Source organism: Pseudomonas sp. MWU12-2345, from assembly GCF_023242385.1.
Lineage (GTDB): Bacteria > Pseudomonadota > Gammaproteobacteria > Pseudomonadales > Pseudomonadaceae > Aquipseudomonas > Aquipseudomonas gingeri_D.
The window spans coordinates 57,440-108,864 of record NZ_JALLJA010000024.1; the positions used below are offsets into that span (position 1 = coordinate 57,440).

Here is a 51,425-nt window from a genome sequence, read left to right on the forward strand (position 1 = left end):
TAAAATTTGAGCAGACCTGCTTTTCAGCGCTGGCCTGATTTTCGTCGGGGTTAAGATCACTATCAAAGCTATCGGTCATGAAGTAGCTGATCGCTCCTGAGTCAAGATTCAGGCAAAAGAAGTTGCCACCCCAGTCGTTCGCAAAAGGAAGCAGATGCGCGGGAATAACCTGCTTCTTCAGCATGGATTGATAAGTGGAGAGCAGGGTGGCGGATGTATTGGCAAGGGGCTTGAAGGCAGCAACCTCCAAGGGCTCGTCAAAGGTTTCACCGAGCCAATAGGTCCGCTCCGGAACACCGCCGTTGTACCTGAGATAGTGGTCTCGAAAGGGGGCAGGCAGCTTCTTCCCGATTACAGACTCCAGATTGTCGAGATCTGCCGGGCTAATGGCCGCCTCATCGTTCGAGAATGTGTTTTCGATCATCGTTAATCTCCGCTCATGGGGCGCTCCAACGTTTGGATTTAGATATCTTATTGGCCAACGCTTTGGATCGTTGGCGCAGAAGAGCGAAAACTCACTTGAATGGCGTGATTTTGAACAGTCCGACTGTCGAAATGAGGCTGTTTATCCGGTCTGTTTGTTCTGTGATTTCGTGCTCTATTTTTTCAACAGGATAGGAGGCCTCGGTATCAAAAAATTTTAACTTGAGCAGTGTTATCAGCAATATGATTCGTTCATTGCACTCTGCAATGGCATCACCTTTATCCGCGTAGAATCGTATCTTCTCATCGTCCAGTGTTTCGCCTTCCAAAAAGCGGTTATGCACGCTGAGCTTAACCTTGACTTGCAGTTCGCTGCCGCTGTTCATTGCTTCTAATACGCTTGCCAGCGCGCTGTCGTAAGCAGAAGTCTCGTTACTTTCCTTGGCCAGTAATCCCTTGAGGACTAAAGCACTTTCAACCCATTCCCAATAATCATAGTTATTTTCAAAAGGGACTTCGGCAAGTCGGTCGACGATAAATTTTGCCTGCTCTTTCTCCTTGGTGACGTACAAAACGTAAGCCAGCTTGGAGAACGCTTCCAGACGCAATTTGCTGCTTTTGGTGAATTTTGAAGGAATTTTCTCGAGGTACGTCGCCACGGGGCTGTCGCCTTGGGAAAGAATCTCGAGAACGTCGGTCAGTTTCATAGGGAATCTCCCGAAAATTATTTAACGATAAATTTTACTTTGGTGCCGTCTGGGTAAGGGCTGAGTGCATGGGCAATGGAGGACCCAGCCCCCCGGTTATCACTCGGGTTGATGTACCTGACACTCGCGCCTGCACCACCTTCCTTGAGCATGGCCATGGGGAACTCGTCCCTGTCCTTTCCTTTACGTGCGGGGAACCCTGACAGAGAAGTCTTCCTGTTCTGATCGGCGCTTTTCCTGTTGATAGTGAATATGTCCTTACCTCGTGACTTGATAACACTCTGGATATGGCCAAATGTTTGTCTGTATTGCTTTTTGGTCAGCTCAAGGACGATGTCGTGAGTTTTGCCGTCTCCGGCTTTGACGCTGCATCCCTTGAAGCCCAGCGGATCCAGCCACGTCAGTGGGTTGGGCGCGTACTGATAAAGATTGATCCCGCCAGCCAACCCAATCGGATCCGGCGTCGTAAACCGCCCCACATCCGGATCATAAAACCTGAACGTGTTGTAGTGCAGCCCGGTCTCCCGGTCCAGGTACTGACCCTGGAATCGCAGGTTCTGGTCCTCGATGTAATACGGCTCACGTATTTCTTCAAGGGTGTTGCCCCAGACCCGATACCGCGCCTGCCACACCGTGGCTCCATCCGCTTCGGTCAGTTGCTCGGGTAGGCCATTGAGGTCGTTGTGGTAATAGCGGACCTTCTGCAATTCCCCGCTGCCATCGACCCGGGCCAGCGGTTCATAACCGTTATCGGCATACAGATACAGGCTGGTCTGGCTATTGCGATGTTCCTGCAACAAGCGCAGGCCATCCCAGGTAAAGTGCGTTTCGCCCAGCGGATAGCCGTTGTTGTCGTGCTCGGTCTTGCCGATACGCCGCCCCAGCGGATCGTAGGTCATGCGCACAACGGTTTCCCGCGCACCGTCCTGGTTGCGCACCTCGATCAACCGATGTTCGGCGTCATAGGCAAAGCGTTGCACTCGCTGACTGCCGCTACGCTTCTCGATCATCCGGCCGAAGGCGTCGTAGCGATAACGCTTGTCCTGATAGGTCAGCAGCTTGTTGTGCACCACCAGCCCGGCACTGGCGGACGGGCCGTCCAGCAGGTTGGCGGCGGCGTCGTAGGCGAAGGTTTCGCTTTGGCCCTGCACGCTGTCCTGGCTGGCGATGATCCGACCCGTCGCGTCGTAATGCAGCAACTGGCGTTGGTCGCCCCGTGGCTGGCGGTCGAGGCGGCCGATCAGATTATCGCTGGGGTCGTAGTCGAAATGCTTCTGCGCTGGCGCCGGCAATGCTGATGGCTGGCTGGAAGGGCGGCGCAAGCGTGAGCGCAGGCGTCCAACACGGTCGTATTCGCTGCGGGTGCTGAGCTGGCCCTGGGTGCGCAACACCTCGCGGTGCAGGCGATCACGCTCGAAATCGCTGATAACCCGGCCGTCCAGATTGATCTGGTGCAGATGCCCGCTGCCGTAATACAGCCGGTTGAGCCAACGCCCATCCGGCAGCTGCGTCTGGATCAGATTGCCCAGCTCATCGTAGTGATGCCGCAAGCTACCCGCCGCGCCCTGTTCTTCCAGCAACTGGCCCAGGGCGTCATAGGCAAAGCCGAGCTTTTGTTCATTACCGTCGTTGTCGGTAAAGGTGATGGCGGTGAGTTGGTCCTGCGGGTTGTAGGCGTACTCGGTACGCCCATCATCGGTGACCTTGGCGATCAGCCGACCCACCGCATCACGTTCCAACTGGTGGACGATGGGGGCCACCGGCTGCGTCGGTACCAGCGCTAGCCCATTTCCAAACGGTGCCGGAACGTATTCCACGCGGATCGCGTTATCCAGCATGTCATAGGCATAACAGCGGGCGCTGCCGTCGAGATCGCGTTGTTCGGTGAGACGGTCGCCGGCATCCCAGGCAAAGCGATAGCTCTCGCCATTCTCATTGGTCAGCGCCTGTAAACGCCCATAGGCGTCATAGCCGAACTGCACCTGCCGGCCATGGGCATCGATGCGTTGGCGTACCTGGCCGCGACGGTCGTATTGATAACCCGTGCTGTGCCCAGCCGGATTGACATAACCGGTAAGTTGGCCGCTGCCGTCGCGCAGGTACTGTTCGACGCGACCGTCCGGCAACTGGCTCTGCAACAGACGACCCTGGGCATCGTGCTGATAGGTCACGCGTTCACCGAGGGCATCGGTGACCACCTGCAGATGACCGCGCCGGTCGTAGCTGAAGGTGGTCGGCGAACCCGAGCAGTCGACATGGCGAATCAACTGCCCCAGGTCGTTCCACTGCAAGGTTTTGCTTTTACCCGTGGCGTCGATGATCTCGACCACCTGACCCTGGGCATCGAAACGGTATTGGGTGACTTGCCCCAGTGGATCGGTCTCGTGGGTGCAGTTGCCGCGCGGGTCGTAGCGGTATTGCCAGCTGTTGCCCGCCGCGTCGGTCTCCACCAGCGGCAGCGACCAGTGTTCCAGCCACAAGGTCGACTCGCTGCGCCCCAACGGATCGACGCTGGCGCTGAGATTGCCCGCTTCGTCGTAGCTGAACTGATGCCGCCCGCCCTGGGGATCGGTGGCGCCGAGCAACTGGCGCTCGTCGTTCCACTCGAAGTGCCAGGTATGGCCGAGGTTGTCGCTGTATTCGGTGATCTGGTGCTGCGGGTTCCAGCGACGGATGCTCACACGCTTCAAGCCATCGGTGACACGGGTGATGCCGTTACTCAGGTCGTAGTCGAATAGATACTCGTCGCCGTCATCGGTCCAGTGTCGAATCACTCGCCACTCAAGGTTCTCGACCTGCGCCCACTGGTAGAAACAGCGCAGCCCGCTGGGCAATTGGTGCTCGACCATCCGCCGCTCGTGATCGTAGGCAAAGCGCCGTTGCACTTGGCCTGTAGAGCCACGCACTTCGGCCAGGTCGCCGCTGCTGTCGTAGTCGTAGCTGACCAACACCTCACGCTGTTGATCAGTGAAGATTCGTTCGACCTGGCTGACACGCCGAGGCCACTGGGCGCTGTAGATCAGTTCCACCCGCACAAGGTCGAAGGTGTCACGCAGCCGAACCAGCCGTCCTGATTCGTCGTAGTCGAGATAGATCCGGTTGTCGTTGCGGTCACCCAACTGGCTCAGGCGCAAGGTCGAAGGATCGGCCAGGGTCGGTTCGAACAGGCGATACAAACCGTCATCGCTTTCGATCAGCAGTTGTCCATTGCCGTTGCGCCGCACCGCCAGGCCGTCCCCCGGACTGAACACCGCGCCGCCCAACGGAATCGAGCCCATATCGATACGTCGCGCCTGTTCATCGGTATAGATCAGCCGCTCGCCGCCTTCGGGATGCACCTCGATACGCACGCCGACTTCATAGGGCAGGCTCCAGCCTGTACCGAGCAATGTGTCGCGACGTTCATCACGACTGTTGTAGAAACGCTGCCAGTCGATGGGCAGGATGCCGGGCAGAACAAAGTCCAGCTCGTCCTCGCCGCCCAACACCTTGGCACCCGTCGCGGCATGTACCGGGTTCGGCGAACCGGCGATGGCATTGGTCAGCGCACCGATGGCCTGGCTGGTAACGAAGGAATTGACCCCGGCCAGCAACATGCACGGCAGATTGCTGAGGAACTTGCCTTTGCTGCCCTTGAGCATCATCAATGCGGTAATCGCCAATCCCACGCCGGGTGTCTTGCCGCTGCGAATCTCGCGCACCACCACCGAACCGCCGCCAATGGTGACATTGGGCGAGATCAGCCCAGCCGAAACCACGGTGGCATCGCAGGTGCTGCGATCGCCACTGCGCACGGCGGGTTGCCCGTTGATGCTGACCTTTTCCGAACCTTCGGCAAGAAACTGCGGCGGCATCGGCGGATGCTTCATGCAGGTCACCAGGTCCAGCGGTTTGGGCACCGCACCGGGTGCCGGTGTCGCCACCGTGGGCCGCCACATCTGCGAGAAAAAGCCCTTGGCCATATCGAGGAAGCCCGGTTCCTCGGCCTTGTCACTCTCGGCGGGAGCGGCGTCTTCGCTCTCGGGCGTGCCCGCCGGAGCCACATGGGACGGCACCGCACCGGCGGCGCGGGCGGCTGGAATCGAGTTGATCAGGGTGTCGGTGGAGCCGCTGAGAATCGTCGCCTGCACCGTGGGCGGAAAGAGGCCGTTGCCGATGTCCTCGCACATCTTGCTCAGGCCCTTGTCGGCGCCGGTCTTGCTCATCGCCACGCCGACAATGACCCCGACCACCGCGCCGAGGACACAGGCGCCCAGCCCGCCGGTCGCAACGGTGATCCCGGTCGCGGCAACCACCGCTGCCGTCGCCAGTGCGGTGATTGCCACATTGGCTGCGACCTCCAGCACACCGCCGAGAATATCGGCCATCATCGAGGTATGGGACAGTCCATCGCCCAGCCGGGCGGCCCACAGTGCGTCAGACATGCACGGCTTCCGTCACACCACCCGGTCGAATTGCAGGGACTGCTTGATCGTCGCCCAATGCGCCGCTTCGGCATCCCCCAACTTGTCAGCCTTGACGTAACTCAGGGCGAGCATCTTGCGGGTGCCCGGCAACACCAGCGCGAGCTGGTACTGGAAGACCTTCTCCGCGCCCTTGCTGAACTGGCTGCGCAGCTCGATGCCGTCCACCGACTGATCGGCGCCCAGGCGCACGGCCTGGCCCGGTTGGTAGCGCAGTTCCTGGACCTGTTGCTCCAGGCGCTTGAGCTGGGCGTCGAAGTTGCTTTGCAGGGTTTCACCCTCGGCCAGCTGGCTGCGACTGACGATCAGCGAAGTCCCCAGCTCCGGAAACTTGAGGATATTGATCGAGGCGTCCAGCAGCTCGCTCTCGGGCAGGGCGAACTGGAATTCATTGAGGCGGTAGGTCATGGCTCGCGAATCTCGTTATTTGGGCTTGGGGAACATCGCCTCGACGCTGGCGTCGATGCTGCCTTTGACGCCTTGGCCTTCGGGCGACGCACCGGGGCCGCCGCCGTTGTTCAGGTGCAGGGTGCCGCCGGTGTTGAACTCGGCATCGCCCGAGGCATGGAAGCTGATCTGCACGCCGCTCAGGTTGATCTGTCCGCTGGCGTTCAGCTCCAGCACGCTTTCGCCGCAGACCAGGCGCAGGTTTTCGCCGACCTCGATGACATAGCTCTGGCTGATGCTGTCGGTCTTCTTGCGGCCGACCACCAGGATGTCGTCGTCCTTGACCGCGCGCAGGCGCACCGAGCCGATAGTCACCGTCTCGTCGCGCCCCACGCTCTTGTTGCGGTCGTGGCCCACCGCATGGCTCTCGTCGACCTCGACCACGATGTCCTGGTTGCGCTCGGCATGGATGTACAGCTGCTCGGCGCCTTTCTTGTCTTCCATGCGGATTTCGTTGAAGTTGGCCGGGCTGCCGCCCTTGCTCGAACGGCTTTTCATGCCGCTCTGGGTGGCGTTGGCGGGCAGGTCGTAGGGCACCGTCTGTTCGGCGTTGTAGACCCGGCCGGTGATGATCGGCCGGTCGGGATCGCCTTCGAGAAAGCTGACGATGACTTCCTGGCCGATCCGCGGAATCTGCATCGAGCCCCAGTTCTTGCCGGCCCAGGCCTGGGACACGCGAATCCAGCAGGAGCTGTTTTCGTTGGACTGGTCGTGACGGTCCCAGTGGAAGTGCACCTTGACCCGGCCGAACTGGTCGGTCCAGATTTCCTCGCCGGCCGGGCCCACCACCACGGCGGTCTGCGGGCCCTTGACGGTGGGCCGCGCGGTGTTCGCCAGGGGGCGGAAGCTCTGTTGCGCGTCGATGCAGCTCAGGCTGCTTTCGAACTGCGCGCCGGCCCCTGTCGCGCCGGACTCCAGGCTTTCCTGGGCGATGTAGTAACGGGCGCCGACGATCAGGTATTCGCGGTTCTGGTCCTGGCGGCCGAAGCCGGTAAGGCTGAACAGGTGCCCGGAGCCCACCCCACGGGCATTGCCGTTGAGCTCGACCCGTTCATGCAGGCTCTGGATCGCTTCGATGCGGGTGCGGGCGTAATGCTCGCCGTCCTGGCTCTGCACGTAGGTGCCGGGGTAGTCGTAGAGCGGATAGTCGCCGGCGGTGTGCGGGCGCGGCATGGCCGAGCGCACGTCGATCCGTGCGCTGGGGCGCTGGAAGTCGTAGTCGTTGAGTTCCAGGGAGCCGGGCTGGACTTCCTGGGCCAGGTGCCAGCCGTTGAGGTGGTCGCGCTCGCGATGCTGGCCGTCCGGCGGGTAGTAGGGCAGGGATTCGTAGCCCGGGGCGCTGTGGTGGGCGCCGTAGGCGTCGGCCAGGACCAGCACATGGCGGTCCTTTTCATGGCGGAAGTAGTAGTAGATACCTTCCTGTTCCATCAGCCGGCTGACGAAGTCGAAGCTGCTTTCGCGGTACTGGACGCAGTATTCCCACTCGCGATAGGGCTGGCTGAGGGCGTCTTCGAAGTCGGAGAAACCGAGGTCGCGGAACACCTGCTTGATGATCTGCGGGATGCTCTGGTGCTGGAAGATCCGGCAGTCGGAGGTGCGGGTCAGCAGCCAGAGCCAGGGGCGCAGGGTCACCGAGTAGCTGGCGAACTGGCCTTGGCTGACGTTCTGGCTGCAGCGGGCGACGATGCCGTGGAAGTAGCGCAGGCCGCCCTGGACCTGTAGCGACAGGCTCATGGGTTTGCCCAGCAACTGGTTGAGGTCCAGGGCGCCGTCGTTGGAGGTCAGGTGCAATTCGTAGTCGAACAGCCGCCCCAGCTCCTCGCCGCCGCCGAAATCCTTGAGCAACAGGACATCCGGCCCGAGGGGGCTGTTGATCTGGGCCAGGCGGGTGGCTTGGGTGAATAGCATGGGTTATCTCTGGGTATTGTGGTGTTCGGGCGGGCCTCTTCGCGGGCAAGCTCCGCTCCCACAGGTCTTCTGTCGTACACAAAATACGGGAACGACACAGACACTGTGGGAGCGGAGCTTGCCCGCGAAGACGTCGGATCAGGCGCCCGCGTCGCTGAACTGGTAATGCAATTCGTTATCCCGCTCACTGATCCGCACCCCCGCCAGCGCCTTGCCTTCGAGCATGCGCGTGAGGAATTCGCGGCTCATGTCCGGCAGCAAACTGTTGGTCAGGATGGTGTCGATCATCCGGCCGCCGCTCTCAGTCTCGGTGCAGCGCGAAACGATCAGGTCCACCACTCCGTCGTCGAAATCGAAGGCCACCTTGTGGGTGCTTTCCACGCGCTTCTTGATCCGTCCCAACTGCAAGCGGGTGATCGCCTTGAGCATGGTGTCGCTCAGCGGATAGTACGGAATGGTCACCAAGCGCCCCAGCAACGCCGGCGGGAAAATCTCCAGCAGCGGCTGGCGCAGCGCCTTGGCGATCTCCTCCGGGTCCGGCACGTTGTCGGCGTCCTTGCACAGGTGCGAAATCAGCTCGGTACCGGCGTTGGTGGTCAGCAGGATCAGGGTGTTCTTGAAGTCGATCACCCGGCCTTCGCCGTCCTCCATCACGCCCTTGTCGAAAACCTGGAAAAAGATCTCGTGCACGTCCGGGTGGGCCTTTTCCACTTCATCCAGCAACACCACGCTGTAAGGCTTGCGCCGCACGGCTTCAGTCAGCACGCCACCTTCGCCGTAACCGACATAGCCGGGCGGGGCGCCCTTGAGCGTCGAGACGGTATGGGCTTCCTGGAACTCGCTCATATTGATGGTGATGACGTTCTGCTCGCCGCCGTACATGGCTTCGGCCAGGGCCAGGGCGGTTTCGGTCTTGCCGACGCCCGAGGTGCCGGCGAGCATGAACACGCCGATCGGCTTGCTCGGGTTGTCGAGGCCGGCGCGGGAGGTCTGGATGCGCTTGGCGATCATTCGCAGGGCATGGTCCTGGCCGATGATGCGCTTCTGCAGATGCTGGTCGAGGTTGAGCACGGTTTCCAGTTCGTTGCGGGCCATGCGGCCCACCGGAATGCCGGTCCAGTCGGCGACCACCGAGGCCACCGCCTGGTAGTCCACGGTCGGCAGGATCAGCGGGGTTTCGCCTTGCAGGGCGCTGAGGCGCTGTTGCAGGTCGACCAGTTTTTCCCGCAGCGCGTGGCCCAGCTCGATATCGCTGTCCACCACGCCGGCGCTTGCGCGCAGCTCGGCGCGGGTGGCAAGCAGTTCGTCCACCAGGGCTTTCTCATCGGCCCAGCGCACTTCCAGTTCGGCCAGGCGCTCGCGTTCGGCGTTCAACAGGTTCTCGCTGTTGCTGCGGCGGGCGGCGGTATCGACGCCGATGGCATGTTCGCGGGCAATGATCTGCAACTCGATTTCCAGCGCTTCGATACGTCGACGGCTGTCATCCACTTCGGCGGGCACCGCATGCAGGCTGATGGCGACCCGGGCACAGGCGGTGTCCAGCAGGCTGACGGATTTGTCCGGCAACTGGCGCGCCGGGATATAGCGGTGCGACAGCTTCACCGAAGCTTCCAGCGCTTCGTCGAGGATCTGCACCTGATGGTGTTTTTCCATGGTCGAGGCAACGCCGCGCATCATCAGCAGGGCCTTGTCTTCCGACGGCTCGGCGACCTGCACCACCTGGAAACGGCGGGTCAGGGCCGGGTCTTTCTCGATGTGTTTCTTGTACTCGGCCCAGGTGGTCGCGGCCACGGTGCGCAAGGTGCCACGGGCCAGTGCCGGTTTCAGCAGGTTGGCCGCGTCGCCGGTGCCGGCGGCGCCACCGGCACCCACCAGGGTGTGGGCTTCGTCGATAAACAGGATGATCGGCTTGGGCGAGGCCTGGACGTCTTCGATGACCTGGCGCAGGCGCTGTTCGAACTCGCCTTTCATGCTTGCGCCGGCCTGCAGCAGGCCGACATCGAGGCTGCGCAGCTCCACATCTTTCAAGGCCGGCGGCACGTCACCGGCGACGATGCGCAGGGCGAAGCCTTCGACCACGGCGGTCTTGCCGACGCCGGCTTCGCCCGTGAGGATCGGGTTGTTCTGGCGGCGGCGCATGAGGATATCCACCAGTTGGCGAATCTCTTCATCGCGACCGACGATAGGGTCGAGCTTGCCGCTGCGGGCCTGTTCGGTCAGGTCCACGGTGAAACGCTTGAGGGCTTCCTGCTTGCCCATGGCGCTGGGGGCCATGGCGCCGCTGGCTTCGCCCGGCACCGCCCCGGCCGTGAAACCGTCGCTGGCGCCCAGGTGATTTTCCGGCGAGTCGCCGACGTATTCGTCAAAGCGTTCGCTCAGGGCCTCGACCTTGATCTTGTCGAACTCCGACGACAGCGCCAGCAAGGCATGGCGCAGGCTCGGGGTCTTGAGGATGCCGAGTATCAGGTAACCGGTGCGTACCTGGCTTTCGCCGAACATCAGGCTGCCATAGACCCAGCCGCGCTCCACGGCTTCTTCGACGTGGGACGATAGGTCGGTGATCGAGGTCGAGCCGCGCGGCAGGCGGTCCAGGGCGTCGGTCAGGTCGCGGGCCAGGCGCGCCGGTTCGATGTTGAACTGGCGGATCAGGCGGTGCAGGTCCGAGTCCTGCAATTGCAGCAACTGGTGCAGCCAGTGGCTCAGCTCCACATACGGATTGCCCCGCAGTTTGCAGAACACCGTGGCGGCTTCGATGGCCTTGTAGGCGACGCTGTTGAGTTTGCCGAATAACGCGGCGCGGCTGATTTCACCCATGGTCCGGGCTCCTTGAATGGTGGGCCGAGGTGGCCTGATCGGCGTAGTGCCGGGCCAGGATCAGGTCCTTGGCGTCTTCTTGGGGTTGGCCGAGCCAGGTGTTGAAACCCAGGCGGAATTGGCCGTTGAGTTGCAGCTTGGGCACTTGCGGCTGTTCCAGGACCAGGTTCAGGTCCCAGTCCAGCTCGTGCCCCAGGTATTCGGCGACCCAGGCCACCAGGTGGCGGAAGGGTTCACCGTCGGGCAGCAGGCCCATGTAGTCGGCCAGCTTGAGCGGGCCGACGCGGATGCGGAATTTGTGCTGGCGGTCCCAGACATGCTGGCCCAGGCAGAAGTCGACGCCCAGTTGGTGCGCGCTGACGCCGACGCGGCTGCGCTCCGGCAGGTGCAGCCATTGGCCGACGTACTCCTCGATCTGCACCGGCAGCCCGAAATACTCCTGGAGGATGGCGCGCAGTCCATCGGGGTAGCGGGTCTGGGCGGCGAGGTGGCCGCTGAAGTGCAGCTTGGCGGTGTCCGGGATCAGTCCCTGTTTCAGCAGGCTGGGCATGCCCCGGCCACTCAGGGCGGCCAGGCGCGCGGACCAGTAGTCGTCGTCCGGGCGGTCATGGCTGACGGTCGGCCGCGCTTCGGCCCAGGCCCGGTAGAACAGGCTCAGCAGGCGATGGTGGAACACATCGAGGAAGCGCTTGCTGGTGCTGTCGGCATTGTTGCGCTGGCGCTCGCGCATGTACTCGGTCAGGTGCAGCGGCAACGGGCCGTTGGGGCCGCCGAGGCCGAAGAAGAACTGTTCGAGTCGCGCCGGCGTGGTCTCGCTGGCCGGTGTCATGGACGCCAGGGTCGCCGGGGCGAAGGCGCAGTCGAGCTGCTGGCCGAGGCGCAGCGGGTCGTCGGCCAGGCGCTGGGAGTGGCCGAAGCGCGGCAGGTGCGGCGATTCGCACTCGATACGCCGCAATGCCTGGAAGAAGTCGTATTCCCAGGGTTCGGCCTGCATCGCCGTGAGCGTGCTCACAGGGTCGGACGACGTCCGGGCTTGGCTTTCCATCGCATGATCTCGCCGCGTTCGGTGGTACGGATCACCGTCTCGGTAAAACTGTTGATCGACACGTAGCGTGCCAGGAAGCGTTCGAACACCGCGCCGAGGAGGAACACTCCGGTGCCGCGAAACGCGTTTTCATCGAATTCCAGGGTGATCTCCAGGCCACGGCCGAAGACGATCGGCCCGGGCATCGGCAGGCGCCGGGTACAGGGTTTGCTGCTGACCTCGCGCAGGCCCTCGATCTGCAATTGCAGGGCGGCGTCGTTGCTTTCGCCATACAGGCGCAGCAATTCGCGCAGGGCGGCGGCACCCTGGCCGGCTTCGCTCAGCGACAGGTAGTTCAGCGACAGCTGGCTGATCAGGCGCCAGGCCTGGTTGTCGTGGGCATGGCTGGCCCGTGGCCGACTCGGCCCGGCCAGGCAGCGGATCGCCGAGACCGGGGCGCTGTCGGCCAGGGTGAAGTCGCTCTTGCCGCTGCCGACGTTCATGAACAGCGGCAGGTCGCGGTTGGTGCACAGGGCGCTGACGCCCAGTTGGCGCAGGTCGTGGCCGTAAGGTGCCTGGCGGTTGTCCACCAGGCTGATGAAGGTTTCACTGCCGACGTAGGTCGAGCGGGTGCCTTTGCGCCGTTGTTCGCTGGACAGCACCCGGGGTTCGCGACGCAGGGTGTAGTAGGCCTGGTCGCGGCCATAGCGAGATGGATCGCGCACGGCATAGAACGGCAGGAACGGCTGGTCGGGCCCGGTGCCGTGGCCGGTGACGCCGGTCAGCGAGTGGATCTCGAAGTCCATGGGCCGGGTGCGGTCGGCGATCACATGGTGTTCGTTGACCCGCTCGGACAGGTGGATACGGTCCACCCGACGTGGGAACAGGTTGATCGCCGGGGTGCAGAAGGGCACGAACTGCGCGGCGCCGACGCTGCTTTCCAGGCTCGGGTCAAAGCGCTCGAAGAGCACGATCAGTTCCAGCTCCTGGCCGGCGCAACGCTTGACCGCGCGGCCCAGTTCGGCGAATTCGACGAACAGGTAGCGCTGGGGCAGGGCGAAGTATTCCTGCAGCAGCCGATAGCCCTGGAAGGCTTGGGCCACCACCGGCATCGCCGCTTCGCGGTCGTCGAAGCCGCAGGCGCGCAGGGCATCGGCGGGCAGGCGTTCGACCCAATCCCCACCGGGGGCACGGGCGAACACCGCGCAGGCATTGCCCAGCAGTTGCTCGTAGAGGCGAAACGGCTGCTCGTCGGCACCGTTGAGGTAGAGCGGCAGGCTGTCCAGGTCGAGCTGGTTGAACGGCAGTTCGGCGCCGGTGCGCAGGGTCAGGCGCAGGCCGGCCTTGGCCTTCGGCTCGCTGGCGGCCAGGCGCCCGAGCACCGCCGACGGGTTGCCGAAGTACTCGGCATGGCTGACCTGCAACGGCCACAGCGTCACCGCGTGGGCGCTGCGGTACTCGCAGGAAGTCTGGGTGTCCTTGCCCAAGGTGGCGCGCAACACGCTGTCCCGGGGCAGGGTGAAACCGCCGGCCAGGGAGCCTTCGTCCGGATCGGTCTGCAACTGCACCACGGTCATCGACGGTGTTGGCGCCAGGTAGTGCGGGTAGGCGATTTCCAGCAGGTTGTGGGTGAAGGTCGGGTATTCGGCATTGAGCTTGAGTTGCACCCGCGCGGTGAGGTAGGCGAAACCTTCCAGCAGGCGTTCGACGTAGGGGTCGGCGCAATCAAGCCCGGACAGCGTCAGGCGCCCGGCGATCTTCGGGTATTCCTTGGCGAACTCGGCGGCGCTTTCGCGCACGTGTTGCAGCTCCTGGTTGTACAGGTCGAGCAGGCGCGGGTTCATGAGCGTCTCCGTTGCTCGGCGGGGACCACGCGGACATGGCCGGATTCCAGGTCGAGGTCGGTGCGCAGCAGCAGCGGCAATGAAGCCGGCAGCGCCCAGAGATCGCCTTCGATCTCGAAGCTCAGGGCGTTGTGGTTCATCTCGCCGTGGGCGACCTGGGCCCGGACCCGCAGCGTATGGCTGAGGATGCGCGGTTCGAAGGTGGTGATGGCGGTGTGGATCAGGCCTTCGAGGGCGGCCACATCGATGCTCGACGCGCTGTTGCCCGCCAGCGCCGGCAGGCCGTAGTTGATCACCGAAGTGCCGGCCGGGGTGTGCAGGGTGGCGTCGGCGTCGAGCAGGCTGGTGCTGTTGAGCAGCCAGGTCAGGTCACGCAGCACCGAGGCCTTGAGTTGGCTCAGGGACAGCACGCGTTTGTCGCTGCCTTCCTGGAGAGTGCCCGGTTCGTCGTCGGTCAGGCGGTCGAGCAGCGACGGTTGCAGGCGTTCGCGCAGGGTGAGGTCGCTCGGCACATTGCTCATCGCGCGACGTCACAGGGGCTGGACACTGCGCGGCGGCAGCGCCACTGAACGGGAAACGAAGGCTTGGCCATGCTCGGACACCGGGAGTGAATCGAATTCGGGGTAACACCGCATGCCCCCGACGCTGAGCGCCAGGGGCGTAGGGGTCAGAGCTTGATGTTCGAGCGGATGTTCCAGCCGAACTTGACCGGGCCGCCTTGCTTGGAGCCGTCGGCTTTCTGCTCCTGGTACTCGACCTTGACCTGGGCGAAGTTCAGGGTGACGTTTTCGGTCAGGCGATCATCGCTGCCCGAACCGCCGGTGCTCAGGGACGTGACCAGCACTTCTTCCAGGTCGATCTTCATGTACTCGACCTGGCTTTCGCCGCCGGCCTTGCGCACCACCAGGGTGACCTTGTCGATGTGCTTGCCGCTGGCGCAATGCATCATCAGGTTCGGCGACGCCTTGTCGACGTACTTGGTCAACGACAGGTCCTGGATATTGACCTTGCCGGCACCGCCGCCACCACCCATATGCATGTTGCCGGACTGGGACATGCCCCAGCTCCAGTTGAGGACGTCGATTTCCTCTTTGTGGGCCTTGTCCTGGGACTCGCCCTTGATGTCGCCGATCTTGATGAAGATATCAACAGCCATGTTTTCTCCAGTGTGGTCTTCACCACGATGTGATTAGCCAGGACCCGCCGCGTGGGGGCGGGTGCGCTGTGGTTGCGGGTTTGGGCTTACGCCCCTTTTGCCGACGGCAGTTTCGAGACCAGGCGCAACGAAACGGTCAGGCCTTCGAGCTGGTAGTGCGGGCGCAGGAAGAACTTGGAGGTGTAGTAACCCGGGTTGCCCTCGACGTCCTCGACCACCACTTCCGCCGCCGCCAGTGGGTGCTGGGCCTTGGTGGTTTCGGTGGAGTGGGCCGGATCGCCGTCCACGTAGTTGAGGATCCAGTCCTGCAACCAGCGCTGCATCTCGTCCTTCTCTTTGAACGAGCCGATCTTGTCGCGCACGATGCACTTGAGGTAATGGGCGAAGCGGCAGGTGGCGAACAGGTACGGCAGGCGCGCGGCCAGGTTGGCGTTGGCGGTGGCGTCCGGGTCGTCGTATTCGGCCGGTTTCTGCAGCGACTGGGCGCCGATGAACGCGGCGAAGTCGGTGTTCTTCTTGTGCAACAGCGGCATGAAGCCGTTCTTCGCCAACTCGGCTTCGCGACGGTCGGAGATCGCGATTTCGGTCGGGCACTTCATGTCCACGCCACCGTCGTCGGTGGGGAAGGTGTGGGCCGGCAGGTTCTGCACTTCGCCGCCGGATTCGACGCCGCGAATCCGCGAGCACCAGCCGTAGTGCTTGAACGAACGGTTGATGTTCGCCGCCATGGCGTAGGCCGCGTTGGCCCAGGTGTACTTGGCGCTGTCGGCGCCGTCGGTGTCTTCTTCGAAGGCGAAGGCTTCCACCGGATCGGTCTTGGCGCCATAGGGCAGGCGTGCCAGGAAGCGCGGCATGGTCAGGCCGATGTAGCGCGAGTCTTCCGATTCACGCAGCGAACGCCAGCCGGCATATTCCGGGGTGGTGAAGATCTTGGTCAGGTCGCGGGGGTTCGACAGTTCCTGCCACGAGCCCATGCCCATCACGGTCGGCGAAGCGGCGGCAATGAACGGCGCGTGCATCGCCGCGCAGACCTTGGACAGCTCGCCGAGCAGCTCGACATCCGGTGGCGACTGGTCGAAGTAGTAGTCGCCCACCAGGCAGCCGTAAGGCTCGCCGCCGAACTGGCCGTATTCCTCTTCGTACATTTTCTTGAAGATCGGGCTCTGGTCCCAGGCCGTGCCCTTGAATTTCTTCAGGGTCTTGTGCAGCTCCGGCTTGGCGATGTTCAGCACGCGGATCTTCAGCTGTTCGTCGCTTTCGGTGTTGTTGACCAGGTAGTGCAGGCCGCGCCAGGCGCTTTCCAGCTGCTGGAACTCAGGGTGATGGATCACCTGGTTGACCTGCGCGGTGAGCTTGGCGTCAATGGCGGCGATGATCGATTCGATGGACTTGATGGCGTCGTTGGACACCAGGTCGGTCTGCGCCAGGGCCTGTTCGGCCAGGGTGCGCACGGCGCCCTCGACGGCTTCGCGGGCGCGCTCGGTCTTGGGTTTGAATTCCTGCATCAGCAGGTTGGCGAATTCGCTGGGCTCGGTGCTGGTGCCGGGCAACGCTTGGTTGTCTTGCTGCAACTGGGTCATGATCGTTCGTCCTGATTAAGCGCTGGGCTCGGAGTCCTGGGGCTTTGGCGCACTCGCCAGGGCCTGGAGCAACGCCGGATCCTTGATGGCCTTCATGATGATTTCTTCGGCGCCGGTCTTGCCGTCCATGTAGGTCAGCAGGTTGGCCAGCTGGGTACGGGCTTCGAGCAGCTTGTTCAGGGCATCGACCTTGCGCGCGACGTTGGCCGGGCTGAAGTCCTCCAGGCTTTCGAAGGTGATGTCCAGGCTCAGGTTGCCTTCGCCGGTCAATTCGTTCGGCACGTGGAACGCCACCCGTGGCTGCATGGCCTTGAGGCGCGAGTCGAAATTGTCGACGTCGATTTCCAGGAACTTGCGGTCGGCCACCGCTGGCAGCGGCTCGGCGGGCTTGCCGGCGAGGTCGGCCATCACGCCCATGACGAAGGGCAACTGGACCTTTTTCTCGGCGCCGTAGAGTTCTACGTCGTACTCGATCTGGACCCGTGGCGCGCGGTTGCGCGCAATGAATTTCTGAGAGCTGGTGTTCGCCACGTTGTTGCTCCTGGTCGCTCAAGCGACGGTGTTGGCGTTATCGGTGGTTGCCGTTAACTAAGCGGCGCGGTCTCGGCGGGCTTAGTCGCCCTCGGGGCCCCGCAGGTTTTCAAATTGGGACAGGCCGTCGGGAATCAGGTTGCGCACGATGGTCGCGAAGTCGGCGTGCACCAGGTTTTTCGCCCGGTTCAACAGCACCGGCAGCGGGCTGGAGGGCTCGTGGCGGGCGTAGTAGTTCAGCAGACGCTCGAGGCTGCGCAGGACATCGTCGCGGTTGCCGATCTCGCCCGGTGGCGCGCCGCGCGGGGCGATCGGGGCGGCGCTGTCTTCGCCATGCACGGCGGGGGCCGGCTCGGATGCGTTCGCGGTCGATTCGCCGGTGTCAGTGCCGGGCGCGTATTCGGCGAGGATCTGCAAGGCCAGCTTGAGCGGCTGGCGCAGGGCGGTGAGATCCACGCCTTCGGCCGAACCGACCTGGTCGCTGACGAAACGCTCGATGGCGTCGACGGCGCCACGGGCTTCGTTGAGCGCGGTGCGTACGGCGGCAAGCTGCTCGGGGTCGCTGTCGCGCAGGGCGCCGGACAGTTCGTCGGCGTTCAGGCTTTCGTCGGAGAAACCTTGCAGGCCGCTGGCATTCAGCGCCGCGCGCAGGGTCACGGTGCCGAAGGCCCGGGAGCGGGTCAGCACGCTTTCGCGCAACAGGCGGATATTGGTTTCGCAGGCCAGCCCCGAGAGCGCGTTGATCCGCACCGTGGGGTCGTTGTCGTCATCGGCATCGAGCAGCGGATAGAGTTCGGCCCAGTACTGCTGGAGCATCTGGCTGACCAGGGCCAGGGCATTGGCGAGTCCCGGAAAACCGTCGAGGGCCAGGGCGCTTTGCACGAGAAAATGGCTGATGCGCAGGTCCTTGCTGCGTTGCAGGAGCGCCGTGCTCGACTGCTCGATGGCGCGCCACGCCGGCGGTTCGGCCGCTTGCACCGAGTCGCCCATGATGCGCTCGGGTTTACCTTGGGCATCACGCTCCAATTGCAAGAATTGCGCGTCATATTCCAGATCCTCGCCACAAGGCGAGTTCGCTGAAACAGCGGCGAGCAACAACGGCACATCCACCAAATTCGATCTCCTTATCGGCCTGCTGGATAGTCAGGCATTTGTTCCGAAAGTTCCTTCAGAAAACTCTCATATTTCTCGTGGGTATATACAGGGTGATATCATTGAGCTATCACTTGTAAACAAGAAGTTGTGCATTTTTGGTGTAGTAGTTATAGCTTGTCAAGGTAAGCTATCGGCCCTTTGTTACCGTTGTGACACACTCGTCAAGGCTGTCGACTGCTGAGTCAGAGCGTGTGCGTTTTTAATAATTTTGTAGGTAGAATTCGCTAGATTCGGCGAACTGGCTGAAAAAGATAGGTTTTTTAGCGGATTTTCGTGGCCATGGCGGGGCTCGGCGCAAGGTGTTTGTGCCGGGTGGCTCGCGCGTGGATGTACTGCAAGGAGGCGCAATGTCGCTGTGTTTGACTATCACTAGTTATCACAAGATCACCCCTGGTCAATGTCCGGAGAAATCCATGGACACCGGGGTGATGGCAATTGGCCGTAGTTCCGAGAATGACTGGGTTCTTCCCGATCCGGAGCGGCTGGTTTCCTCGAAACATTGCGTTATTCAATACAAGGATGGTCGTTACTATCTGACGGACACCAGTACCAATGGCGTGGAGTTAGTTCAGGCCGGTATTCGTTTGCGTCGAGGTAACAGCGAACCGTTGCAGGACGGCGAGATCATCCGCATCGGTGAATACGAGATCCGTGCGCGTATCGATTTCAACCTGCAGCTGGCCCGGGACAGCCTGTCGGGGGGCGATTCGTCCAACAGTTTCGAAGCGTTGATGGGGCGCGCGGCCGCTGTTCCGGCCGCCTCGCCGGTGAGCACCCCGGCCGCGCATTTCCAGGGCGGTTCGGCGATGGATACGCTGCCGGACCTGTTTGATTTCCTGGCGCCGTCGAGCATTCCACCCGCGACCCAGTCGGACCATGTGCCGGCGCAGCAGCATGACTTTCGACCTCCCACGCCGGTGATCAGCCCGGCACCCGTGGTGCTGCCGAAAGCGCCGGGCGCCGGGGTGATTCCCGAAGACTGGGACTTGTTTGGCGACACGCCCAAGGCACCGGCCAGCGCGCCGATTGCGGCGCCTGTTCCTGTGGCGATTGCCGAGGCTGTCGCCGAGCCGACACCGATTCCCATGCCCACGCCGACAGTGGCCCCGGTCAGCCAGCCGGCACCCGTGGCGGTGTCGAGCGGTGCGCCCCAAGCCGATTTGCTGCAAGCCTTCCTGCGTGGCGCCGGCCTCGACCAGTTGCGTATCGACACCGCCCAGGTGGAGGCGCAGATGGAAGCCATCGGCCGCAGCTACCGGCTGATGGTCGAGGGCCTGATCGATGTGCTGCGGGCCCGCAGCAGTCTCAAGGGCGAGTTCCGCATGCAGCAGACGCTGATCCGCCCGGTGGAAAACAACCCGCTGAAATTCGCCCCGAACGCCGATGAAGCGCTGCTCCTGCTGCTGCGTCACGGCAACCAGGCGTTTATGGCGCCGGACCAGGCGGTCAGCGACAGTTTCGACGATCTGCGGGCGCACCAGATGGCGGTGATGGCTGGGGTGGAAGCGGCGATCAAACACCTGCTCAAGCGTTTCGAACCGTCGGCGCTGGAGACCCGCATGGGCAAGCCCGGCGGTTTGTCGAACCTGTTCAGCGGTTCGCGCCAGGCCCAGTACTGGCAGCAGTTCACCGAGCTTTACACGAATATTTCCCGTGAGGCCGAAGAGGATTTCCAGGATTTGTTTGGGCGGGAGTTCAGTCGGGCGTATGAGGAACACAGCGCGCGGTTGCGCAAGGGATCGGGGCGTTTGTAGCCGCGCGGTTGTCTGCAAAACAGGATTTAACGGAAAGCTCATAACGTCATTGAGGACGCAGGATGATTCACCGAGTTTTACTGGCCGCAGCCCTTACGCTGCTGCTCGGCGCATGTGCCAAGGAGGCGGCTGCCCCAGCGCCTGCTGACGCCCCCGTGGCCGACAGCGCTACCGCTTCCCTGCATTTCCACGCCATTGGCGGGCTCAACCCCGGCGCCGACGGCGTGCCCGCACCCGTGCGCGTGCGGATTTTCGAGTTGAAGAACAGTGCCAACTTCAACCGCGCCGACTACTTCGCCCTGGCCGACCGCGCCCAGGCGACCCTCGGCGCCGACCTGATCGACCAGGATGAAGTCCTGGTCCAGCCCGGCGAGCAACTGGATATCGAACGAGCACTCAACCCCGCGACCCGCCAGGTCGGCCTGGTGGTGGGCTATCGCGAAGTCGACCAGGCGCTCTGGCGCACGCTGCTGGTCATCACGCCCAAGCAGCTCAACGACTATCAGATCAGCCTCGATGTGCGCGCCGTACGCAGCGCCATTGTCGTGACCCCAACCCGCACCGCCCCCTAGGCAAACGGAGAAGCCATGTCCTGGAACAATCGAGTGGTCTGGTCGGAAGGCATGTTCATCGGAACGCAGCACTTCCAGCAGCATGACCGCTATCTGGAGAACCTGATCGACGCGCGCAGCCGACCCTTGGCCGTCGGTGCCTGGGGTTTTTCCGAGCTGCTGATCGACCAGGGTTTGCTGGCCCAGGGCAAGCTGGCCATCGTCTCGGCCCGGGGCCTGCTGCCGGATGGCACGCCGTTCAACATCCCTCACGATGACCTGGCACCGAGCCCGCTGACCATCGATGAAAGCCTGCGCGACGGCCTGGTCTACCTGGCCTTGCCGCTCAAGCGCGCCGGCTCGCGGGACACCGTCGACGAAGGCGAGGCGCTGGGTGGTGCGCGTTACCTGAGCCAGGTCCGCGAAGTCCGTGACGATAACGCGCCATTCGAGAACCGCGCGCCGGTGGCCTTGGGTTCGCGGGCCTTGCGTCTGTTGACCGCCGAAGATGGCCTGGGCGATTACGCCGCCATCGGTCTGGTGCGGGTCAAGGAAAAGCGCGCCGACCGCGCCCTGGTCCTCGACGACAGCTATGTGCCGCCGGTACTTGATGTGACCGCGAGCAAACCGTTGACGGCGTTTCGCAGTGAACTGCTGGGCCTGCTGCACCAGCGCGGCGAAGCCCTGGCCGGGCGCGTGGTGGCCTCGGGCGCCGGCGGTGCCTCGGAAATTGCCGATTTCATGCTGCTGCAACTGGTCAACCGCGCCCAGCCGCTGATCAGCCACCTGAGCCAGATCAGTCCCCTGCACCCGGAGCGCCTGTACAGCGAGCTGGTCAGCCTGGCCGGCGAGTTTGCCACCTTCTCCAGCAGCGGTCGGCGCCCGGCCACCTTCCCGGCCTATCAACACGATGACCTGGCGTTGAGCTTCGCGCCGGTCATGCAGGCCCTGCGCGAAGCTCTGTCTATGTTGATCGACAGCAAGGCGACGCCGATTCCGATTGTCGAGAAAGCCTATGGCATCCACGTCGCAATGCTGGCGGACCGCGGCCTGATCGACAACGCCAGCTTCATCCTCGTGGTGCGCGCCGATATCCCTAGCGAAACCCTGCGCGGGCGCTTCGCCCAGCAGAGCAAGGTCGGTTCGGTGGAGCACATCCGCGATCTGGTCAACCTGCAACTGCCGGGCATCGGCCTGCTGCCGCTGCCGGTGGCGCCACGGCAGATTCCGTTCCATGCCGGCTCCACCTACTACGAACTCGACCGGGGCAGCGAGCACTGGAAACAGCTGCAGAACTCCGGCGGTTTCGCCTTCCATGTCGCCGGCGATTTTCCCGGCTTGAACCTGGCCTTCTGGGCAATCCGAGGATAAGCCGTGATGAATGCCAACGATGATCTGTCGGGCCAACCGTTGCCTGCCAACGACCGTACCCAGTTTATGCCGCGCCCCGGTGGTCGGGCGCCTGAGCCTGCCCGTGCCGAACCGGCGGCCCCGCTGTCGGTGCCGGCCGCGCCGCTGCCGATCGGCCAGTCCCAAGGCCTGAACCCCTTGGAGAGCGCCGCCGGCCCCTTGCTCGCCTTGCTCACGCGCCTGCGCAACACCATCGCCCATCCGGCGCCGGCCAGCCTGCGGGCGCAATTGCTGGCTTATCTGCGCCAGTTCGAAGAGCGTGCCGAAGGTGCCGGTATGGCCCGCAACGAGGTGCTGCTGGCGCGTTACGCGCTGTGCACCGCCCTCGACGAAGCGGTGCTGAGCACGCCTTGGGGCAGTGCCGGCGACTGGGGCAAGCAGAGTCTGCTGATCACCGTGCACAACGAAGCCTGGGGTGGCGAGAAGGTCTTCCAGTTGCTCGACCATTGCCTGCAAAGTCCGCGCGAACGCCTGTATCTGCTGGAGCTGTTGTACCTGTGCATCTGCCTGGGATTCGAAGGTCGCTACCGGGTGATGATCGACGGTCGCAGCCAGCTCGATGCCCTGCGCGAGCGCACCAGCGCGGCGATCCGCAGTGCCCGTTGCGAATATGAGCGCGAGCTGTCGCCGCACTGGCGCGGCCTGACGGTGGTGCGGGATCGCCTGAGCCAGTTCATGCCGCCCTGGGTCGGCATCGCCGTCGGCCTGGCGCTGTTGCTGGTCCTGCTGTTCGGCCTGCGCCTGAAACTGGCCGCCGACGCCGAGCCGGTGTTTCGCAATATCCATGCCCTGGGCGAGATCCCGGTACAGACCATCGACCGTCCGGTGATCCAGCCCAAGGTGGTGGAACGGCCACGCCTGGCCGGTTTCCTCGCCGATGACATCAAGGCCGGCAAGGTCGCCGTGGAAGACAAGGTCGACCGCTCGGTGGTGACCATTCGCGGCGACGAACTCTTCGCTTCGGCCAGCTCCAGCATTGTCGACGACTACCAGCCGCTGATGCTGCGCATCGCCGACGCCATTCGCAAAGTGAAAGGCCAGGTGCGGATCACCGGGCACAGCGACAACCGGCCCATCGCGACCCTACGCTTCCCGTCCAACTGGGCGCTGTCCCAGGCCCGGGCCGAGCAGGTGCTGCAGATCCTCGCGGCGAAGACCGGTCAACCGGAACGCTTCAGCGCCGAAGGGCGTAGCGACACCGAGCCGCTGGCCTCGAACGCCACGGCCGAGGGCCGGGCGAAGAATCGTCGGGTGGAAATCACAGTCTTGGCGGAGGGCGTCGAGTGAAGGCGTTTTTCAGTTTTGTCGTTCGCTGGGTGATTCCGCTGCTGGGGCTGATCGCCCTGAGCCTGATCATCTGGTTTGTCGGTCCGCTGCTGGAAGTGCTGGTGCCGGAAGGTCGGCGCTGGACGCTGATCATCCTGATCTTCGCGCTGTGGATCGCCTACCGCGTGTTCCGTCTGATCCAGGCCCGGCGCCAGGCCGCCAAGGTCATGCAGAGCCTGGCCGCGGAGACCCCGCCGGACCCCGCCAGTGTTGCCACCGCCGAAGAGCTGGCGACCCTGCGCCAGCGCATGGCCGAGGCCCTGGCGCTTCTCAAGAAAGCCAAGCTCGGCGGTGACGAACGTCGCAACCTCTACGAGCTGCCGTGGTACGTGATCATCGGCCCGCCGGGTTCGGGCAAGACCACCGCGCTGGTCAACTCCGGGCTGCATTTCCCCCTGGCCGCGCAGTTCGGCGCCGGGGCCATTCGCGGTGTCGGCGGTACGCGCAACTGCGACTGGTGGTTCACCGACGAAGCCGTGCTGCTGGACACCGCCGGCCGCTACACCACCCAGGATAGCCATGCCCAGGTGGACAAGGCGGCCTGGCTGGGTTTTCTCGGCCTGCTGAAAACCCAGCGTCCGCGGCGGCCCATCGACGGCGCCTTTATCGCCATCAGCCTGTCGGACCTGCTGCTCAGCACCGACGCCGAGCGCGCTGCCCATGCCACGGCGATCCGCGCCCGTATCCAGGAGTTGTACACCCAGCTCGGTGTACGTTTCCCGATCTACCTGATGCTGACCAAGCTCGACCTGGTGCCAGGGTTCATGGAGTTCTTCGATGCCCTGAGCAAGGAAGAGCGGGCCCAGGTCTGGGGCATGACCTTCGACCTGGACGACGGCAAGAACGCCGCCGGTCCGCTGGCGAGTTTTCAAAAAGAGTTTGCCGGGCTCGAGCAGCGCCTCAATGCGCGGCTGGTGGAGCGTCTGCAACAGGAACGCGACCCGGCGCGGCGCGACCTGATCTACGGTTTCCCGCAGCAGTTCGGCGCGTTGAAGACCTGTCTGCAGGATTTCCTCGACGGCGTGTTCAAGCCCAATGCCTATGAAGATCGCGCCTTGCTGCGCGGGGTGTACTTCACCAGCGGCACCCAGGAAGGCAGCCCCATCGACCGCCTGATCGGCGCCATGGCCCAGAGCATGAGCCTCGACCGCCAACAGCTGGCGCGCCAGAGCGGCAGCGGGCGCAGCTACTTTATCGAGAAGCTGTTCACCGCCGTGGCCTTCGCCGAGCGCGGGCTGGTGGGGGTCAACCCCAAGGTCGAACAGCGGCGCAAATGGTTGGCCCGTGGGGTGCTGGCGACCACGGTCGCTGTGGTGCTGGTGGTCGGTACGCTGTGGTGGGTGAGTTTCCGCGCCAACGAGGCCTATATCGCCCAGGTCGACCAGAAGGTCGCGCCCCTGGGCCAGAGCGTGCAGGAGCTCAGCCCGGCGCAACGCGACGTGCTGGCGGTGCTGCCGCTGCTCAATGCGGTCAAGCACCTGGCCGGCGATGCGCCAAACTGGGCCGAAGGCCTGGGCCTGTACCAGGGCGATATGCTCGAAGCCGAGTCCGCCAGCGTCTATCGCAAGTTGCTGATCGCGGTGTTCGCACCGCGCCTGCTGACCCGGGTCGAAGAACAACTGCACGGCGGCGGCAATTCGGACTTCCTCTACGAAGGCCTGAAAGCCTACCTGATGCTGGCCGACAACGAGCATTACGACCCGCAGTTCATCAAGGCCTGGATCGCCCTCGACTGGGACCGTAGTCTGCCACGGGATCTGCCGCCGGAGCAGCGCGTCGCTCTCGGTGAGCATCTGCAAGCCTTGTTCGAACGCCGTCCACCGAATGCCCGGCTGGACGAACGGCTGATCGACGACCTACGCCGCCAACTGCAACAACTGCCAGTGGCGCAACGGGTCTATGACCGGGTCAAACGCCAGAAGCTGCCGGAAGGTGTGCCGGATTTCCGTCTGAACGAGGCCGCCGGGCGGGATGCGGCGCTGGTGTTCAGTCGCAAGAGCGGCAAGCCCCTGGGCGATCCCCTGAGCGGCTTCTTCACTGCCAAGGGTTATCGCCAGGCCTTTCTGCTGACCAGCCTGAACCAGGCCAATACCGTTGCCGAAGAGCAATGGGTGCTGGGCCGCGACCCGGCCGAACAGCAGAATGTCGCCAGCCTCGCGGCGGATGTGCGGCGCCTGTATTTCCAGGACTATCTGCGCCAGTGGGATGCCTTGCTCGCCGATATCGACTTCGTGCCCATCACCAGCGTGGCCCAGGCCTCGGATGTGCTGCGGGTGATTTCCGGTCCGACCTCGCCGCTGAAAAAGCTGCTGGTGGCGGTGGCCAAGGAAACGGATCTGCAACAGGACGAGCGTCTGCTGGCGGCCCAGGGCAAGCCGGTCGCGGGCAATGTCGATCAACTCAAGCAGCGCCTCGGTTCCCTGCTCGGTCAGGAACAGGCGACGGGCAATGCTGCGCCGGTGGAGACGCAAGACCCGGTGAGTGCGCACTTCGCCGAACTCAATGCCCTGGTCAACAAGGGTGAAGGCGAGCCGGCGGCCATCGATGCCTTGCTGGCGGACCTGAATGCGCTCTACGTGCAGGTCAGCGCCATGTCCGGTGCCAGTGGCGATGCCCTGCTCGGTGAGGCGAAGAACCAGGCCTCGGCCGCCGCCACGCGGGTCAGCCTGAATGCCGAACGCCAGCCACCGCTGGTCCAGGGGCTGGTCAAGTCGGTGGTTACTTCCACCACCAACAGCATGATGGGCGGGGTGCGCAATCAACTGAACGCGGCCTGGACCAGCGAAGTGGTCAACGTCTACCGACAATCCCTCAGCGGCCGTTATCCGCTGACTCCCGGCAGTGCCCGGGATGCGACGTTGGAGGACTTCGGCCTGTTCTTCGGCGTTGGTGGGGTGATGGACAACTACTTCCGCAAGTATCTGCAGCCCTATGTCGACACCTCGGCAACCCCTTGGCGGTGGCAGCCGGGGGCAGCGCAGAAACTCGGGATTGCCCCTGGTGTGTTGCAGACCTTTCAACGCGCGGCAGCGATTCGCGATGCGTTTTTCCGCTCGGGCGGTACCCAGCCGACCGTACGTTTCGAACTCAAGCCAGTGGCGATGGATGCGTCCATCACCCAGTTCCAGCTTGAACTCGACGGCCAGCAGGTCGGTTATGACCATGGCCCGAGCCGGCCGGTGGCGATGCAATGGCCGAACCCTGGCAGCGTCGGCGTGGTGCGCCTGTCGATCACGCCGCCGTTGGCCAGCGGGCGCTCCGGGATCACCCTCGACGGGCCCTGGGCCTGGTTCCGCCTGCTGGAGCAATCGGACCTGGTGGCCGGCAACGCGCCGGATCGTTTCAACCTGCGCTTGCGGGTGGACGGCGCGAGCATCTCCTACGAGTTGCGCGCCAGCAGTGCCTTCAATCCCTTCAAGAGCCGCGTGCTCAATGGCTTCAGCCTGCCGGAGCGGTTATGACAACGGTGGGTTTCTACGGCAAGCTGGCCAGTCGCGGCGATTTTGTCAGTCGCGGTTTGCCGCAGAGCTTTATCCAGCCCTGGGATGCCTGGCTGGCCTCGGGCTTGCTCGCCAGCCAGCAGCAGCTCGGTGCTGACTGGCTGGGTGTGTACCTGGTCAGCCCGCTCTGGCGTTTTGTGCTGGCGCCGGGCGTCTGCGGGCCGGACGCGGTGGCCGGGGTGTTGATGCCGAGCATCGACCGGGTCGGCCGCTATTTTCCACTGACCGTGGCCGTGGCCCTCGATTCCGAGCACGCCCTGGCGGCGGTGGTCGGCGGCGCGGATGCCTGGTTCGAACGGGCCGAAGCCCTGTTGCTGGCGACACTGGAGGAAGACGCCGGTTTCGAGGCTTTCGACCAGGGTGTCCAGGACCTGGGTGGCCTGCCGTTCGCCAACAAGGCACCGAGCAGCGAGTTCGCCGGCCTGCAACGCTTTGCCGCGCTCGACGCAGCGAGCCGCGCCAGCGCCCTGGCCGAACAGGCCTGTGTCGGCAGCAGCCTCTGGTGGGGACGTGGTTCGCAGCGGATCGAGGCCGGCCTGATGCGCTGCGCGGGCCTGCCGGCGACCGCCGATTTCGGCAGTTTCCTTTTGGGCAGGGGGGCGTCGATCTAAATGGCACAGACACCTGCAATCACTTACCAGTCGGCCAGCTACAGTCATGTCGGCATGGTCCGCCAGATCAACGAAGACGCCTTCCTGGAGCTGCCCGGCGCCGGGCTCTGGGTAGTGGCCGACGGCATGGGCGGGCACGCGGCGGGGGACTACGTCAGCAGCCTGATCGTCGACACCCTGCGGCGCATCCCGCCCTCGGACGCCCTGGGGCTCTACACCTCGGCCTTGCGTTCGCGCCTGGCCGAGGTCAATGCCGCCGTGCGCGAGGAAACCGCCCACCGTGGCGTGGCGATGATGGGCAGCACCGTGGTGTTGTTGGCGGTACGTGGGGCCGAAGGCGTGTGCCTGTGGGCCGGCGACAGTCGCCTGTATCGCCTGCGTGACGGCCAGTTGGAGAGCATTTCCCGCGATCACAGCTATGTCCAGGACCTGCAGGACAGCGGCCTGCTCAGCGAGGCCGAGGCGCGGGTGCACCCACGAGCAAACATCGTCACCCGGGCGATTGGCGTGGAGGCGCAAGTGGAGTTGTCGATGGTGCCGTTCCAGGTACTGCCCGGCGACACCTACCTGCTGTGCAGCGACGGCTTGAACAAGACCGCCGAAGACGCCGAGATCCGCGACGTGCTGGCCCATGCCGACCCCTATGACGTGGTCCGCAGCCTGGTGCACCTGGGCCTGACCCGGGGCGCCCCCGACAACATCACGGCGATTGTCGTCAAAGCCACCTGAAGACCCCCGACACCATGGACATTCTGATTCCCGGATTCGATATAGGCGAGGAGATTGGCGAAGGCGCCATGGCAACCGTCTATCTGGCGACCCAACGGTCGCTGGAGCGCAAGGTGGCGCTGAAAGTGATGGCGGCCGCCCTGGCCGCCGACCCGACCTTCTGCGAGCGTTTCCTGCGCGAAGGTCGGACCCTGGCGCGGCTGTCGCATCCGAACACCGTGACCATCCACGATATCGGCAATGTCGGCGAGCTGTATTACATGGCCATGGAATACCTGCCCAACGGCACGCTCAAGGAGCGGATCGCGGCGGGGCTGAGCCCTGAGCAGGGTTTGGCATATGTCCGCCAGATCGCCTCGGCCCTGGGGTATGCCCATGCCCAGGGGCTGGTGCACCGCGATGTGAAGCCGGCCAACATCCTCTTTCGCGCCGACGGTACCGCGGTGCTCTCGGACTTCGGCATCGCCAAGTCGCTGGATGATCGGACCCAGTTCACCCAGGCCGGGTTTGCCGTGGGTACGCCGAGCTATATGAGCCCGGAACAGGCCCGGGGCCAGGACCTCGACGGGCGTTCCGACCTGTATGCGCTGGGGGTGGTGCTCTATGAAATCCTGGTCGGCAAGTTGCCCTATATCGGCACCGATGCACTGTCCACGGCCTTGGCGCACCTGACCGAGCCGCTGCCGGAGTTGCCGCTGCAGCATGGGCGCTACCAGGAAGTCCTGCGCCAGCTGTTGGCCAAGGACCCTGCGGCGCGTTTCGCGGATGCGGCGGCCCTGCTGCGGGCGCTGGATAACCTCCCGGCGGAAAATCTTGATGCCACTCTGGTCCAGCCGTTGGCGATTGTGCCGCCGACTCCGACTGCACCACCCGCCAGCGACCTGGGCGGACTGACACCGGTGTCGATCGAGATTCCCACTGCGCCCCCGACACCTGCGCCGCCACCAAGACCCGCGGCTACGCCGGTGCTCGACCGTTCCGCCGAGTCCGGACAACGGCGTGGCCCGGTGCTGACGCTGGTCGCCGTGGCGGTAGCCGCCGCCCTTGGTTTGGCGGGCGCCGGTTACTGGTGGTTGGGGCGTGACAGCCATTCCGCGACGCCAAGCACAGCGGCGCAGCCACCGGCAAAAACACCGTCGGTGCTGAATCCGCCACCGGCTTCGAACCCGCCGCCGACCCAGCCACCTGGCGTGACCCAAGCCGTGGCGGCGGATCTCGACGGCGGCCAGCGCCCCTTGTTGATGGCCGGCAAGAAGACCCTGTTCCAGCGGGTCCTGAGCAAGCCCGGGGCGAGTTTTGCCAGCGAGCCGGGGGCCAAGCCGGACAAGCCGCTGCCGGCGTTCTCGGTGCTCTATGTCTACCAGCGCAAGACTGTCGACGGCAGCGCCTGGCTGCGGGTCGGTGCCGCCACTGACGGTCGCAGCGAAGGCTGGTTGCCCCAGGATGCGGTCAGCGACTGGAAGCAGAGCCTGGTGCTGAAATTTACCGAGCGTTCCGGGCGTTCGCCGGTGATGTTCCTGCGCGACGCCGCCGATATCGACAAGCTGCTGGCCAATCCTTCGGCGGCGAAGAACCTGTTGCTCAACGCACAGAAAAATCCCCAGGATGACCAGCGCGTGCTGGCCCTGGAGCCGGCCGCCAGCGCGGTGCCGCAGAACCAGTTCTACCTGCTGCCGATTTTCGATTCCCGCGAAAGCCTGGATGAAAACGGCCAGCCGGTGCAGTTGCTCAATGTCGCCTCCATCGACCCCGGCAGCACGCCGAAAGCCGTCGGCAATGGCGCTGCCCCGGCAGTCGCCGCCGACACCTTTCGCACCGCCATCGTGCTGGTGGTGGACACCACGGAGTCGATGCAACCCTATATCGATCAGGTCCGCGACGTGGTCCACGAGCTGCAAAGCCAGATTGCCCAGCGTGGCGAGCTGGACAGCGTGAGCTTCGGCCTGATCGGCTTTCGCAACAATATTCAGAAGACCCCGGGCCTGCAGTACCTGACCAAGACCCTGGTGACCCTCGACCAGGGCCGCGACCCGGAGCGCTTCCTGGAGTTGGCGCGGGACGTGAAAGCGTCGACCATCTCCAGTCACTCGTTCAACGAGGACTCCTTTGCCGGGGTCATGCAGGCGGTCGATGGCATGGACTGGTCGGGCTACGGCGGCCGGCTGATCCTGCTGGTCACCGACGCCGGTTCGTTGCGCAAGAACGATCCCTACAGCAGCACCAAAATGAACGAAGCGGAGATCCGCCAGGCCGCGCTCGGCAAGCAGATCAAGATCTACGCGCTGCATCTGCGCAGCGATGCCGGGAAAAAGAACCATGCCTTCGCCGAGCAGCAGTACCGCACCCTGACCGCCGACGCCAACCCGCAGATCGGCGATTTGTATATCCCGGTCCAGGGCGGCGATGTGCACAAGCTGGGCGAGCGGGTCGGCGAGATCGGTTCGGTGTTCGCCAACCTGGTGCACCAGGTGCACAGCAACCAGACCCAGGCCGTGCCGCTGCTGGCCGCTTCGCCGAGCCTGGCGGACAAGACGGCGGCCATCGGTTATGCCATGCACATGGATTTCCTCGGCCACAAGGCCGCCAGCCAGGCACCGCAACTGGTCAGCGCCTGGACCGCCGACCGCGACCTGACCAATCCGGCGCTACCGGCGTTCCAGGTCTGCGTGATGCTGACCAAACTGCAACTCAACGAGCTGCAACAGTCGCTGAAACTGATCGTCGACGCGGCGCGCAAGACCCAGACCTCGCCCAAGGATTTCTTCCAGGAAATCGCCAGCGCCAGTGCTTACATGAGCCGCGATCCGCAGGCCCTGCGCAAGGGCGGCAACCTAGCCGACGGCGGCCTGCTCGGCGAGTACCTGGAAGGCCTGCCGTACCGCAGCAAGTCGCTGAACATGACCCAGGACCTGTGGCTGTCGCTGAGCGTGGCCGAACAGGAAGACTTTATCGACGAACTGGACTCGAAGATCCGTCTCTACGAAACCTTCCACAACGATGTGGCCAACTGGGTCCGGTTCGGCGATGCCGAGCCGGGTGATGCGCTGTACCGCGTACCGTTGTCGACGTTGCCGTGATGATCAGTCTGCGAGAAGTGCGCAAGACGCGGGGCGAAGGCGCCCAGCGTTACAGCCTGGAGGTGCCGCGCCTGAGCCTGGCGCCCGGCGCGCAGTGGGCGGTGGTCGGGCCCAGCGGTTGCGGCAAGAGCACCTTGCTCGACCTGCTGGCGCTGGTGTTGGCGCCGGACCGGGCGGGGTTGTTTGCCTTCGACGATTCGGCGGGTGCGCAGGATATTGCCGCGCTCTGGCGTCAGGGCCAGCACGATCGCCTGGCGGACCTGCGCAGCCGAAAGCTCGGCTATGTGCTGCAGACCGGCGGCCTGCTGGGGTTTCTCGATGTGCGCGGGAATATCGCCTTGTCGCGTCGGCTTCTGGGGATGAAGGAGGATGGCAGCGTCCAGCGGCTCGCCGAGCAACTGGAAATCGCCGATCAACTGGACAAGAAGCCCCAGGCGCTTTCAGTCGGCCAGCGCCAGCGGGTCAGTTGTGCCCGGGCCTTGGCCCATGGCCCACGGCTGCTGTTGGCCGATGAGCCGACGGCAGCCCTCGATCCGCTGAATGCCGGACGGGTCATGCAGTTGTTGCTGAACCAGGCTCGGGAGCAGGGCGCCTGTTGCGTTATCGCGACCCATGACGAAGCCCTGGTGCGCGACCTTGGCGTGCCGGTATTGCGGATTGCCTGCCAGCGCGATGGCGACGGTGGTGTGACGGCGATCCTGGAGCAGACGCCATGACCCGCGCCGCCCTGATCGCCGGCCTGGCCTGGCAGGACTATCGCACCGACTGGCGGCTGTCGGCCTGTGCGGTGCTGGCCCTGGTGGCGGTGATCGCGCCGTTGCTGGTGCTGTTCGGTCTCAAGTTCGGCCTGGTCAGCAGCCTCACCGAACGCCTGGAGCGCGACCCGACGGTGCGCGAGATCATTCCCCTCGGCGGCGGGCGTTTCAGTGCGGCGTTTATCGCCGGGCTGGGGCAGCGTGAAGACGTCGCCTTTGCCTTGCCGCGAACCCGGCAGATCGCCGCGACCGCCGATCTTTCGACCAGCGGCCAGGGGCCGGTGGTCAATGTGGAAATGCTGCCCACCGCCGAGGGCGATCCCTTGCTCGGCGCCTTGCCCGCGCCGGTCGGCCTGGCGGCGATGCTGCTCAGCCAGACGGCGGCGGAGAAGCTCGGGGTGAAGGCCGGCGACTGGTTGCAGGTGTCTTTCGGCCGGCAGGTGGCCGGTCGCCTGGAAAGCCGCCACACGCAGATCCAGGTGCAGGCGGTGTTGCCGCTGGAGGCCTTCGAGCGTGATGCGTTGTTCGCCCCGCTGGGTCTGCTGGAGGCCGCCGAGGACTATCGCGACGGCCTTGGCGTGCCGGTGCTTGGCTGGGCCGGCGAGCCGGCGGGCACCGCCGCGCAGCGGGTCTATCCGGGGTTTCGCCTGTATGCCCGCGGGCTGACCGATGTCGAGCCGCTGCGGCGTTATTTCGCCGAGCGCAACCTGCTGGTCTCGACCCAGGCCCAGACCATCGCCCAGGTGCAATCCCTGAGCCGCAACCTCGGCATCGTGTTCTGGGTCATCGCTGCATTGGCCCTGGCCGGCGCGTTCGCGGCGCTCTTCGCCGGCGCCCTGGCGGCGGTCGAGCGCAAGCGCCGCGAGCTGTCGGTGTTGCGTCTGCTCGGGCTCGGCACCCGCGCACTGCTGCTGTTCGTGGTGCTGCAAGCGCTGTACAGCGGCCTGTTTGCGGTACTGCTCAGTGACGTGCTCTACGGCGTGGCGGAGTGGGGCCTGAACCTTTTGTTCGTACAGGCGGCCGGCGAGTACGCCAGCCGCCTGTTGTTGCCGCACTACCTGCTGGCACTTTTCAGCGTGTTGGCGGTCTGTGCTCTGGCTGCCGCCCTGGGGGGCTGGCGCGTGGCGCGGATAGAAGCTTCGGAAGGAATCAGAGATGTATAAGTTGCGCGGCGCGGCCCTGGCGGTTCTCATCGCTTCCCTGTGCCTGGGGTCCTGGGCGTGGGCCGATGAGGACAGCGAAAAACTCGACAACCCCAAGCCCCTGGCCGATGACATCAGCCTGCCGCTGCCCTGCGAGGGCGAGATGGTGTTTCGCGCGGTCTATGTATTGGCGCGCGGCACCCTCGATGACCGCGAGATCAGCCTCGGCTATCCCTTCAGCGAGGATGAACCGGGCTACAAGCAGTCGTTTATTTCCGGCTATCGCCGCGACTTTATCAACGGTCAGTTCACCCTCAAGGACCTGCCCGGCGCCTGGCAGAAATCCATTGCCCCGACCCTGCCGAAGACCGACGCCGACTCGCCGCTCAAGCCGATGTTCTATTTCATCGGCAAGTACCCGGTCACGGCGCGCCAGTACGCCCTGGTGATGGCCCAGGCACAAGCCCTGGCCAGCGGCGAGCCGGCACCGGCCTGCGATGCGCCGAGCGGCGTGGCCGGGCGCCTGCCCAAGGTCAAGGTCTCGCGTTTTGACGCCGAGCGTTTCTCGGCGGTCTACAGCGCCTGGTTGATGAAGTATCACCGCGACCTGCTGCCGGTCAGCGGCCGTGGCTCGTCGGCTGACGACGGTGGCCTGGGCTTTGTCCGCCTGCCCACCGAAGTCGAGTGGGAGTTCGCTGCCCGTGGCGCCCAGGCGGTCAGTCGCCAGGACCTGGAAGGCCGCCTGTTTCCACGGCGGGCGCCGGGGAGCGACAGCGACGGGCCGCTGTCCGACTACGCGGTGTTCAACCAGGTGGCCGGCGGCACCGGCCAGGCGGCGCGGCTGATGCCGATCGGCACCAAGCTGCCCAATCCCATCGGTATGTTCGACGTGATCGGCAACGCCGCGCAGATGGTCCAGGAATCCTTCCAGCTGGTGCATGCCGGACGCCGCCAGGGCACCTACGGCGGTTTTGTGGTCAAGGGCGGTAACTACCTGGAAGGCGAGGGCACGTTGTTTACCGGCATGCGCCGCGAGTACCCGCTGTTCGCCGCCGACGGCACCGAGCAGAGCAACGAGACCACCGGTTTCCGCGTGGCCGTCGGCGCGCTCTCGGCCCCGCGCTCGCGCTACAAGGAGCTGTTCAGCCAATGGCAGCAGGAAGGCCGGCTGGCGTCCCTGACCGACGCCATCGACGACGCCCAGGACCCGACCAAACGCCTGGACGGGATCATTTCCGCCAGCACCGACCCGAAGCTGCAAGCCGAGCTGGGGCTGGTCAACGAAGAACTCAAGCGCAACGTCTCGTTGATCGCCCGCCAGCGTGAAGAGGCGGCCGGCAACCTGATCCAGTCGGCGGCCCTGGTGGCCGAGACGGTCAATAACTACAACATTCGCCTGACCAACCTGAAGAAGAGCCGCCAGCAGGCCGTCGATGCCAAGGACGAGGCCGCCGCCAAGCTGTTCGCCGGGGCCATCGAGAACGGCACCAGCGCCCTGGACGGCGCGGTGGCGATCTATATCGACAACCTGGCAACGGCCACGCGCTACACCGATGCGGTGATCCAGGCGCAGTTCCAGCGGGTCAAGGAAGAACTCAATCGCAAACCCGTGCTCGGCCATAGCCTGGTCGCACGGGCCACCTTGTTCGTTCGTCATGTCGGGGATTACCGCAAGCAACAGCGGGCCGATCCGGCGGCGATCTTGAAAGCGTTACTCGCATCGACCGCCCAGCAGCCATGAGCGGTCGGTATCCGGCGAGTGTAGAGGGGACTCGGACGGCAGGGTGCCGTACCGGGCAAGTCAAAACCAAAAAAGGGAAATAAACATGATCTTCTCCAGCAAACCCCTTGTTTCGACCTCCAAGTGCCGTGCCGCGCTGTGGGTTGCCGCCGGATTCAGCACCGTGCTGATGGGCGGTTGCGCCACTTCACCGACCTCGAAAGTCGGCGCGACCACCAAGGTCGAGTTCTACCCGACCTGCTACGAGCCGGTGCAGCACCTGCGTGCGACTGACTCGGACATGACCAAGTCGATCGCCACCGGCGCGGTGATCGGTGCGTTGGGCGGTGCCGCTCTCGGCGCGCTGACCGGCGACGACTCGGCCAAGCGTGGCCGCAATGCCGCCATCGGCGCGGCCGGCGGTGCCCTCGCGGGTGGCGCGGCGGGTTACTACACCGAGAAGCAGAAGCAGATCACCGATGACAACCAGCGCATCGGCTCCTATGCCCAGGACATCAACAAAAGTGCCGCCGACATGGACCGCAACACGGCCTATGCCAAGGCGTCGCAGAGCTGCTACCAGCGTGAGTTCGCCAACCTGGTGTCGGCACGCAAGGCCAAGACCGTCGGCGACGCCGAAGGTCGCAAGCGCCTGGCGGAAATCGTTTCGGGCCTGAAAGAGTCCAATGACCTGATCGTCGCCGTGAACGGGCGTTCGGCCGAAGACCTGAACAACTACACCCAGGCCTATGAGCAGGATCTGCGTCAGGTCGGCGTGCAGCGTACCGACGTGGTCACCGTGGCGACCGCCGACAGCAACCCGGTCGTGCCGACCACCACCAAGGGCAAGAAGGTGAAAGTGGCGAAGAAGGCGGCGCTGCCGGTCGTGCCTAAGGAAGCAGTGGCCACCGAGAAGACCCTCCAGGACGCCAACGCCAAGAAAGCTGTCAGCCAGGACGTGGCCACCAGCGGTCAGTCCCAGGTCAACAGCATGTGCAAGAACCCGGACCTGGGCGACTGGGCACCGGTGCCTTGCCCGAACGCCTAAGCGACGGATCGTCTGACAATTTGTCGGTATAAGCGTTAAACGCCTGCCGATCTCCCGGGTAAAACGGGAGATCGGTGGCGTTCTTCAGGTAAAGCGCTACACTGCGCCGGCCGTTAATCTTTTCTGCCGAGGCTGTGTGCATGAAATTTCGTTTTCTTCTCTGGGCACTGGGTCTGTTGATGGCCCGGGCCAGCCGTAAAAACCCCGCCTTCCAGCAGCAACTGGCCGACAAGGCCCTGGTGTTCCAGCTGCAGACGCTCGACGGCAAGGTTGCCCGTCACTTTATCGTCAAGGATCAGCGCATCAGCAGCCGCTCCGGGACTTATCCGGAGCCTGCGTTTGCGATTGCCTTCAAGGATGCCGCCTATGGCTTCGCCACGCTGCAGGCGAAGAACAAGCAACTGGCGTTCATGACGGGGATTCAGGACAAGTCGATCCAGATCAAGGGCAATCCGGCACTGGTGATGTGGTTCCAGGGCTTGATGAAGTACCTCAAGCCGCGGAAGAAGAAGGCCTGAGTCGGCTCTGATTTTCACCACATGGCTGGAAATCGGCGCCGAATTGTAGGGGTAGGGCTTGTCGGGACGCTACACCGCCGCGAAGCTTTTGGCGGCCTCAAGGGCCTCTTCGCTGGCAAGCCAGGCTCCTACAGTTCCGTGTCGTTCGCACAATTTGTGATCGGCGCTGAACCTGTAGGAGCAAGCTTGCTCGCGATAGCGGTGTTCCAGACTCCGCTTTATCCCTGGCTGAACTGCGAAGCCAGTTCGCGCAACAGCACTTCGGCTTCCAGCACCTTGTTCACCACATCGTCGGCCTTGTCGCGGGACAGCCCCAGGCGTTCTAGCAAGGCATCCGGAATCTCTTCATCCGGGCCCGAGCCGATATTGCGGCTGCGCAACAGGCGCACCGCCAGGCACACCAGGTTCGGATAGGCGGCATAGTCGCCGTCGTAGCTCGGATCGTGCTGGAAGCGCAGCGCGGTGGACAGCTCCTCCGGCATATCCCAGTAGCGCATCAGCCAGGCACCGATCTGCTCGCGGCTGATACCCAGCAAATGCTGCTCGATATAGCTGTGGCACAGGTGCGGGTTGACCTCCAGGTGCCGGCAGATCAGCGAGAAATGCGGCGGGAAGACGTGGGCCAGCAGCAGGTAGCCGAAGTTGTGCAGCAAGCCGGCCAGGTAGGTCAGGCCTGCTTCCGGGCGCTGGGCGCGGGGCATGGCGCGGGTCAGGCCTTCGATCACCGCGGCGGTGTAGATCGATTGCTGCCAGTAAGGCGTGCTGTGTTGCGGGTGGTCCTTGGGCAGGCTCAGGGTCTTGCCCAGGGCCAGGCCCAGCGCCAGGTTGATCACCAGATCGAAACCGAGCACACGGACAATCGCATCTTCCACCGAGCGGATCTTGCCCGGCGAGGCGTAGTAGGGCGAAGCCGCCCAACTCACGACCTGGGCCGCCAGCGACGGGTCGGTTTCGACCACGCCGGTGATGTCGTCGATGGTCGCGTCGGGGTCGACCCGCAGCTTGATGATCTTTTGTGCGGTTTCCGCCAGGGGCGGAATCTCGATGGTCGCTTCCAGGCGCTGCTGGATCCGCCGCGCGGTGAAGGCTTGCACGGCCTGGGTGATTTCCTCGCGGTCATCATGAGGGCGGTCGAGGTTGGGACGGATACTGGATACGGCTTCGCCGAAACTGGCGGCGCTGGCCTTGCTCAGCATGCCCTTGAAGTCGTCGCTGGAAATTTCCAGCAGCAGGCCGGCTTCACCGGAGTCGATCAGCAGGCTCGGTACACGCAGCAGTTGCTCTTCGTACAGGCACGGCGAACTGGTCAGCCCGGGCAAGCCCGGCAGCAGGTGCAGGCTGTGTTTGCCGAGCATGCGTTCCATGCGTTCGGTGGGCACCGCCGTCAGGCGCCGGCCGGTCAATTCGGTCAGGCGGTTGAGGTCGAGCAGTTGGTCCTGGGGAAACAGGACCATCAGTGCACCGACTGCATCGTCGAGCAGCACGGCCTGGACTTTGCGCGCGGCCGGCAGACCAGGGTGGTCCAGGACTTCGCTATAGCGGATGGCGAGCTTGTCGAGCAGCAGCCGGACCACAGACGGGGTGTGCGGGGTTGCATCGATGAGGGCAACTTCTGTCATGGTCTGTATCCGGGTTCCTACAATTTTCCCAGTATAACCAGCTTGGCCGTCCTAATGGTCTATAAACTGTGAGGTCTATCACACTTGGCCGTATTGCTGGCCATGGCGCAGCCAGCGGTCGAGCAGCGGGCTGACATGCTGCGGCCAGCGTGCCATCAGGGCTTGCGCGGCATCGCGGACCGCCGGCAACAGATCGGCGTCGCGCATCAGGTCGGCGACCTTGAATTGCAGGAGCCCGGTCTGGCGGGTACCGAGCATTTCCCCGGGGCCGCGCAGCTCCAGATCCTTCTCGGCGATGATGAAGCCGTCGTTGGTCTCGCGCATGATGCCCAGGCGTTGGCGACCGATCTGTGACAGTGGCGGATGGTAGAGCAGCACGCAGTGGCTGGCGGCGCTGCCCCGGCCGACCCGGCCACGCAGCTGGTGCAGTTGCGCCAGGCCCAGGCGCTCGGGGTTCTCGATGATCATCAAGCTGGCATTGGGCACGTCGACGCCGACTTCGATCACCGTGGTTGCCACCAGCAGTTGCAGGGCGCCGGCCTTGAATTCAGCCATCACCGCCGCCTTTTCCGCCGGTTTCATACGTCCGTGGATCAAGCCGACGCGCAGTTCGCCGAGGGCTGCGGTGAGCTCTTCGAAGGTGGTTTCGGCGGCCTGGCAGGTGAGTTCCTCGGATTCCTCGATCAGTGTGCAGACCCAATAAGCCTGGCGGCCTTCGGCACAGGCGGCACGCACCCGTTCCACCACTTCGAAGCGCCGGCTGTCGGTCACCAGTACGGTGTTCACCGGCGTGCGGCCTGGCGGCAGTTCGTCGAGGATCGAGGTGTCGAGGTCGGCATAGGCGCTCATGGCCAAGGTCCGCGGGATCGGCGTGGCGGTCATGATCAACTGGTGCGGGCACATCCGTCCGCCGACGCCTTTCTGGCGCAGGGCCAGGCGTTGCTGGACGCCGAAGCGGTGCTGTTCGTCGATGATCACCAGGGCCAGGTTCTTGAACTGCACTTCGTCCTGGAACAGCGCGTGGGTGCCGACCACCATCGGCGTGCCGCCGGCGATCTGCTCCAGGGCGGCGACCCGGGCCTTGCCCTTGAGCTTGCCGGCCAGCCAGGCGGTTTCGATGCCCAGCGGTGCCAGCCAGCGCTGGAAGTTGATGAAGTGTTGTTCGGCCAGGATCTCGGTCGGTGCCATCAATGCCACCTGGTAGCCGGCTTCCAGGGCCTGCAGGGCGGCGAGGGCGGCGACCACGGTCTTGCCGGCGCCGACGTCGCCCTGGATCAGCCGCAGCATCGGCTCCGGCTGGCTGAGGTCATAGGCCACTTCGTTGCCGACCCGTTGCTGGGCGCCGGTCGGTGGGAAGCCGAGGTTGGCGAGGAACTGCCCGGGCAGCCGTTGCGCTTTCGGCAGGGCCGGTGCGCGCAGGGCCTTCAGGCTTTCGCGCAGGCGTTGCTGGGACAGCTGATGCGTCAGCAGTTCCTCGAAGGCCAGGCGGTGTTGGGCCCAGTGATGACCGAGGGCGAGTTCGTCGACATCGGCATCGGCGGGTGGTTGGTGCAGATAGCGGATGGCTTCGTCCAGCGGTGCCAACTGGTAGTCGCGGGCCAGTTCCTGGGGCAGCCAGTCCGGCAGGCTGCGCGGGCCGAGCATCGCCAGGCTTTGCTGGCAGAGTTGGCGCAGGCGTTGCTGGGTCAGGCCCTCGGTCAGCGGGTAGATCGGCGTCAGGGTGGTGTCCACCGGCGGCGGTTCGTCACCGCTGATGGCGCGGTATTCCGGGTGGTAGATTTCCAGGCCGGAGGCGCCGGGGCGGGCTTCGCCGTAGCAGCGGACATGGGTGCCGCGCTTGAGGCCATCCTTTTGCGCGGTGCTGAAATGGTAGAAGCGCAGGCTCAGGCTACCGGTGCCGTCGTTGAGGCGCACCAACAGGCTGCGGCGCTTGCCCATGACCACATCGGCGCCGCTGACCACGCCTTCGATCACCGCGTCCTGGCCCGGACGCAGGGCGCCGATGGGCACCACGCGGGTGCGGTCCTGGTAGCGCAGGGGCAAGTGGAAGAGCACGTCCTGGAGATTCTCCAGGCCGACCTTGGCCAGCTTTTCGGCCATGGCCTCGCCGACACCCTTGAGTGCCGTGACCGACACTTGCGACAGTTCAGCCACGTCGATCAGCTCGCTGCGGGAGGCTTGGCCACCGAGCACAGGCGGATCGAGTCGGCGAGGATTTCAATCGCCTTGGGCCGCGGGAAGCTGGCGCGCCAGGCGATGGCCACGGTGCGGAACGGCACCGGCGGCGTCAGCGGACGCACTTCGATCACGCCGGGAGCGTAGTGATGGCTGTCCACGGCCGACAGCGGCAGAACCGAAATGCCCAGGCCGGAAGCGACCATATGGCGGATGGTTTCCAGCGAGCTGGACTCGACCGTGGTGTGCCGGGCCGCGTCGCCGCCCTTGGCCAGGGTCGGGCAGGCTTCGAGGACCTGGTCGCGGAAGCAGTGGCCTTCGCCCAGCAGCAACAGGCTCTTGTCGTTGAGCAGGGCGCTGTCGATGGTTTCCTTCTTGGTCCAGGGGTGCGAGGCCGGCATCAGGACGTAGAACGGTTCGTCGTAGAGCGGCAGGGTCAGCACATCGGCTTCATTGAACGGCAGGGCGATGATCACCGCGTCCAGTTCGCCGTTGCGCAGCTTGTCGCGCAGCACGTGGGTGAAGTTTTCTTCGATATACAACGGCATCTGCGGGGCGACCCGGTGCAGTTGCGGGATCAGGTGCGGGAACAGGTAGGGACCGACGGTGTAGATCGCGCCGACTTTCAGCGGTGCGGTCAACTGGTTCTTCCCGGCCTGGGCCAGCTCGCGGATGCCCTGGGCCTGCTCGAGGACCTTCTGCGCCTGGGCAACGATGGTTTCGCCGACGGGGGTCAGGCGCACGGCGCTCTTGCTGCGCTCGAAAATCAGCACACCGAGTTCGTCCTCGAGCTTTTTCACGCCGACCGACAGGGTCGGCTGGCTGACATGACAACGCTCGGCCGCGTGGCCGAAGTGTTGTTCCTGGGCGAGAGTGACGATATAGCGTAGTTCTGTAAGAGTCATAGCGAGCGTCCATGAGGTTGCCGGGCCAAGCATAACGGCTGCAATCGATAGACGCACGTTATCAGACGCAGGAAGAACGACGATTGTCGTTCAGGGCGGTTTTAGTGGGTTTTTGTTCGGGCGGTAGGACGTGAACTTGTGTGCGGGCGTAGCGGAGATTTTGTGGGAGCGAAGCTTTTGGCGACCTTTTGGCGACCTTGAGGGCCTCTTCGCGGGCAAGCCAGGCTCCTACAGTTCTGGGTCGTTCGCACAATTTGTGATCGGCGCCGGACTTGTAGGAGCAGGGCTTGCCCGCGAAGCTTTTGGCGGCCTCAAGGGCCTCTTCGCTGGCAAGCTCCTGCGGTGTCTAGCGGTTGCGCTTGTCGATGGAGTAGACGAACGGCGCGACGATCTCGATGCTGCCGTTGGTCAGCATATCGGCCGGCGGCTTGGGCAGCGGTTGGGCGCGACGGATCATTTCCAGGGTGGCCCGGTCCAGATCGGCGTTGCCGGAACGACCCACCAGTTCATACGAGAGCACCTTGCCTTCGGCATCGACCACGAAGCGCAGGCGGTTCAGACCTTCCTTGCCCCGTGACTGTGCAGCCGGCGGGTACTTCTTGTACTTGCTCAGGTGAGCCAGCAAGGTGCCTTCCCAACTGGCTTTCGCCGCGATCTGCTGGGGCGAAGGGCCCGGCGCCGGTGCCGCGGATTTCTCCGCTGGCGTGTTGGTCGGCGGCGTATCGGAAGGTTTCTCTTCCGTCGGCTTTTCCTTCACCGGCTCCGGCTTCGCCTGGGGCTTGGGCGGCTGCGGCTTGGGTTTCGGCTTGACCGGCTTGGGCACCGAGATCGTCGGCTTCGGCGCTTCGGCCAGCTTGGGCAACGGCAGCTCCTCCACCGGCGCGGGGGGCTGTGGTGGCGTGATGACCTTGGGCGGTGCCGGTGGCGGTGGAGCCGGGGGCAGTGGCGCCAGTTCGACCATCATCGCCTGGGGCGGCAGCTCGATGGGCTTGGACACCGACCAGTTGAGGGTGGCGATGATCGCCGCCGCATGAATGCCCAGCACCAGGCCCAGGCTGGCGCCATAACGCGTCAGCTTTTGGCGCGTATTGATCATTTCTTGGCTGCCGTCTCGAGTCCGACCAGGCCGACCTTCAGGTAACCGGCGGCGCGCAGGGCATCCATCACGCGCATCAGGTCGCCATAGTCCACGCCTTTATCGGCCTGGAAGAAAATGGTCGTGTCCTTCTTGCCGTGGGTCCGGGCGTCGAGGGTCGGGCCCAGGGCCTCGACCTTGACTTCGTCTTCACCGAGGAACAGGCGCTGGTCGGACTTGACGCTGAGGAACACCGGCTTTTCCGGTCGCGGTGCCGGTTTGGCGGTGGACGCGGGCAGGTCGACCTTGATATCCACGGTGGCCAGGGGGGCGGCCACCATAAAGATGATCAGCAGTACCAGCATCACGTCGATAAACGGCGTGACGTTGATTTCGTGGTTTTCGGCGAGATCGTCGCCGCCTTCGTTCAAATGCAGGCCCATGGCTGATTACCCCACTTTCACCATATGCGGCGCTTGCGTGGAACGCTCGTGCGGCTGGTGGTCGAGGTCACGGCTGACCAGCAGCAGGACCTGGGCGGAGGCGTCGGAGACCTGGGCCTTGTAGCCGGCGATGGAGCGGGCGAAGACGTTGTAGATCACCACGGCCGGGATCGCTGCGACCAGGCCGAAGGCAGTGGCCAGCAGGGCTTCGGCGATACCCGGCGCGACCACGGCAAGGTTGGTGGTCTGGGTTTTCGCGATGCCGATAAAGCTGTTCATGATGCCCCACACGGTGCCGAACAGGCCGACGAAGGGCGCGGTGGAACCGATGGTGGCGAGTACGCCGGTGCCGCTGCTCATAGTGCGACCGCAGGCGGCGACCAGGCGTTCGAGGCGGAAGCTCACGCGCTCCTTGATGCCTTCTCTTTCGCGGCTGTTGACCGACAGGTGCATTTCTTCCAGGGCGTCGTGGACCAGCAGGTGGGCGAGGCTGCCCTCCTGGTTGGCGGTCTCGCTGGCTTCCTTGAGGGTGCGGGCCTTTTTCAGGGCGAGCATCTCGCGGCGCAGGCGACGCTTGGCGCCCAGCAGTTCGAAGCCTTTGGCAACCCAGATGGTCCAGGTGATGATCGAGGCGATGGCCAGGCCGATCATCACGATCTTGACGATGATATCGGCGTTCTTGTACATGCCCCAGGGTGACAGGTCGTGGGCCATGCCCAGGCTGTTGTCCTCGGCGGGCAACGCGTCGGCATCGCCGGCGGGTGCGGCATTCTCGGTCTGGACTGGAACGGCGGCGGTCGGTGCGACGACAGGCACGGCATGATCGGCCGGGGCCGGAGCGACCGCCGCCGCAGGGGCGTGGGGCGGGGCTTCGTCGGCGAAGGTCAGGGTCGGCGCCAGCAACAGGCTGAGCAGCAAAGCCGCCGTCGAGCGCCAGGTGCGAGAGGGGCTATGGGGCTGGGGTGACGAAGCGGGGCGTTTATTGCGTGTCATGCTGGCCGGACCTGAGAGAAGATATGAAGAGGGTCTTGTCCTTCCAGGCCTCGTGGGGCCGAGAACATTTGGACGTGAATTATTGCAAATAATTCTTGTTAACAGAAGTGATGGCTTTTCTTTTTTTCTTCCATTGTTAACCGCTGGTCAATTTGCAGCGCTCGTTTGTGGCTTTTTTCCTGGAGATCCGTGATGTCTGCTCCTTCTGTTCTGATTGCCGGTTGCGGCGATGTCGGTAGTCGCCTGGCGACGCAGTTGCTCGCCCAGGGTTGGCACGTCCATGGCCTGCGCCGCTCGATCGCGCGTTTGCCGGAGGGTGTCGTCGGGGTGGCGGGCGACCTGTTCGCCGAGCAGCGGCCTGACCGCTGGCCGAGTGGCCCGCTGGATTACCTGGTGTATTGCGCCGCGGCGACCGATCACGACGAGGCGGGTTATCGAGCAGCCTACGTCGATGGGTTGCGGCATGTATTGAGCTGGCTCAGGCAATCGGGCCAGCAGCCACGGCGCCTGCTGTTCGTCTCCAGCAGCAGCGTGTATGTGCAGCAGAGCGGTGAGTGGGTCGACGAGACTGCGCCGACCGAAGCCGAAGGTTATTCCGGGCGCTTGATGCTGGAGGCCGAGCAGGTGGCGCTGGACAGCGGCATTCCGGCGACACGGGTGCGCCTGACCGGTATCTACGGTCCGGGTCGCGAGTGGTTGTTGACCCAGGTCCGGCGCGGCTATCGGGTGGCGGTGGAGCCGCCTTTATATGGCAATCGGATTCATGCCGACGACGCGGCCGGACTGTTGGCGTTTCTGCTGGAGGCTGATCGGGCCGGGAAGGTGTTGGAGGATTGTTATATCGGTGTCGATGATGCGCCGGCGCCCTTGGCAGAGGTGGTGGGCTGGTTGCGCGAATACCTGGGGGTGACCGAGTGGGCCGAGGGCGCCAGCGTTCGCCGCACCGGCAGCAAGCGCTGTAGCAATGCCCGGGCGCGGGCCCTGGGTTGGGCACCGCGTTATCCGAGTTTCCGCGAGGGTTATGCGGCGATTCTTGAGGGGCGTTGCTGAGGTTACTTCTCCAGCAACCACTGGCGAGGACCGGGGTTGAGCTGCGGCTGTTCATCGGCCTGGGCCGAGTTCAACGCCTGGAAGATTTCCAGTTGCTTGCCCTTGCGCACGAAGATCCAGGCGGCGCCCTTGCCGCCTTGCTGCAACCAGATGCTGTCGTTCTCGCCGCTCATGGAGGCGCAATCGCCGGCCAGGCACAGCGCGTAGCGATCGGCACCGGGCAAGCCTTCCAGGCGTCCGTCCGGCAGGAATTTCACCTGGCCGCCTTCGCCCGGGCCACTGCTGATCTTCCAGTCGCCACCCATGTAGGCCGCGTACAAGGCCTGCTCGAAGCTGGCGCCCACCGGCGCGTTGGCCGGCAGTTCGGTCTGGGCCCGCACGAATGGCTGTTCAGGCTCCGAATCGCTGGCACTCTGGATCAGTTCCTTGCCGTCACGCGCCAGCGCAGTCCCGGCGCTGCCATAGAAGTCGACATGCCACTGCTTGCCGTCCGCGCGCACATGGCCCTCGGGGCGCTCGAAACCGTTGCTGTAGCGGGCCTGGCCGTTACGGGTGTCGATGCTCCATTCCAGGTTCGGCCCGTAGGTCTCCAGGGCTTCGCGCAAGCTGCCCTTTTTGACGGCGGCATCGATGGCGGCCTGGTTGATCCAGGTGCCGCTGATGTCGTATTTGGCAGGGTCGCTGGCGCAACCGCCGAGCAGGAGGGCAAACACCGAGAAGGCAAGCGCTTTGCGCATGGTGGAATCCTTTGCAGACGAAGCTGGCGCAGCGGGAGGGCTGCACCAGGCAGTGCGGGGTTGTTCGAGGGCGGCGTGGCTGGCAGTTACTCGAGGACCAGGATCGCGTCCATCTCGACCTGCGAGCCGCGTGGCAGGGCGGCAACGCCGATGGCGGCGCGGGCCGGGTAAGGCTGCTGGAAGTACTTGCCCATGATCTCGTTGACCTTGGCGAAGTGGCTCAGGTCGGTGAGGAAGATGTTCAGCTTGACGATGTCCTTGAACGAGCCGCCAGCTGCTTCGGCCACGGCCTTCAGGTTTTCGAAGACCTGTACGGTCTGGGCTTCGAAGCCTTCCACCAGTTCCATGGTTTTCGGGTCCAGGGGAATCTGGCCGGACATGTAGACGGTGTTCCCGGCCTTGATCGCCTGGGAGTAGGTGCCGATGGCGGCCGGTGCCTTGTCGCTGCTGATAACGGTCTTGCTCATGAACGGGTTCCTTGTAATGGACGGCTACGTTGGGGAGCTATGCGCGCATGCGAGTGATGCGGATCACCCCGGTCAGGGCGCGCAGTTTCTTGATCACGCGGGCCAGGTGCACGCGGTCGTGCACGCTGACCACCAGTTGGACCACGCTGATGCGACCATCGCGTTCGTCCATGCTGATTTTCTCGATATTGCCGTCGGCGGCATTGACGCTGCTGGCCAGCAGGGCTATCAGGCCGCGCTGGTGTTCCAGCTCGACGCGCAGCTCGACGTTGAATTCGCCGGTGACATCCTTGGCCCAGGAGAGCTGGATGCATTTTTCCGGATTGTGGCGGATTTCGCTGATATTGCGGCAGTTGTCCAGGTGCACCACCATGCCTTTGCCGGCGGACAGGTGGCCGACAATCGGGTCGCCCGGGATCGGCGTGCAGCACTTGGCGTAGCTGAGTACCAGGCCTTCGGTGCCACGGATGGCCAGCGGCCCTTCGGGGCTGGGCAATTGTTCGCCTTCGCCGAGCAGGCGACGGGCGACCACATAGGCCATGCGGTTGCCCAGGCCGATGTCTTCCAGCAGGTCTTCGATCAGTTCCAGGCGGTATTCGTGGAGCATGGCCTGCACGCGCTCGCCGGAAATCTTGTCCAGGGCGCTGTCGAAACCGTTGAGTACCTTGTTCAGCAGGCGTTCTCCGAGGCTGATGGATTCGGAGCGGCGTTGCAGTTTCAGGGCATGGCGGATATGGGTGCGGGCCTTGCCGGTGACGACAAAGTTGAGCCAGGCCGGGTTCGGGCGCGCGCCGGGGGCGCTGACGATCTCCACCGTGGAGCCGCTTTGCAGCGGTTCGGACAGCGGTGCGAGACGGCGATTGATCCGACAGGCAATGCAGCTGTTGCCGACATCGGTGTGCACCGCGTAGGCAAAGTCCACCGCCGTGGAGCCTTTTGGCAGCTCCATGATCCGGCCCTTGGGCGTGAACACGTAGACCTCGTCCGGGAACAGGTCGATCTTCACGCTTTCGATGAATTCCAGGGAGTTGCCGGCCCGTTGCTGCATTTCCAGCACGCCCTTGACCCACTGGCGGGCCCGGGCATGGGTGCCCTTGGGCTGCTCGTCGCCGCTGGACTTGTACAGCCAGTGGGCGGCGATGCCATTGTTGGCCATCTCTTCCATCTCGCGGGTGCGAATCTGGATCTCGATCGGGACGCCGTGCATGCCGAACAGGGTGGTATGCAGCGACTGGTAGCCGTTGGCCTTGGGAATCGCGATGTAGTCCTTGAAGCGGCCGGGCAGGGGTTTGTACAAATTATGCACAGCGCCGAGGACCCGATAGCAGGTGTCGACCTTGTCGACGATGATCCGGAACGCATAGACGTCCATGATCTCGTTGAAGGCCCGGCGCTTGCCGCGCATTTTGGTGTAGATACCGTACAGGTGCTTCTGCCGTCCGCTGACCTCGCCCTGGATACCGTCGACGGCCAGGCAGTGGCTCAGGGACTCTTCGATCTTGTTGACGATTTCCTTGCGGTTGCCCCGGGCGCGCTTGACCGCCTGGTAGATCCGTGCGGAACGCATCGGGTGCATGGCCTTGAAGCCGAGGTCTTCGAATTCGATGCGGATCGCATGCATGCCCAGGCGGTTGGCGATGGGGGCATAGATCTCGAGGGTTTCCTTGGCGATGCGCCGGCGTTTTTCGCCGGACAGCACTTCAAGGGTGCGCATGTTGTGCAGGCGGTCGGCGAGCTTGACCAGGATCACGCGAATATCGCGGGCCATGGCCATGGCCATCTTCTGGAAGTTTTCCGCCTGGGCTTCGGCCTTGGTCTCGAAATTCATCTGGGTCAGTTTGCTGACCCCGTCGACCAGTTCGGCCACGGTTTCGCCGAACTGCGCTTGCAGCGCTTCCTTGGCGATCCCGGTGTCTTCGATCACGTCATGGAGCATGGCCGCCATCAGGCTCTGATGGTCCATGTGCATGTCGGCAAGAATATTGGCCACCGCCAGCGGATGCGTGACGTAGGCTTCGCCGCTGCGACGGCGTTGACCGTCATGGGCTTGTTCGGCGTAGAAGTACGCCCGGCGGACCAGGTTGACCTGGTCGGCGCCGAGGTAGGTCGATAAGCGATCGGCGAGGGCGTCTATGCTCGGCATGAGGTTTCCCCCGGCCGAAGCCTTGTACCCTGCGCCGTGCTACGTCGACCAGGCATAGGCTTAGACGGCCTCGTTGGACTCGTCCTCGAAGGCGGCGAAGACCGGGTCTTCATGGACGATATCCTGTTCAGCGATGAACGCGTCCGTCACGTAGCCTTCGGCGATTTCCCGCAGGGCCATTACGGTTGGTTTGTCATTTTCCCACGCCAGCTTCGGCTCTTTGCCGCCGGTCGCCAGTTGACGAGCGCGCTTGGTGGAGAGCATGACCAGCTCAAAACGGTTAGCCACATGTTCTAGGCAGTCTTCAACGGTTACGCGGGCCATGGTGTTCCTCGTAGCAAATGCGGTAATCACGCTACCCGGATGGGCGAGCGGACTGAACAGTTTAAAAAATCACCAGCGTTTAGGGAAGCGCTGATTTTCCCGGTCGCTTCACCAACGCGCTACGAGTACCAATGTAAAGCCCTCGCGGCGCTTTTGGGAAGTGTTGCTTATGCCAGTAATTCACTCAAGAGCTGAGTGAAATGTTGCTGTTGGGGCAGCTGTTGCAAGCGATTGGCGCGGAAAATCGCCTTCAGATCGTCCAGTGCGTGGGCAAAATCGTCGTTGATGATCAGGAAATCGTATTCGACGTAGTGGCTCATTTCGCTGACCGCTTCGCGCATCCGCCCTTCGATGATCGCGTCGCTGTCCTGGCCACGGTTGGTCAGGCGCTGGCGCAGGGCCTGCTGGCTCGGCGGCAGGATAAAGATCGAGCGGGCCGCGGGCATTTGCCGACGTACTTGTTCGGCGCCCTGCCAGTCGATCTCCAGGATCAGGTCGTGGCCTTCGTCCAGGGTCTGTTGCAGGTGGCTCTGGGAGGTGCCGTAGAGGTTGCCGAAAACTTCCGCCTGCTCGAGGAAATCACCGTGCTCGACCATCCGCACGAACTCGGCGCGGTCGACGAAGTGGTAGTTCACGCCGTTGGCTTCGCCCGGGCGCATGGCGCGGGTGGTGTGCGAGACCGAGACGCGGATCTGCGGCTCGGCATCGATCAGGGCCTTGACCAGGCTGGTCTTGCCTGCGCCCGACGGTGCGGAAATGATGTAGAGGGTGCCAGTGCTGTGGGTCATGTCGGGTTAGCCTTACTCGATGTTCTGTACTTGTTCGCGCATTTGCTCGATCAACACCTTGAGGTTGACCGCCGCCTGGGTGCTGCGCGGGTCGAAGGCCTTGGAGCCGAGGGTGTTGGCTTCGCGGTTGAGTTCCTGCATCAGGAAGTCCAGGCGTCGGCCGGCCGCGCCGCCGGACTTGAGCACCCGGCGGACTTCGATGATATGGGTGGCGAGGCGGTCGAGTTCTTCGGCCACGTCGCTTTTCTGTGCCAGCAGGACCATTTCCTGCTCCAGGCGGGTCGGATCCAGCTCGGCTTTCATGTCGGCGAAGCGGTCGAGGACTTTCTGGCGCTGGGTGGCGAGCATCTGCGGAACCTGTTCGCGCAGGGTCGCGACATCGCCTTCGATGGCGTCCAGGCGCTCGACGATCAAGCGGGCCAGCTCCGCGCCTTCGCGCTGGCGGCCGTTCTTGAGTTCCTCGAGGCCTTGGGTGAACAGGGCCAGGGCTTCGTTGTTCAGGGCCTGCGGGTCGCTGGCGTCGGCCACCAGCACGCCGGGCCAGGCAAGCACTTCCAGCGGGTTCAGCGCGGCGGGCTGCTTGATCAGGCCGGCGACGGTTTCGGCGGCGGCGATCAGTTGGGTGGCGCGCTCGCGGTCGATCTGCAGGGCCTTGCCGGTGGTTTCCTCGGTAAAGCGCAGGGTGCATTCCAGCTTGCCCCGGGACAGGCCCTGGCGCAGGGCTTCGCGAACCGCGCCTTCGAGGTCGCGGAAGGATTCCGGCAAACGCAGGTGGGGTTCCAGGTAGCGGCTGTTGACCGAGCGCAGCTCCCAGCTCAGGGTGCCCTGGCTGACGGCGCTTTCGACGCGGGCGAAGGCGGTCATGCTGTGGACCATGGAAGTACCTCGCGATTCAGGTTCGCCGCCGTTTGGGCGGGCCGGACCGATGAATGAATTAAAGCCGACAGGCAGCAAAGGCGCAGGATTGTAGCGCAGTGCGGCCGCTGCCCCCAAACCCCCCGTAGGAGCGAGCTTGCTCGCGATGGTAGTCCAGGCACCGCGGGGTATCAGGTTTCCCGCGTTATCGTTGACGTCCATCGCGAGCAAGCTCGCTCCTACAGGGTCGGCGGGTGGCATGAGGTATTTAGAGGTGCCCAGCACAGTCCCTGGCCTCTATAATGCCCAGTAGATTTCCGTCCTCGTACAGGTATTCCCAATGAAACGTCCAAGTGGTCGCGCTGCCGATCAGCTTCGCTCGATCCGCATCACCCGCAACTACACCAAACACGCCGAGGGGTCTGTACTGGTCGAGTTTGGTGATACCAAAGTGATCTGCACGGTCAGCGTCGAGAACGGTGTGCCGCGTTTCCTCAAGGGCCAGGGCCAGGGTTGGCTGACCGCCGAGTACGGCATGCTGCCGCGCGCCACCGGCGAGCGTAACCAGCGTGAGGCCAGCCGCGGCAAGCAAGGCGGCCGGACCCTGGAGATCCAGCGCCTGATCGGCCGTTCGCTGCGCGCCGCGCTGGATATGTCCAAGCTGGGCGATGTGACCCTGTATGTCGACTGCGATGTGATCCAGGCCGACGGCGGCACCCGCACCGCGTCCATCACCGGTGCCATGGTCGCGCTGGTCGACGCTTTGGCAGTGATCAAGAAGCGTGGCGGCCTGAAGGGCGGTAGCCCGCTCAAGCAGATGATCGCCGCGGTATCGGTGGGCATGTACCAGGGCGAGCCGGTGCTCGACCTGGACTACCTGGAAGACTCGGCCGCCGAGACCGACCTGAACGTGGTCATGACCAGCACCGGTGGTTTCATCGAAGTCCAGGGCACTGCCGAAGGCGCGCCGTTCCAGCCTGAAGACCTGAACGCGATGCTGGCATTGGCACAGAAAGGCATGAACGAAATCTTCGAATTGCAGAACGCCACCTTGGCCGACTGAGGATTCGAACCGTTACCAGCATAAGGAGAGCGCCATGAGTGACGAGCAACTACCCGTACCGACACCGAGCCAGGAAGTCAGGCAATGGGCGATGTTCTGTCATTTGTCGGCGTTTCTCGGCTACTGGTTTCCGTTCGGCAGCCTGATCGGGCCGCTGATCCTGTGGCAGATGAAGCGCGAGCAGGATCCGTTTATCGACGCCCAGGGCAAGGAAGCGCTGAACTTCCAGATCACCGTGGCGATTGCGGCGATGGTCTGCATCCCGCTGATGTTCGTGCTGATCGGTATTCCGCTGTTCGGTTTGCTGGTGATCGCGGCGGTGGTGTTGACCATCATTGCCGGGGTCAAGGCCAATGAAGGCGTGGCTTACCGCTATCCCTTCACCTGGCGGCCGATCAAGTAGGTCCTGGTGCTGTTCCTGCGAGGTTTGCGGCGTTTTTGAGGGCCTATTCGCGGGCAAGCCCTGCTCCTACAGTATTGTGTCGTACACAGATTTTGTGCTCGACGGCGAACTGTAGGAGCAGGGCTTGCCCGCGAAGACGGCCGCACAGGCACCGCCATATCCAGCGGCGACACGCAAAAAAGCCGACGCAAA

Annotated in this window: 41 protein-coding genes (1 of these 41 cut by a window edge); 16 read left to right on the forward strand and 25 right to left on the reverse strand. The window is 64.1% G+C overall.

The annotated features are described in order from the left end of the window. The 13 genes from M5C71_RS30570 to tssA all read right to left on the reverse strand — a co-directional run. On the reverse strand, nt 1-424 hold the 5' portion of the coding sequence (locus M5C71_RS30570; RefSeq protein WP_248769480.1) for an SMI1/KNR4 family protein. It extends 50 nt beyond the left edge of the window; the window shows 424 of its 474 coding nt (coding positions 1-424); its start codon is at nt 422-424; its stop codon lies beyond the left edge, outside the window. A gap of 91 nt (nt 425-515) precedes the next feature. Further along, nucleotides 516-1,130, reverse strand: a complete 615-nt coding sequence (locus M5C71_RS30575) for a DUF6707 family protein (RefSeq protein WP_177100746.1) — start codon at nt 1,128-1,130, stop codon at nt 516-518. Nucleotides 1,131-1,147: 17 nt separating this feature from the next. Next, on the reverse strand, nt 1,148-5,554 hold the full coding sequence (locus tag M5C71_RS30580) for an RHS repeat-associated core domain-containing protein (protein WP_248769481.1): 4,407 nt from the start codon (nt 5,552-5,554) through the stop codon (nt 1,148-1,150). A gap of 12 nt (nt 5,555-5,566) precedes the next feature. After that, the gene (locus tag M5C71_RS30585) at nt 5,567-6,001 is read right to left on the reverse strand and encodes a DcrB-related protein (RefSeq protein ID WP_100939801.1); all 435 of its coding nucleotides are present in this window, start codon (nt 5,999-6,001) and stop codon (nt 5,567-5,569) included. Between the two features lie 15 nt (nt 6,002-6,016). Beyond that, nucleotides 6,017-7,948, reverse strand: a complete 1,932-nt coding sequence (locus tag M5C71_RS30590) for a type VI secretion system tip protein VgrG (protein WP_248769482.1) — start codon at nt 7,946-7,948, stop codon at nt 6,017-6,019. 138 nt (nt 7,949-8,086) lie between these two features. Further along, the gene (gene tssH / locus M5C71_RS30595; protein WP_152736651.1) at nt 8,087-10,762 is read right to left on the reverse strand and encodes a type VI secretion system ATPase TssH; all 2,676 of its coding nucleotides are present in this window, start codon (nt 10,760-10,762) and stop codon (nt 8,087-8,089) included. Further along, nucleotides 10,755-11,807, reverse strand: coding sequence for a type VI secretion system baseplate subunit TssG (gene tssG, locus M5C71_RS30600; RefSeq protein WP_248746908.1), 1,053 nt, complete (start codon nt 11,805-11,807; stop codon nt 10,755-10,757). The genes tssH and tssG overlap by 8 nt, the downstream gene beginning before the upstream one ends. Continuing rightward, nucleotides 11,771-13,630, reverse strand: coding sequence for a type VI secretion system baseplate subunit TssF (gene tssF / locus M5C71_RS30605; RefSeq protein ID WP_248769483.1), 1,860 nt, complete (start codon nt 13,628-13,630; stop codon nt 11,771-11,773). The genes tssG and tssF overlap by 37 nt, the downstream gene beginning before the upstream one ends. After that, entirely contained in the window at nt 13,627-14,142 is a 516-nt protein-coding gene (gene tssE, locus M5C71_RS30610) for a type VI secretion system baseplate subunit TssE (RefSeq protein WP_103495526.1), read from the reverse strand. The genes tssF and tssE overlap by 4 nt, the downstream gene beginning before the upstream one ends. Nucleotides 14,143-14,297: 155 nt before the next feature. Beyond that, nucleotides 14,298-14,786 (reverse strand): type VI secretion system tube protein Hcp, encoded by a 489-nt coding sequence (locus M5C71_RS30615; protein WP_103495522.1) that lies wholly within the window; start codon nt 14,784-14,786, stop codon nt 14,298-14,300. Nucleotides 14,787-14,872: 86 nt separating this feature from the next. Beyond that, nucleotides 14,873-16,366 carry a type VI secretion system contractile sheath large subunit gene (gene tssC / locus M5C71_RS30620; protein ID WP_248746906.1) on the reverse strand — a complete coding sequence of 498 codons (1,494 nt, stop codon included), beginning with the start codon at nt 16,364-16,366 and terminating at the stop codon, nt 14,873-14,875. Nucleotides 16,367-16,381: 15 nt separating this feature from the next. After that, nucleotides 16,382-16,897 carry a type VI secretion system contractile sheath small subunit gene (tssB, locus tag M5C71_RS30625; protein WP_103495520.1) on the reverse strand — a complete coding sequence of 172 codons (516 nt, stop codon included), beginning with the start codon at nt 16,895-16,897 and terminating at the stop codon, nt 16,382-16,384. An 81-nt stretch (nt 16,898-16,978) separates the two neighbouring features. Then, on the reverse strand, nt 16,979-18,007 hold the full coding sequence (gene tssA / locus M5C71_RS30630) for a type VI secretion system protein TssA (protein ID WP_248746905.1): 1,029 nt from the start codon (nt 18,005-18,007) through the stop codon (nt 16,979-16,981). 392 nt (nt 18,008-18,399) lie between these two features. On the opposite strand from tssA, the gene tagH reads away from it, so the two are divergent. The 13 genes from tagH to M5C71_RS30695 all read left to right on the forward strand — a co-directional run bounded on the left by tagH (nt 18,400) and on the right by M5C71_RS30695 (nt 36,193). Beyond that, complete coding sequence (tagH, locus tag M5C71_RS30635) at nt 18,400-19,806, forward strand: type VI secretion system-associated FHA domain protein TagH (RefSeq protein WP_248746904.1); 1,407 nt, start codon at nt 18,400-18,402, stop codon at nt 19,804-19,806. Nucleotides 19,807-19,868: 62 nt separating this feature from the next. After that, nucleotides 19,869-20,378, forward strand: coding sequence for a type VI secretion system lipoprotein TssJ (gene tssJ / locus M5C71_RS30640; RefSeq protein WP_248769484.1), 510 nt, complete (start codon nt 19,869-19,871; stop codon nt 20,376-20,378). A 15-nt stretch (nt 20,379-20,393) separates the two neighbouring features. Continuing rightward, a complete protein-coding gene (gene tssK / locus M5C71_RS30645; protein WP_152736658.1) occupies nt 20,394-21,728 on the forward strand; it encodes a type VI secretion system baseplate subunit TssK in 1,335 nt (444 codons plus the stop codon). Nucleotides 21,729-21,734: 6 nt separating this feature from the next. Beyond that, on the forward strand, nt 21,735-23,054 hold the full coding sequence (locus M5C71_RS30650) for a DotU family type VI secretion system protein (RefSeq protein ID WP_248769485.1): 1,320 nt from the start codon (nt 21,735-21,737) through the stop codon (nt 23,052-23,054). After that, nucleotides 23,051-26,554, forward strand: a complete 3,504-nt coding sequence (gene tssM, locus M5C71_RS30655; protein WP_248769486.1) for a type VI secretion system membrane subunit TssM — start codon at nt 23,051-23,053, stop codon at nt 26,552-26,554. The genes M5C71_RS30650 and tssM overlap by 4 nt, the downstream gene beginning before the upstream one ends. Beyond that, nucleotides 26,551-27,204: a type VI secretion system-associated protein TagF gene (tagF, locus tag M5C71_RS30660; RefSeq protein WP_152736659.1), complete on the forward strand. Its 654-nt coding sequence runs from the start codon at nt 26,551-26,553 to the stop codon at nt 27,202-27,204. Before tssM ends, tagF begins: the two co-directional genes overlap by 4 nt. Beyond that, on the forward strand, nt 27,205-27,933 hold the full coding sequence (locus M5C71_RS30665) for a protein phosphatase 2C domain-containing protein (RefSeq protein WP_103495512.1): 729 nt from the start codon (nt 27,205-27,207) through the stop codon (nt 27,931-27,933). A gap of 14 nt (nt 27,934-27,947) precedes the next feature. Beyond that, on the forward strand, nt 27,948-31,010 hold the full coding sequence (locus M5C71_RS30670) for a serine/threonine-protein kinase (protein WP_248769487.1): 3,063 nt from the start codon (nt 27,948-27,950) through the stop codon (nt 31,008-31,010). Continuing rightward, nucleotides 31,010-31,726 (forward strand): ABC transporter ATP-binding protein, encoded by a 717-nt coding sequence (locus M5C71_RS30675; protein ID WP_103495510.1) that lies wholly within the window; start codon nt 31,010-31,012, stop codon nt 31,724-31,726. Before M5C71_RS30670 ends, M5C71_RS30675 begins: the two co-directional genes overlap by 1 nt. Then, the gene (locus tag M5C71_RS30680) at nt 31,723-32,928 is read left to right on the forward strand and encodes an ABC transporter permease (RefSeq protein ID WP_152736661.1); all 1,206 of its coding nucleotides are present in this window, start codon (nt 31,723-31,725) and stop codon (nt 32,926-32,928) included. Before M5C71_RS30675 ends, M5C71_RS30680 begins: the two co-directional genes overlap by 4 nt. Then, a complete protein-coding gene (locus M5C71_RS30685; protein ID WP_248769488.1) occupies nt 32,921-34,648 on the forward strand; it encodes an SUMF1/EgtB/PvdO family nonheme iron enzyme in 1,728 nt (575 codons plus the stop codon). Before M5C71_RS30680 ends, M5C71_RS30685 begins: the two co-directional genes overlap by 8 nt. 85 nt (nt 34,649-34,733) lie before the next feature. Then, the gene (gene tagQ, locus M5C71_RS30690) at nt 34,734-35,675 is read left to right on the forward strand and encodes a type VI secretion system-associated lipoprotein TagQ (RefSeq protein ID WP_103495507.1); all 942 of its coding nucleotides are present in this window, start codon (nt 34,734-34,736) and stop codon (nt 35,673-35,675) included. Nucleotides 35,676-35,815: 140 nt separating this feature from the next. Further along, on the forward strand, nt 35,816-36,193 hold the full coding sequence (locus tag M5C71_RS30695) for an SCP2 sterol-binding domain-containing protein (protein ID WP_103495506.1): 378 nt from the start codon (nt 35,816-35,818) through the stop codon (nt 36,191-36,193). A gap of 218 nt (nt 36,194-36,411) precedes the next feature. On the opposite strand, the gene M5C71_RS30700 is transcribed toward M5C71_RS30695, so the two are convergent. From M5C71_RS30700 to exbB, 6 genes are all read right to left on the reverse strand, one after another. Next, the gene (locus M5C71_RS30700; RefSeq protein WP_103499763.1) at nt 36,412-37,812 is read right to left on the reverse strand and encodes an aminoacyl-tRNA deacylase and HDOD domain-containing protein; all 1,401 of its coding nucleotides are present in this window, start codon (nt 37,810-37,812) and stop codon (nt 36,412-36,414) included. Nucleotides 37,813-37,890: 78 nt separating this feature from the next. Further along, entirely contained in the window at nt 37,891-39,966 is a 2,076-nt protein-coding gene (gene recG / locus M5C71_RS30705; RefSeq protein ID WP_103499765.1) for an ATP-dependent DNA helicase RecG, read from the reverse strand. 5 nt (nt 39,967-39,971) lie between these two features. After that, the gene (locus M5C71_RS30710; protein WP_103499764.1) at nt 39,972-40,892 is read right to left on the reverse strand and encodes a hydrogen peroxide-inducible genes activator; all 921 of its coding nucleotides are present in this window, start codon (nt 40,890-40,892) and stop codon (nt 39,972-39,974) included. A 346-nt stretch (nt 40,893-41,238) separates the two neighbouring features. After that, complete coding sequence (locus M5C71_RS30715) at nt 41,239-41,988, reverse strand: energy transducer TonB (protein WP_177100781.1); 750 nt, start codon at nt 41,986-41,988, stop codon at nt 41,239-41,241. After that, nucleotides 41,985-42,410, reverse strand: a complete 426-nt coding sequence (gene exbD, locus M5C71_RS30720; protein WP_248769489.1) for a TonB system transport protein ExbD — start codon at nt 42,408-42,410, stop codon at nt 41,985-41,987. Before exbD ends, M5C71_RS30715 begins: the two co-directional genes overlap by 4 nt. A 6-nt stretch (nt 42,411-42,416) precedes the next feature. Continuing rightward, nucleotides 42,417-43,403: a tonB-system energizer ExbB gene (exbB, locus tag M5C71_RS30725; RefSeq protein WP_248769490.1), complete on the reverse strand. Its 987-nt coding sequence runs from the start codon at nt 43,401-43,403 to the stop codon at nt 42,417-42,419. 192 nt (nt 43,404-43,595) lie between these two features. On the opposite strand from exbB, the gene M5C71_RS30730 reads away from it, so the two are divergent. Continuing rightward, nucleotides 43,596-44,453: an NAD-dependent epimerase/dehydratase family protein gene (locus M5C71_RS30730; RefSeq protein ID WP_152736667.1), complete on the forward strand. Its 858-nt coding sequence runs from the start codon at nt 43,596-43,598 to the stop codon at nt 44,451-44,453. A gap of 2 nt (nt 44,454-44,455) precedes the next feature. Here M5C71_RS30730 and M5C71_RS30735 read toward each other — a convergent pair whose 3' ends face one another. The 6 genes from M5C71_RS30735 to M5C71_RS30760 form a co-directional block, all read right to left on the reverse strand. Beyond that, a complete protein-coding gene (locus tag M5C71_RS30735; RefSeq protein ID WP_103499219.1) occupies nt 44,456-45,190 on the reverse strand; it encodes a hypothetical protein in 735 nt (244 codons plus the stop codon). A gap of 86 nt (nt 45,191-45,276) precedes the next feature. Further along, nucleotides 45,277-45,657 carry a RidA family protein gene (locus M5C71_RS30740; RefSeq protein ID WP_040071713.1) on the reverse strand — a complete coding sequence of 127 codons (381 nt, stop codon included), beginning with the start codon at nt 45,655-45,657 and terminating at the stop codon, nt 45,277-45,279. 37 nt (nt 45,658-45,694) lie between these two features. Beyond that, nucleotides 45,695-47,800 carry a bifunctional GTP diphosphokinase/guanosine-3',5'-bis pyrophosphate 3'-pyrophosphohydrolase gene (spoT, locus tag M5C71_RS30745; protein ID WP_103499220.1) on the reverse strand — a complete coding sequence of 702 codons (2,106 nt, stop codon included), beginning with the start codon at nt 47,798-47,800 and terminating at the stop codon, nt 45,695-45,697. 60 nt (nt 47,801-47,860) lie between these two features. Beyond that, the gene (rpoZ, locus tag M5C71_RS30750; RefSeq protein WP_103499221.1) at nt 47,861-48,124 is read right to left on the reverse strand and encodes a DNA-directed RNA polymerase subunit omega; all 264 of its coding nucleotides are present in this window, start codon (nt 48,122-48,124) and stop codon (nt 47,861-47,863) included. 167 nt (nt 48,125-48,291) lie between these two features. Then, nucleotides 48,292-48,912, reverse strand: a complete 621-nt coding sequence (gmk, locus tag M5C71_RS30755; RefSeq protein ID WP_103499222.1) for a guanylate kinase — start codon at nt 48,910-48,912, stop codon at nt 48,292-48,294. A gap of 12 nt (nt 48,913-48,924) precedes the next feature. Next, nucleotides 48,925-49,788, reverse strand: coding sequence for a YicC/YloC family endoribonuclease (locus M5C71_RS30760; RefSeq protein ID WP_103499223.1), 864 nt, complete (start codon nt 49,786-49,788; stop codon nt 48,925-48,927). 319 nt (nt 49,789-50,107) lie between these two features. On the opposite strand from M5C71_RS30760, the gene rph reads away from it, so the two are divergent. Together rph and M5C71_RS30770 are read left to right on the forward strand one after the other, a co-directional pair. Next, nucleotides 50,108-50,830 (forward strand): ribonuclease PH, encoded by a 723-nt coding sequence (gene rph, locus M5C71_RS30765; RefSeq protein ID WP_103497884.1) that lies wholly within the window; start codon nt 50,108-50,110, stop codon nt 50,828-50,830. 34 nt (nt 50,831-50,864) lie between these two features. Next, complete coding sequence (locus M5C71_RS30770) at nt 50,865-51,233, forward strand: DUF4870 domain-containing protein (protein ID WP_103497885.1); 369 nt, start codon at nt 50,865-50,867, stop codon at nt 51,231-51,233. Nucleotides 51,234-51,425: the final 192 nt, after the last annotated feature.

Bases quoted from the DNA above. Each gene is read 5' to 3' on its own strand.
- M5C71_RS30575 (WP_177100746.1), bottom strand. From the start codon at position 1,130: ATGAAACTGACCGACGTTCTCGAGATTCTTTCCCAAGGCGACAGCCCC.
- M5C71_RS30580 (WP_248769481.1), bottom strand. From the start codon at position 5,554: ATGTCTGACGCACTGTGGGCCGCCCGGCTGGGCGATGGACTGTCCCAT.
- M5C71_RS30585 (WP_100939801.1), bottom strand. From the start codon at position 6,001: ATGACCTACCGCCTCAATGAATTCCAGTTCGCCCTGCCCGAGAGCGAG.
- M5C71_RS30590 (WP_248769482.1), bottom strand. From the start codon at position 7,948: ATGCTATTCACCCAAGCCACCCGCCTGGCCCAGATCAACAGCCCCCTC.
- tssH (WP_152736651.1), bottom strand. From the start codon at position 10,762: ATGGGTGAAATCAGCCGCGCCGCGTTATTCGGCAAACTCAACAGCGTC.
- tssG (WP_248746908.1), bottom strand. From the start codon at position 11,807: ATGGAAAGCCAAGCCCGGACGTCGTCCGACCCTGTGAGCACGCTCACG.
- tssF (WP_248769483.1), bottom strand. From the start codon at position 13,630: ATGAACCCGCGCCTGCTCGACCTGTACAACCAGGAGCTGCAACACGTG.
- M5C71_RS30615 (WP_103495522.1), bottom strand. From the start codon at position 14,786: ATGGCTGTTGATATCTTCATCAAGATCGGCGACATCAAGGGCGAGTCC.
- tssC (WP_248746906.1), bottom strand. From the start codon at position 16,366: ATGACCCAGTTGCAGCAAGACAACCAAGCGTTGCCCGGCACCAGCACC.
- tagH (WP_248746904.1), top strand. From the start codon at position 18,400: ATGTCGCTGTGTTTGACTATCACTAGTTATCACAAGATCACCCCTGGT.
- tssJ (WP_248769484.1), top strand. From the start codon at position 19,869: ATGATTCACCGAGTTTTACTGGCCGCAGCCCTTACGCTGCTGCTCGGC.
- tssK (WP_152736658.1), top strand. From the start codon at position 20,394: ATGTCCTGGAACAATCGAGTGGTCTGGTCGGAAGGCATGTTCATCGGA.
- M5C71_RS30650 (WP_248769485.1), top strand. From the start codon at position 21,735: ATGAATGCCAACGATGATCTGTCGGGCCAACCGTTGCCTGCCAACGAC.
- tagF (WP_152736659.1), top strand. From the start codon at position 26,551: ATGACAACGGTGGGTTTCTACGGCAAGCTGGCCAGTCGCGGCGATTTT.
- M5C71_RS30665 (WP_103495512.1), top strand. From the start codon at position 27,205: ATGGCACAGACACCTGCAATCACTTACCAGTCGGCCAGCTACAGTCAT.
- M5C71_RS30670 (WP_248769487.1), top strand. From the start codon at position 27,948: ATGGACATTCTGATTCCCGGATTCGATATAGGCGAGGAGATTGGCGAA.
- M5C71_RS30675 (WP_103495510.1), top strand. From the start codon at position 31,010: ATGATCAGTCTGCGAGAAGTGCGCAAGACGCGGGGCGAAGGCGCCCAG.
- M5C71_RS30680 (WP_152736661.1), top strand. From the start codon at position 31,723: ATGACCCGCGCCGCCCTGATCGCCGGCCTGGCCTGGCAGGACTATCGC.
- M5C71_RS30685 (WP_248769488.1), top strand. From the start codon at position 32,921: ATGTATAAGTTGCGCGGCGCGGCCCTGGCGGTTCTCATCGCTTCCCTG.
- tagQ (WP_103495507.1), top strand. From the start codon at position 34,734: ATGATCTTCTCCAGCAAACCCCTTGTTTCGACCTCCAAGTGCCGTGCC.
- M5C71_RS30695 (WP_103495506.1), top strand. From the start codon at position 35,816: ATGAAATTTCGTTTTCTTCTCTGGGCACTGGGTCTGTTGATGGCCCGG.
- M5C71_RS30700 (WP_103499763.1), bottom strand. From the start codon at position 37,812: ATGACAGAAGTTGCCCTCATCGATGCAACCCCGCACACCCCGTCTGTG.
- M5C71_RS30710 (WP_103499764.1), bottom strand. From the start codon at position 40,892: ATGACTCTTACAGAACTACGCTATATCGTCACTCTCGCCCAGGAACAA.
- M5C71_RS30715 (WP_177100781.1), bottom strand. From the start codon at position 41,988: ATGATCAATACGCGCCAAAAGCTGACGCGTTATGGCGCCAGCCTGGGC.
- exbD (WP_248769489.1), bottom strand. From the start codon at position 42,410: ATGGGCCTGCATTTGAACGAAGGCGGCGACGATCTCGCCGAAAACCAC.
- exbB (WP_248769490.1), bottom strand. From the start codon at position 43,403: ATGACACGCAATAAACGCCCCGCTTCGTCACCCCAGCCCCATAGCCCC.
- M5C71_RS30730 (WP_152736667.1), top strand. From the start codon at position 43,596: ATGTCTGCTCCTTCTGTTCTGATTGCCGGTTGCGGCGATGTCGGTAGT.
- M5C71_RS30735 (WP_103499219.1), bottom strand. From the start codon at position 45,190: ATGCGCAAAGCGCTTGCCTTCTCGGTGTTTGCCCTCCTGCTCGGCGGT.
- M5C71_RS30740 (WP_040071713.1), bottom strand. From the start codon at position 45,657: ATGAGCAAGACCGTTATCAGCAGCGACAAGGCACCGGCCGCCATCGGC.
- spoT (WP_103499220.1), bottom strand. From the start codon at position 47,800: ATGCCGAGCATAGACGCCCTCGCCGATCGCTTATCGACCTACCTCGGC.
- rpoZ (WP_103499221.1), bottom strand. From the start codon at position 48,124: ATGGCCCGCGTAACCGTTGAAGACTGCCTAGAACATGTGGCTAACCGT.
- gmk (WP_103499222.1), bottom strand. From the start codon at position 48,912: ATGACCCACAGCACTGGCACCCTCTACATCATTTCCGCACCGTCGGGC.
- M5C71_RS30760 (WP_103499223.1), bottom strand. From the start codon at position 49,788: ATGGTCCACAGCATGACCGCCTTCGCCCGCGTCGAAAGCGCCGTCAGC.
- rph (WP_103497884.1), top strand. From the start codon at position 50,108: ATGAAACGTCCAAGTGGTCGCGCTGCCGATCAGCTTCGCTCGATCCGC.
- M5C71_RS30770 (WP_103497885.1), top strand. From the start codon at position 50,865: ATGAGTGACGAGCAACTACCCGTACCGACACCGAGCCAGGAAGTCAGG.